The sequence below is a fragment of the Pseudomonas sp. MDT1-17 genome (assembly GCF_054898105.1).
In genome coordinates this window covers 4,971,042-5,027,361 of sequence record NZ_JBUBVM010000001.1, presented here as the reverse complement: position 1 = coordinate 5,027,361, position 56,320 = coordinate 4,971,042, and the positions used below count along the sequence as shown (strand labels likewise).

Here is a 56,320-nt window from a genome sequence, read left to right as displayed (position 1 = left end):
GGGCGGGCATGGGCTGGGGTTGTCCATCGTGCGGCGAATCATCCATTGGCATGATGGCCGGGCGTTGATCAGCAAGAGCAAAAGCCTGGGCGGGGCGTGTTTCAGCCTGAGCTGGCCGAGGAATCAGGAGAAGCGGTGAGAGGTGTGCTGAATGATCCACCGCCTTCGCGAGCAAGCCCGCTCCCACACTGATCTATGCCATACCGAAGATCCCCTGTGGGAGCGGGCTTGCTCGCGAAGAGGCCCGCCCAAACACTGAAGATCCTCAGGCTTTGATGCTGACCAGACTCAACAACTGCCCATCCACAATCCCAAACTGCGCATCCAGCTCAGTGCCGTTGCGCCACTCGCTGGACAGATCCGTCAGCAACCGCAGTCGCACTTCACCGCTCTCGGTCCACTCCAGCACTTCGGCGTGCTCGAAATAGAAGCGCTGCTGAACGATCGGATAAAGCGCCTTGAACAGGCTTTCCTTCACCGAAAACGTCAGGGTCACCAGCATCGCCAACTGATCGCTACGGCCGGCGGTCATGCGTTGCAACTCAGGCGCGGTGAGGATTTCCCCGGACAGTCGTTCGGCCCGTTCAGGGTTGAGCAGGTTTTCCAGGTCCATCCCCAAGCCGCGCCAGTGGGCTTTGTTCGCGACAATCGCTGCGGCCCGGCCGGTGCTGTGGGTGATCGAGCCCGTGATGTGCGTCGGCCACACTGGCGCCCGGTCATCACCAATGGCCGGGACAAAACTCAACCCTTCCAACTGTTGCAACGCCGCCCGAGCGCACACCCGCCCGGCGAGGAACTCAGCCTGACGCTTGGCGACCGAGCGCTGGATCGTGGCCGGCGGTTCGATGGCGCTGCGCTGAAAATCATCGCTGGCCAGTTGCGAGGTATCGAAGTGAGTGCTCAACAGCACCGTATCGGCCAGCGCAAACGGCAGCGGCCAATGGGCATCGAGTGGGGTGCAGCAGACGGGTAGGGCGGGGGCGGGATTCATGTCGGGCATTTTGCCGGGTTGCCTTGAAACTGGGTAGTGCAAAGGTTCAGATCGGCGGCGCGGCCTTCGCGAGCAAGCCCGCTCCCACATTTGACCGAGCTCTTCCTGGAGAAATGCGATCGAATGTGGGAGCGGGCTCGCTCGCGAAGGCCGCGCCGCGGTCTACCTGTTCAACCAAAAATCTTCTTGAAGAATGCCTGCATGTCCGCCCAGGATTTTTCATCCGCCGCTTTGTTATAGCCAATGTCCGGCCCGGCATGATCGCCATGGCTCAGGCGATCAGCCTCAGGATTACTGAACCCATGCTTGGCGCCCTCAAGGCTGACGAACGTGTAATCCGCCCCGGCCTTGTCCATTTCAGCCTTGAACGCTGCAACGTTTTCCGCCGTTATCATGCTATCCAGAGCACCATGTTCGACGAGGATTTTTGCTTTCACGCTACCCGGTGTGGCTGGCGTTTTGGTCGCCAATGCCCCGTGGAAACTCACCACGCCCGCCAGCGGCAAGCCCTGACGTGCTGCATTCAGCACCACGCCACCGCCGAAGCAATAACCGATGGCCGCGAGTTTGTCCGGATCGGTTTGCGGCTGTTTCTTCAACAGATCGAGCCCGGCCTGAAAGCGTGCGCTCGAGGCGCCACTGTCCTTCAACGCTGCTTGCATAAACGCCATGGCGTCCTTCGGATGCTCAGTGTTTTTACCGTCGCCATACATGTCGATGGCCAGCGCGCTATAACCCAAGCCGGCGAGATCACGGGCGCGGCGTTTGGTGTACTCGTTGAGTCCCCACCATTCATGCACCACCACAATGCCGGGGCGCGGTCCTTTAATGGCATCGTCGTAGGCGTAATAGCCGATCAATTTGGTGCCATCGGCACTTTGGTAGGGGATTTCCTGGGTCTTGATGGCGGCTTGGCTGAGCCCGCTCAGGGCCAGTAGTACGAGGGCGAGGAAAATGCGCATAGTCGAATCTCCTGCAAGAAAGTGATCACAACAGCCTGGTCGATTTGATTCAGCTCAGGTTCAGAATGCGTTCAGGGTGAGTTCAGGGCCGGTTGAGTAACCTTGCCCGTACCCAAAATGCACGTAGCGCATGAGGAAATTTCTGATGACTGGCTTTAAGAACCTGCTTCTGGCGTTTACCGTTCTGAGTGCGAGTATTGCGGCTTTCGCTTCCGACGACAATTTCGCCAGCCTTGCTCTAGGGAAGACCAGCGACAAGGTCAAAAAGTCCCAGGCCCTCGGTTATTACGCCGCTTACGACAACGTGTCGGTGTCGCACAATGGCATTAAACTCCGTCAGGAAGACCTCATGGGCCGCTACGATCTGTCCTGCCACAGCCAGTCGCCATGTTAGTCATCGCGAAGCGCCGTTGTGCAACTGGAGATGTTGATTTGCCCGGGAGAGCGTTATGAAACTGCTGGTCGTCGAAGATGAAGCGCTGTTGCGCCATCACCTGCACACCCGCCTTACGGATAGCGGCCACGTGGTCGAGTCCGTGGCCAATGCCGAGGAGGCGCTGTACCAGACCGAACAGTTCAACCATGACCTGGCGGTGATCGACCTCGGCTTGCCCGGCATGGGCGGGCTCGACCTGATCCGTCAGCTGCGCTCGCGCGGCAAGACCTTCCCGATCCTGATCCTCACCGCGCGCGGCAATTGGCAGGACAAGGTCGAAGGCCTGGCCGCCGGTGCTGACGATTACGTGGTCAAGCCGTTCCAGTTCGAAGAACTCGACGCGCGCCTGAATGCCTTTGCGCCGCTCCAGCGGTTTCACCCAGTCGATCATCGTCGCCGGGCCATTGCTGCTGGACCTCAATCGCAAACAGGCGTCCCTCGATGAACAACCGCTGGCGCTGACCGCGTATGAGTACCGGATCCTCGAGTACCTGATGCGTCATCACCAGCAAGTGGTGGCCAAGGATCGCTTGATGGAACAGCTCTACCCGGACGATGACGAGCGTGATCCGAACGTGATCGAAGTGCTGGTCGGTCGTCTGCGCCGCAAGCTTGAAGGCCCGGCCGGCTTCAAACCGATCGATACCGTGCGTGGCCTCGGTTACCTGTTCAATGAGCGCTGCACTTGATTCGTTCCCTTCGTGTGCGCTTGATGCTCGCCGCCACCCTCCTGGCGGTGTTGTTCATGCTGGCGTTGCTGCCAGCGATGCAGGGTGCGTTCAGCCTGGCGTTGCAGGATTCGATCGAGCAACGTCTGGCGTCAGACGTCACCACGCTGATCTCCGCCGCCCGGGTGGACAACAACCGCTTGCAGATGCCGGCGCAGTTACCCGATGAGCGTTTCAACCTCACTGACAGCCGTTTGCTCGGCTACATCTATGACCGCGAAGGGCACCTGGTCTGGCGCTCGAAGGGCACCCAGCAAGAAAACATCAATTACAAACCGCGTTACGACGGACGCGGTAACGAGTTCGCGAGGATCACCGAAGCCAAGGGCCAGGAGTTCTTCGTCTATGACGTCGAGGTCAAACTGCTGGGCGGCAAGAGCGCGGCGTTCAGTATCGTCGCGCTGCAACCGGTGCGCGAATACGAAGACACCCTCGACGGCCTGCGGGAAAACCTGTATCTGGGTTTCGGCGCGGCCTTGCTGGTGTTGCTCGCGTTGCTGTGGATTGGTCTGACCTGGGGATTGCAGGCATTGCGCCGGCTCAGTCAGGAACTGGACGAAATCGAAAGCGGCACCCGCGAAAGTCTCAGCGAACAACACCCGCGCGAACTGTTGCGCCTGACCGGCTCCCTCAACCGCTTGTTGCACAGTGAGCGCGAACAACGTAGCCGATATCGCGATTCCCTCGACGACCTGGCCCACAGCCTGAAAACCCCGCTGGCCGTGTTGCAAGGCGTCAGCGAAGACATGGCCCTGCGCCCGGCAGATCGCGATCAGGCCTGGGTGCTGCAATCGCAGATCGAACGCATGAGCCAGCAGATCAGCTATCAGTTGCAGCGCGCCAGCCTGCGCAAAAGCGGCCTGGTGCGCCATCAAGTGCGCCTGCGCCCGGTGCTGCAAAGCCTCTGCGACACCCTGGGCAAGGTCTACCGCGACAAACGCGTGCGAGTCGCTTTCGATCTGCCGGAACAGTGTTATGTGCCGATCGAGCAGGGCGCCTTGCTGGAAATGATGGGCAACCTGCTGGAAAACGCCTATCGCCTGTGCCTCGGCGAAGTGCGCATCAGCGTGCGTGAAAGCCTTGGCGGGGTTGAGTTGTGCGTTGAGGATGATGGACCGGGCGTGCCAACGGATCAGCGAGCGCGGATTCTGCAAAGGGGCGAGCGGCTGGATCGGCAGCATCCCGGGCAGGGGATTGGGCTGGCGGTGGTCAAGGACATCATTGAGAGCTACAACGCGAAGCTGACGCTGGGGGATTCGCCGATGGGCGGGGCGGCGTTCAGGATTCATTTTCCGGTGGTTTGAGATCGGTGCGTGAGCGAAAAGATCGCAGCCTCGTTTCACTCGGCAGCTCCTACAGGGCTTGGCATACACCTGTAGGAGTTGTCGAGTGAAACGAGGCTGCGATCTTTTGATCTTAATTCTCTTGGGCGCGGTAGGCGCCCGGCGTCAACCCGGTCCACTTCTTGAACGCCCGGTGAAACGCCGAAGGCTCTGAAAACCCCAACTGCTCGGCAATCTGTTGCAACGACAAGTCCGCACGCCCCAAGTGATAAATCGCAATGTCCCTTCGCAGCTGATCCTTTAATTCCTGAAAACTCGACCCTTCTTCCCGCAAATGCCGACGCAGCGTCTGTGGGCTGATGTGCAAGTGCGCGGCCACCGCTTCCAGGTCCGGCCAGCGCGAACTGTCGCGGCTGAGCAACCGGCGCAACTGACTGCTCAAACTGTCGCCATCGTCCGGGCGTGACAACAGGTCGGCGGGGGAGCGTTCGAGGAAATGTTTGAGTGTCCGTTCGTCCTGCAACAGCGCCATGTTCAAGTAGCGACTGTGAAACAGCAGGCTGCTCTGTGCCGTGGAAAACTCCAGCGGGCACGGGAACAGCAAATCGTATTCGGCGCCATGTTCCGGTCTCGGGTAGCTGAACGTCGCCTGCTCCAGCCGAATGCGCTGGCCGATCAACCAGCTGCCGAGGCGATGCCACACCATCAACTGGCTCTCGGTGAGGAAATGGTCTGGGTCCTGGAATTTCGAATCATCCAGGCTGAGGCGGATCATTTCGTCTTCGCGGGTCAGGGTCAGACGCGGCCCCTCGGGGAACAGGCTGTAAAACAATAAGCCGCGTTGGAGTGCTTTCTCCAGACTGCGGCAGTGAATCACCGCATGGCACATCATCGCGAAGCTGCCGGTTTTGCTCGGTACCGGCCCGAAACCCAGGTACTCGTCGTCCAGGGCCAGCCACAAACCCTGGATCAACCGGGTGAACTGCTCAGGTGCAATTCGCGCACGCGGTTCGTCAAGCAACTCGGGGCTGATGCCCAGTTGTTGCAACAGGTATGAATAGTCATAACCCAATCGGCGCGCACCACCGAGGGCGGCACGGGCGAAATGACTGGCGATGGTGCGTTCGCGCATAAGAAGGCAGGTCCGTCCATTGAACGGCGGATGGTAGCCGTGGTGGCCAACGATGAACAAGGCGGATATCCGCCAAATTGCAGGACGTGATTTGGTCGATGGGCGGAAATCCGCCATATCGATGTAGCCGAGAAGCGACCAGGAAAAACCTGTAGCCCTTGATGTCAAAAGGCGTGCAGGCTTTTTGACGAAGGTGGCACGGGCCTTGCGATACAACCCGCAGATGCCTGCCGTTGCGCAGCTCGACAAAACAAATCCCTCCAGTGCAGGAGGGTTCGCAAATGAGGTGTCGTTGACAACAGATGGATGTTGTCGCGGGACGCTCTTGAGGAACTTTGCAATGACGACTCGTCAGCCACTGTACAAATCCCTGTATTTCCAGGTGATCGTTGCTATTGCCATCGGCATCCTGCTCGGTCACTTCTACCCGCAGACCGGTGTGGCCCTCAAGCCGCTGGGTGACGGGTTTATCAAACTGATTAAAATGGTCATCGCGCCAATCATCTTCTGTACGGTCGTCAGCGGTATCGCCGGCATGCAGAACATGAAGTCAGTCGGTAAAACCGGCGGCTATGCGCTGCTGTACTTCGAAATTGTTTCCACCATTGCCTTGCTGATCGGTCTGGTCGTGGTCAACGTCGTGCAACCGGGCGCCGGCATGCACATCGACGTAACCACTCTGGATACCAGCAAAATCGCTGGCTTCATCTCGGCCGGTAAAGACCAGAGCATCATCGCTTTTGTCCTCAACGTGATCCCGAACACCATCGTCGGCGCCTTCGCCAACGGCGACATCCTGCAAGTGCTGATGTTCTCGGTGATCTTCGGTTTCGCCCTGCATCGCCTGGGTGCCTACGGCAAACCGGTGCTGGACTTCATCGATCGCTTTGCTCACGTGATGTTCAACATCATCAACATGATCATGAAGCTTGCGCCGGTCGGTGCCTTCGGCGCGATGGCCTTCACCATCGGTGCCTACGGTGTCGGCTCGCTGGTGCAGCTGGGTCAGCTGATGATCTGCTTCTACATCACCTGCATCCTGTTTGTGGTCCTGGTACTGGGCGCCATCTGCCGCGCGCACGGTTTCAGCGTCCTCAAACTGATTCGCTACATCCGTGAAGAACTGCTGATCGTGCTGGGTACTTCCTCTTCGGAATCGGCTCTGCCACGCATGCTGATCAAGATGGAACGCCTGGGCGCGCAGAAGTCGGTTGTGGGTCTGGTGATCCCGACGGGCTACTCGTTCAACCTCGACGGTACGTCGATCTACCTGACCATGGCCGCTGTGTTCATCGCTCAGGCGACTGACACCCCAATGGACCTCACCCACCAGATCACTCTGCTGCTGGTGCTGTTGCTGTCCTCCAAAGGTGCTGCGGGCGTGACCGGCAGTGGCTTCATCGTGTTGGCGGCCACCCTGTCGGCCGTAGGTACTCTGCCGGTGGCCGGTCTGGCGCTGATCCTCGGTATCGACCGCTTCATGTCCGAAGCCCGTGCGCTGACCAACCTGGTTGGTAATGCGGTTGCGACCCTGGTCGTGGCCAAGTGGGTAAACGAGCTGGACGAAGACAAGCTGCAAGTCGAGCTGGCTTCCGGCGGTCGCGGTATCTCCGACGAGCGTGAAGAAGACGACCTGGGTGTGGCTGAAGGGCCAACCCCAATCAACGTCAAATAAGACGGCTGCACTGAAAAAACCCGCTTCGGCGGGTTTTTTCATGCCTGCGATTTGAGCGTAACGGTCACCGTATCTGACGCATAAGGTGATTGCTGCAATGCTGTTGGCTGCCTAGTCTGGGGGCATCGTTTACGGAGATCACCCATGCTCGGTCCACTGGCATCCCTCAAGGTTCTGGATTTCTCGACACTGTTGCCGGGGCCGTTCGCCTCACTGTTGTTGGCGGACATGGGCGCCGAGGTGCTGCGCATCGAATCACCAACGCGCGTGGACCTGCTGCGGGTTCTGCCGCCCCATGATCGGGGTGTTTCCGCCAGTCACGCCTACCTCAACCGCAACAAACGCAGCCTGGCGCTGGACCTCAAGCAACCTGAGGCGCTGGAGGTGATCAAGCAGTTGCTGCAAAACTTCGACATCGTGCTGGAGCAGTTCCGCCCCGGTGTGATGGAGCGTTTGGGCCTGGGTTATGACGCCTTGAAAGCGATCAATCCGAAACTGATCTACGTGTCGATCACCGGTTACGGCCAGACCGGTCCCTACAAGGACCGCGCCGGCCACGACATTAACTACCTGGCGCTGACCGGGCTGACGAGCTACACCGGCCGTGCCGAAAGCGGACCGCTGCCGTTGGGTATGCAAGTGGCGGATATCGCCGGTGGCTCGTTGCATGGGGTGATCGGGCTGCTGGCGGCGGTCATCGCCCGGCAGCAAACCGGGTTGGGGCAACACCTGGATGTGAGCATGACCGACTGCGCGTTCAGCTTGAACGCCATGGCCGGCGCCGGGTATCTGGCCTGTGGTGAGGAGCCGGGGAGGGAGGATCAGATGCTCAATGGCGGCAGCTTCTACGACTATTACCGTTCGCGCGATGGGCGTTGGTTCTCGGTGGGCAGTCTGGAGCCGGCGTTTATGCAGCAACTGTGTACGGCGTTGGGTCGGCCGGAGCTCGCGGCGCAGGGGCTCTCTTCCAAGCCTGCGGAGCAAAAAGCGCTCAAGAGTGAGTTGAAAATTGAATTCGAGACGCATGACTTTGCCGAGTTGTGCGCGCTGTTTGCCGGCGTCGATGCTTGCGTGGAGCCGGTGTTGAGCGTGGGCGAAGCGGTGCGGCATCCGCAGTTGAAGGCTCGGGAACTGGTGGCTGAAGTGCCGAGTGGTGACGGGACGACGCAGGCGCAGATGGCTTGTCCGTTGAAGTTTTCGCAAGGGTTGCCTGAGCCGAAGCACATTGGCGCGGCGCTGGGGCAGCATACGGATCAGGTATTGGGGGAGTTGGGGTTTAGTGCTGAGCGAATTGAAGCGTTACGCCGTGCCAAGGTAGTTGTGTAGTGGATGTCAGGGCCTCTTCGCGAGCAAGCCCGCTCCCACAGGGGATCTTCGGCGCGACATAAATCCAGTGTGGGAGCGGGCTTGCTCGCGAAGAGGCCAGTACAGGCACCACACATCTTGCTACTCGACCCGCATCTCCCCGCTGAACACCAACGTGCTCCGACACCGCCGACACAAATACCGCCGCCCCTGGCGCACCAAACCATGACGCTGGGCCGAAAACGGGAAATCGCTGTCCACACACGGGCATTTGTAGATGTAGCGGGTCACGCGGCGACGTTTGACGTCGTAGGTGTGGCAGCGATTGGGCGGCAGTTCGTACACGCCGCGCATGATCAGTTGCCACTCTTCACCGTGGGGCGCAATGCGGTCGCCGAACAGTTGATGGGCGATCAGGTGCGCAACCTCGTGGGCCACGGTTTGCTTGAGGAAGTCCTCGGTGTTTTCCCGGTACAGCTGCGGATTGAAGCGCAGCAGATTCTCGTGCAAATGCGCAACACCGGCTTTCTGGCCGCGCAGCTTGAGGCTCACCACCGGGCGTTTGAAAGGTCGTTTGAAAAAGGTTTCGGCTTGTTGGTAACAGTCTTCGACGCGGGTATTGAGTTGCTCGGGCATGCTTGATGGATCTCCAGAGACGTCGAGTATGCCGCAACCCTCGGGACTTGCGAATCGCTCAGGCGCCGAATGGTCGTCGCTCCTGCTCTTTCTTAGAGAGTAGAAGGCCGCCTTGCGGCGGCCTGTGTTGGCAGATCTAGTTATTGAGTGATGTGTTGCTAGTTCGTATAGACCGGCCCCACGCCGAGTCCCCAGACAATCACAGTGAACGCCATGATGGCTACCAGCACCACCAGGCCTACAGCGAGCACCGAACTTGAAAACAGGAATCCCTCGTCTGATGGAATGTTCATGAAAGTGGGTAGCCCCACATACAGCAGGTACACCGTGTAGCAGATGGCCGCGGTGCCGACGATCATCCCCAGCCACATGTGTGGGTACAGCGCCGCCAGACCGCCAACGAACAGCGGTGTCGCGGTGTAGGTCGCAAAGGCAACGCAGCGTGCCAGGCTCGGGTTGGCGTCATAGGTACGAGCCATCCAGTGGACGAACGCGCCCATGACCGCCACTCCGCCGAGCATCGCCAGGTATGACATGACCGTCATCCATAGCGCACTCTCCACCGTCAGCATCACCGGCGCGCGACTGCCAATCACCCAGCCGACCTGAGTGGTGCCGATAAACGCTGACACTGCGGGAATCGCCGCCAGAATCAGGGTGTGGGTGAGATACATGTGGCTGATGCTTTCCTCCTGGTCGCCACGAATCTCTTTCCATTCTTGGTCAGGGTGGGTGAAGAGCCCCACTACGTGATGGATCATGCCAGTCACTCCTCTTGTTTTACCGTCGCCCCCCAGTGGAGCGCCTACGGGCCAAAGTGGCCGAGTAAGGAAAGGTCTGGATATGTGTGTGACCTTATGTCGCAGTATAGAAAGGTCTTACCGGTGCATGTGCGAGGGCGTTAGAGCAAATTGCGCTGTAAACACGCCTGTTAATCGCCGCAGGGTCTGTCGCTTGGAGGCTCTTCGCCCCCGAAGCGTTTTTGCGTAAAATGCCGACCTTTCGTCACACCTCACGGATTTCGCGTCATGGGCACTCTTACGGTCAACCAGAACAAACTGCAAAAGCGCCTTCGCCGCCAGGCCGGTGAGGCTGTTGCCGATTTCAACATGATTGAAGACGGCGACAAGGTCATGGTCTGCCTGTCCGGTGGCAAGGACAGTTACACCCTGCTCGACGTGCTGATGCACTTTCAGAAGGTCGCTCCGATCAGGTTCGAGATCGTGGCCGTGAACATAGACCAGAAGCAGCCGGGTTTTCCTGAAGATGTGCTGCCCGCTTACCTGAAAACCTTGGGCATCGAGTATCACATCGTCGAGAAAGACACCTATTCGGTGGTCAAGGAGCTGATTCCGGAAGGCAAGACCACCTGTTCGCTGTGCTCGCGCCTGCGTCGCGGCACGCTCTACACCTTCGCCGACGAAATCGGCGCGACCAAAATGGCCCTCGGTCATCACCGCGACGACATCGTCGAGACTTTTTTCCTGAACATGTTCTTCAACGGTTCGCTCAAAGCCATGCCGCCGAAGCTGCGGGCCGACGATGGCCGCAACGTAGTGATCCGCCCGCTGGCCTACTGCAACGAAAAAGACATCCAGGCCTACTCGGACTTCAAGCAATTCCCGATCATCCCGTGCAACCTCTGTGGTTCTCAGGAAAACCTGCAACGCCAGGTGGTCAAGGACATGCTTCAAGAGTGGGAGCGCAAGACGCCAGGCCGCACCGAAAGCATTTTCCGCAGCTTGCAGAACGTGATCCCGTCGCAACTGGCGGATCGCAACCTGTTCGACTTCACCAGCCTCAAGATCGACGAAACGGCGGCTTCGCGCTTCGTCAATGTTGTGAACCTCTGAACAACGTGTGGGAGCGAGCCTGCTCGCGAAGGCGTGGTGCCAGCCAACATCAATGTTGAATGGCACACCGCTTTCGCGAGCAGGCTCGCTCCCACAGGTTTCATTTCAAAACCTCAGGAGAGGGCATGCGCGATTACAAGTGGCTGCACGAATACTGTCTGAACCGCTTCGGTTCAGCGGCTGAACTGGAAGCCCATCTGCCCGTTCCGAAAACCCCGGCGCAATTGCGCAAGATCAGCGACGACCGCTACCTCTCGACCATGGCGCTGCGCGTGTTCCGTGCCGGGCTCAAGCACAGTCTGGTGGACGCCAAATGGCCGGCGTTCGAAGAGGTGTTTTTCAAATTCGACCCGGAAAAAGTCGTGCTGATGAGCGCCGAACACCTTGAGCGCTTGATGCAGGACGCGCGGATCATCCGCCACTTGGGCAAGCTCAAGAGCGTGCCGCGCAATGCGCAGTTCATCCTGGACGAGGCACATGAGAGGGGCAGCTTCGGCGCATTGATCGCCGATTGGCCCGTCACGGATATCGTTGGGTTGTGGACCTACCTGAAAAAGCGCGGTCATCAATTGGGCGGGTTGTCGGCGCCGCGATTCTTGCGGATGGTCGGTAAGGATACGTTTGTGCCGAGCTACGACGTGGTCGCGGCGTTGAATGCACAGAAGATTGTCGACAAGGTGCCGACCAGTCTGCGGGATCAGGCGTTGGTACAGGATGTGTTTAACCAGTGGCATGAAGAGAGCGGTGGGCGGGCGATGAGCCAGATTTCGATGATGCTCGCTTACACAGTGAATCATTGACACCGAGTCGCTCCCTTCGCGAGCAAGCCCGCTCCCACAAGGATCGCGTGAACCCTGTGGGAGCGGGCTTGCTCGCGAAGGCGTCAGTTCAGGCGACTCTAATTTCGCCTTCACCCGCCAACTTGCGATTGAGCTGAAACCGCCACCGCACATACAACAGCGCCGAGCAGAATACCGCCAGGCTCGCGCCCATTTCCAGCAAACCAAACAACTGCCGGTTCGGGTCATACGCCGCCAGTGCGCCCTTGATGAAATACAGGTTCACCACAAAACACATCCATGAATGCCCACGCGCGCTGCCGACAATCATCCCCGGCGCCAGCAACAGCAGCGGCACCAGTTCGATCAGCAGAATGACCCACGGCCGTGCGCCGTGCAGGTCGGCGACCACCAGGTAGTAGGCGCAGAGCAGCCCCACCAGACCGAAAAAGCACAGCAGGCTGATGACGCGCATCGCTCGGACCCTGGGTTCGAGCCATTCGATGGAGGGCAGAATCTTCGGCTTCTTGGCCACGTTAGCGCTCCAGTTTCTGTGCAGTCTTGGCCAAGCGCAGGCCCAAGGCCCGGCATAGCGCGACTTCATGTTCATTCAAACCAAGTTTGCCATCGGCCCCGGCGTGATGGCTGGCGCCGTAAGGCGTGCCGCCGCCACGGGTTTCCAGCAGGGCCGATTCGCTGTACGGCAGGCCGGTGATCAGCATGCCGTGGTGCAGCAATGGCAGTATCATCGACAGCAGCGTGGTTTCCTGACCGCCGTGCAGGCTTGCGGTAGAAGTGAAGACCCCGGCTGGTTTGCCCACCAGAGCGCCGGTCAGCCACAGGTTGCTGGTGCCGTCGAGAAAGTACTTGAGCGGCGCGGCCATGTTGCCGAAGCGGGTCGGGCTGCCGAGGGCCAGGCCCGCGCAGTTCTTCAGGTCGTCGAGGCTGGCGTAGAGCGCGCCTTCGTCGGGGATGTCCGGCGACACCGCCTCGCACTCGGTGGAAATCGGCGGCACCGTGCGCAGGCGCGCTTCCATCCCGGACTGCTCGACGCCCCGGGCAATCTGCCGGGCCATTTCATTGGTCGAGCCGCTGCGGCTGTAATACAGAACCAGAATGTACGGCGCGCTCACGGCAACAGCTCCAGCACATTCTCCGGCGGCCGGCCGATGATGGCTTTGTCGCCTACTTCGAGAATCGGTCGCTCCATGAGTTTCGGGTTGGCGGCGATGGCGGCAATCAATTGCGCTTCGCTGAGGCTGCTGTCGGCCAGGTTGAGGGTTTTGTACTCGTCCTCACCGGAACGCAGCAGTTGCCGGGCGCCGATGCCCAGCTTGGTCAGCAGGTTCTGGATTTGCGTGGCGTCCAGCGGGGTGTCCAGGTAGCGAACCACCGTTGGGGTCAGGCCACGGGCTTCGAGCAGTTCGAGCGCACCGCGGGATTTCGAGCAGCGCGGGTTGTGATAAAGCGTCAGATCGGTCATGTGCGGTTCGCATCTTGCGTAAGGTGACGGCTATTCTAACTGTGCAGCGCGTAATCCAGAACCTTGGGAGGCGATGGGTCGCAGGCGCATTCAATTTTGAACAAGGATCACGACATGACTAGGCGACTGGCAGCGGCATTGGCGATCATCGGTACGTTAATGCTGGGGGGCTGCGGTAACGACTATGGCATCGACCAGAACGGCCAGAAAGTCGCCGCCGAACGTTTGGACAAACAATGGCTGGTGCTCAATTACTGGGCTGAATGGTGCGGGCCGTGCCGAACCGAGATCCCGGAATTGAACACCTTGGCCGATCAACTCAAGGACAAGAAGATTGGGGTGTTCGGGGTCAACTTCGACAACGTGCAGGGCGAAGAGCTGAAAAGCGCCAGCGAGAAGCTGGGGATCAAGTTCACCGTACTTGCTGCGGATCCGGCGGAGCTTTTTGAATTGCCGCGCAGTGAGGCGTTGCCGGTGACCTACATCATCGATAACAAGGGCAAGGTACGGGAACAGTTGATGGGGGAGCAGACGGCGGCGCAGGTGATGGCTAAGTTGGAGGCGTTGCAGGCCAAGAACTAAAAGCCAAAGATCGCAAGCTCCTACATGGATTGCCGAACACCCTGTAGGAGCTGTCGAGCCTTGGCGAGGCTGCGATCTTTTCGGGGCTGATGATCAACCCTCTTCAAGCCACCAACGCAACGGCTTCCCTTGCGCCGGCCAAAAGCGCATCTGCTCGATCGGCGAGACGTCCCAGCGTTGAACGTTTTCCAATGCCTGGAGGAAACGCTTTTCCTGCTCCATCAACGCCGGTGCACACAGTTTGCGGGTGCTGCCGACTTTGCCGAAGCTGAGCTTGTCGCCTTCCAGGGTGTACGGCGCGAACCAGTGGTTGCAGCCGCCGTTGCCATAGGCCCGACCGTCTTCACCGAGGGTGACGGTCAGGTGGCTGTAGTCCATTAACGGACGTTCGCCGATCCACTCCAGAATGTAGCTGCGATTCTGTTGCAATTGCACCGGCTCGGCGGCGCAGCCCAGCAGGCTGGCGCCAACCATCGCGGTCAGAGCAAGGCGTTTCATCACGCAGGCTCCTGGCATTTCGGGCACAGGTGCTTCTCGCCGAGCGTGGTCCAGCCCAACTCGGCGATCCGTGCAGTGGCAGCGGGCTTTTCAGCCTTGTTGCCCAGCTTGGCGTCGACCGCGAACTCGAAGCTCAGCTCTTTGGCGCAGCTGTCGCAGTTGACTTTCCAGGTGTGGATCGCCAGTTCGCCGAACACCGGACCACTGGCCACCGCGACCCATTGGCCGGGCGGGTTGATCAGGTGGCGAACCGTTTCGACGGTCAGGCGCATGGACAAGTCCTTGGCACCCTTGAGGGTCACTACCAACACGTCGTTATTACGAATCGAGCCGCCGTTGCCAGTGACTTGATAACGCCCCGGCACAAGGGCGCGGCATTCGGTGAGGGTGTGTTGCGGGTTCATCAGGCTATAGCGGAAATCGTGTTCGACCATGGGTCCTCCAAATATGCGCGGCATGCTAGCACGGACATCAGCGCAGCATGGCGCGGGCATGTGACCTTCGATCTGGTTCAGTCAGCCTTCACCCGATTCACTGGCGCGCCCGCCGCCCAGGCCGCGATGTTCTGCAGGGTGGTCGCGGCAATCGCGCCCAGGGCTTCGCGGGTCAGGAAGGCCTGGTGAGCGGTGATGATCACGTTCGGAAAGGTCAGCAGCCGCGCCAGCACATCGTCCTGCAGCGGCAGGTCGGAACGGTCCTCGAAGAACAGCTGCGCCTCCTCTTCATACACATCCAGCCCCAGATAACCCAATTGACCGTCCTTCAACGCGTCGATCAGTGCCGGCGTGTCCACCAGACCACCGCGTCCGGTGTTGATCAGCATCGCGCCGGGCTGCAGGTGCGCCAGTGACTCGCGGTTGATCAAGTGTTTGCTCTGCTCGTTGAGTGGGCAGTGCAGGCTGATGATCTGCGACTCGGCCAGCAGTTGCGGCAGGCTCAGGTAACGGGCACCGAGGGCTTCGACGTGCGGGTTGGGGAAGGGGTCGTAGGCCAGCAGTTGGCAGCCAAAGCCGTTCATGATTTTCGCGAAGGTCGCGCCGATCTGTCCGGTGCCGACTACGCCGACGGTCTTGCCCACCAGGTCGAAGCCGGTCAGCCCGTGCAGGCTGAAATCCCCTTCGCGCGTGCGGTTGTAGGCGCGGTGCAGGCGTCGGTTGAGCGCCAGGATCAGCGCCACTGCATGTTCCGCCACCGCGTGGGGCGAGTAGGCCGGGACGCGTACAATCGACAATCCCAGAAGCTTCGCCACCGCCAGGTCGACATGGTTGTAACCGGCCGAGCGTAGGGCAATCAGGCGTGTGCCGCCGGCGGCCAGTCGTTCGAGCACCGGCGCGCTGAGGTCATCATTAATAAAGGCGCAGACCACCTCGTGATACTCCGCCAGCGCCACCGTATCGAGGCTCAGTCGCGCCGATTGAAAGTGCAGCTCGATGCCGAGCGGTAGCTCGGCACTGAGAAAACTGTCGCGGTCGTAGGTCTGGCTGCTGAAAAGAATCGTACGCATGCGGTCCTCCTGGAACGTGCATCAGGCATTTATACGGGCATGAGCGGCCAGGCGATTGATGGCCCGGTCGAGGTCTTCCAGCGCGCTGGGGGCTTTGGGGTCCTGTTGCTTGAGCAGGGTTTCGCTGCGTTGGCAGGCGGCGCGCAGTTGCGGGACGCCGCAATAGCGTGTCGCGCCATGCAGGCGATGGACGCGCTCGATCAGGGCGTTCTGGTCGTTGTTTTCCCGGGCAAAGCGAATCGCCTCGCGGTCGGCTTCCAGCGACGCCAGCAGCATCGCCAGCATGTCCGCCGCCAGATCAGCCTTGCCGGCGGCCAGGCGCAAACCTTCCTCGTGATCGAGCACCTGCAACTCATGCCCGCCGCCATGGCTGTCGCTGGCGCGCTCCGGCCCATGATTGCGCAGCGCCAGGCCGGACCACTTCAGCACTACCTGGGCCAGTTGCCGTTCGCTGATCGGTTTGGTCAGGTAGTCGTCCATACCGCTTTGCAGCAGTGCGCGTTTTTCGTTGGCCATGGCGTGAGCGGTGAGGGCAACGATCGGCAGCGGCGTGCAATGCCGTTCACTTTCCCACTGGCGAATCGCTTCGGTGCTTTGACGCCCGTCCATGCCGGGCATCTGGACGTCCATCAGCACCAGATCGAAGGTCTCAGTCTGCACCGCCTTGACTGCCGCGTAACCGCTTTCCACCGCGAGTACTTTGGCGCCCATGTCTTCGAGCAGGGTTTGCACCAGCAACAGGTTGGCCGGGTTGTCGTCGACGCAAAGCACCTTTGGCGCACGGCTGGACAACGGTTCGCCGGGTTCGCTGCGGTGCTGACGCGGGTTGACCAGGTCGGACAAGGCCCGCCGCAGTTTGCGGGTACAGGCCGGTTTGGCCTGGAGCTGGCTGTGCGGGTTGGGCACCGAGAGGTGGAACAGCGTCTGTTCGGTGGTCGGGCACAACACCAGCACCTTGCAACCCAGGTGTTCGAGGTCCCAGATGTGCTGGTTGAGGCGCTCCGGTGGCATGTCATTGCTGGTGATGCCGAGCACCGCCAGGTCGATCGCCTGATCGGTCTGATGGGCGCTGGTCACGCCATTGGCCAGGTTTTCCAGGGTATTGAACGGGATGACTTCGAGGCCGCAGTCTTCCAGTTGATGCTGCAGCGCCTGACGGGCCAGTTCGTGGTTTTCCAGTACTGCCACCCGGCGCCCGAGCAACGGTGGGCCGGGCAGGTCTTCGGCGTCGTCGCGGGTTTTGGGCAGGCTCAGGCTGATCCAGAATTCCGAGCCTTCGCCGGGCGTACTGTCGACACCGATTTCGCCGCCCATCTGTTCGATCAGACGTTTGGAAATCACCAACCCCAGACCGGTGCCGCCCGGTTGCCGGGACAGCGAATTGTCGGCCTGGCTGAAGGCCTGGAACAAAGCGCGCACGTCCTGGTTCGACAGTCCGATACCGGTGTCCTGAATGCTGATGCGCAGTTGCACGCTGTCTTCATGATCCTCTTCAAGCATGGCCCGGGCGACGATAGTGCCTTCGCGGGTGAACTTGATCGCGTTGCTGACAAGGTTGGTGAGGATCTGCTTGAGCCGCAGCGGATCACCCACCAGCGACAGCGGCGTATCGCGATAGACCAGGCTCACCAGTTCCAATTGCTTGGCGTGCGCGGCCGGGGCGAGGATGGTCAGCGTGTCCTGGAGCAGGTCGCGCAAGTTGAACGGAATATGGTCGAGCACCAGTTTGCCGGCCTCGATTTTCGAGAAGTCGAGAATCTCGTTGATGATCCCCAACAGGCTGTCGGCGGACTTTTCGATGGTGCCCAGATAGTCGAGCTGGCGCGGGGTCAGCTCGCTTTTTTGCAGCAGGTGCGTGAAGCCGAGAATGCCGTTGAGCGGCGTGCGGATTTCATGGCTCATGTTGGCCAGGAACTCGGATTTGATCCGGCTCGCTTCAAGGGCTTCCTTGCGCGCCAGGTCCAGCTCGATGTTCTGGATTTCGATGGTTTCCAGGTTCTGTCGCACGTCTTCGGTGGCCTGGTCGATGCTGTGCTGCAATTCTTCCTGCGCGTTCTGCAGGGTGCCGGCCATGCGGTTGATGCCGGACGCCAGTTCATCCAGCTCCTGGCTGCCGAGGGGCGGCAGACGGGTTTCCAGATGTCCGTCCTTGAGTTGCGCCACCGCTTGCTTGATCTGGCTCAGCGGCCGATTGATGGTCCGCCCCATGCGCAACGCCAGCAGCGCCGCACCGGCCAGGCCTGCGCCGATCAGCAGGAGGCTGGCAAACAGGCTGCGGTAACCGCGCAGCAGCATGCCGGTGTGGGACAGTTCGAGCTCGACCCAGCCCAGCAGGCGGTCAGCTTCATCGGGAATCACGTCACCGGCCAGATTGCGGTGCTTGCCGAACACCGGCAGCAAGTAACGCGTCGCGTCATTGCCGCTGCGGCGCAGCATCTGCGAACTGTTGCCGACCGGTGCCTGATTGAGCATGGTCGGGCCGGCGTGGGCCACCAGGGAGCGGTCGGGCGCGAGGAACGAAACGGCGCGCACGTCTGTTTGTTCGAGGGATTGGGTGGCAATGCGTTCCAGCAGGTCGGTGTTCTTGTGGCCCATGGCCGGGGCCACCAGGGGCGCCAGTTGTTCGGCGATCATTTCGCCACGCTGCATGAGCTGGGTTTGCAGGTCGGATTGCTGCGTCCAGGTGAAATAGCCGCCCAGAACCAATGCCATCAGGCTGGTCGGCAACAGGGTCAGCAACAGCACGCGGCCTTTAATTCCCAGTTTCTTGAGCACGCATCTCTCCTGCATCCAGCTATTTAATGACCTGCACGTACGTCCGGCACGCGCCACTTGCGCAGTGTAGCGATTTGCAGGCGGGCAATCTTCGTAAAATTGATGTCGGCGTTCGTCGGCCCGATCGCCACTTTTACGTCATGGGAAAACCTTGTGTTGCCCACAGCGAGGCAATCTTGAATAATCGCCAACTGAGAATTATTTGCAGATACTCATGGCTCCCATCTCTGTTAACCAGCCCCGAATTCTTTCCATCGAAGACGACCTCGTGCTCGGTGCGTATGTTCACGAGCACCTGGGGCGTTGTGGTTTTCAGGTGACCTGGTGCCAGAACGGTCAGGAAGGTTTGACCATCGCCCGCCAGCAAGCCTTCGATGTGGTGCTGATGGATATTCTGCTGCCGGGCCTGGACGGCCTGAACGTACTGACACAGTTGCGCCAGAGCCATTCCACCCCGGTGGTGCTGATGTCGGCGCTCGGTGCCGAGGCGGATCGCATCAGTGGCTTTCGCCTGGGCGCCGATGATTACCTGCCCAAACCCTTCAGCATGGTTGAGTTGCGGGTGCGCATCGAAGCGATCCTGCGGCGGGTTGTGCTCGACCGCCGGCCAGTGCCGGCACCGATTGCCCCTTTGTCGGGCAGCCTGCGTTTCGACGATGAACGCTGTGATGTCTTTTATGGCGAACACGTTGCCGGCCTGACCCGCAGCGAGTACCGGTTGCTGGAAACGCTGAACCGCAGCGGCGATGAAGTCCTGAGCAAAGCCTTCCTTTATCAGCATGTCTTGCAGCGCGGTTACGCGCCCCATGACCGCAGCCTCGACATGCATATCAGCCAGATCCGTCGCAAGCTCAAGGCCATCGGGTACACCGAGCGGGAAGTGCGCACGGTCTGGGGCAAGGGTTACGTATTGAGTGCTGTCGATGAAATGGTCTGACCTGCCAGGCAGGCATTCACTGTTCTGGAAGCTGGCCTGTTTGTTGGTGGCGTTCTGTCTGCTGATGATCTGGCTCAGTTGGTCCTGGGGCCGCTACATGGAACAGAAAAACCGGTTCCTGTCCGACGAGGCCCGGGGCACGCTGACCCGCTACGCCGCCGAGGCCGAGCAGGCATGGAATGAGCGCCAGAGTGCAGGCATCGATGTCTGGTTGCAGAGTGTCGGCGATCGCGAGTCGACGTGGGTCGGTGTGATTGGCGGCGATTTGCAGTCATTGAGCAGTTACCCGCTGACGGGAAAAGAAATCCAGCGCCTGACTTTTTTGCGCGGTCTGGACTGGCCGATGAGTCGCCATACCAAAGGCCTGCCGTGGCTGCGCGTGCCTTTTCCCAACGATCCGTCCGCCGGCAGTCTGGTCATCGAGCTGCCCCAGCGTTTCATGCCCGGTCGCTACCGGGTGTTCTGGCGGGTGATCACCAACGGCGTGATTCCCGGACTGTTCACCTTGCTGTTGTGCGTCGGTCTGTATCGGTTGCTGGTCGTGCCGTTGAACAGTCTGCGCGAACAGGCCAATGCCTGGCGTGCCGACCAGCTGAGCGTGCGCCTGTCGAGCCAGACCACCAACCGCTCGGATGAGTTGGGTGAACTGGGGCGGGCCTTCGACCACATGTCCGAGCGCCTGCAAAGCACGGTGGCCCTGCAACAACAACTGCTACGCGACCTGTCCCACGAATTGCGCACGCCACTGAGTCGCCTGCGAGTGGCCAGCGAAAGCGAGCAGGGGCTGGCGCAATTGCGCGAACGCATTGGCCGAGAAGTCGATGGCATGCAACGGCTGGTGGAAGACACCCTGCAACTGGCCTGGCTCGACACCGAACGCGCCCCATTGCCCGATGAAGCCATCCAGATCCAGGCGTTGTGGGAGATGCTCACGGAAAATGCCTGCTATGAAAGTGGCTGGCCGGCGAGCCAGTTGCAGTGCGCGGTGGATTCGTCGTGCTGGGTGCGCGGCCATCTCAATACATTGGCCCAGGCGCTGGAAAACATCCTGCGCAATGCCATTCGTCATTCACCGCCGGGCGGCGTTGTGCGCCTGGGTGGGCAGCGCGATGGCGATTTCTGGCATGTGTGGCTGGAGGATGAGGGCGGCGGGGTGGCTGATGGAGATCTGGAACGGATCTTTTCGCCGTTCATCCGACTTGACGGTTCGCGACCTGGGGATGGTGGATTTGGCTTGGGGTTGAGTATTGCGAGGAATGCGGTGACGCGTCAGGGCGGGACGCTTTGGGCTGAGAACACCGGGCAGGGGTTGCAGTTGAACATGCGGTTGGTGACTGATGAGGGTGGAGTCAGTGATGACGCCTTCGCGAGCAGGCTCGCTCCCACGTTGGAACGGTTGCAGCCACAAAAAGTGTGAACAATGCAGACCCTGTGGGAGCGAGCTTGCTCGCGAAGAGGCCCTAACGTTCACCATAAAATCCGTCCTTATTCCCATAAACCATAAGCACCGCACTTTGCGTGATATGGCCTGCCGAAGTTTGCCGGTATGATAGGCGCCCCCGCAGTCTGGATTGCGAATACGCCATGACCTTGCAGTACCCAACCATCGCCGATTGCGTCGGCAATACCCCGCTGGTCCGTTTGCAGCGCCTGCCTGGCGCCACCAGCAATACCCTTTTGCTCAAGCTCGAAGGGAATAACCCGGCGGGTTCGGTCAAGGACCGGCCGGCGTTGTCGATGATCACTCGCGCCGAGTTGCGCGGGCAGATCCACGTCGGCGATACGCTGATCGAAGCGACCTCGGGTAACACCGGGATTGCGCTGGCGATGGCCGCCGCGATCAAAGGTTACAAGATGATCCTGATCATGCCGGACAACTCCAGCGCCGAACGTAAGGCCGCCATGACGGCGTATGGCGCCGAGCTGATTCTGGTCACTCAGGAAGAGGGCATGGAAGGGGCCCGCGACCTCGCCCAGCGAATGGAAGCCGAAGGCCGTGGCAAGGTGCTGGATCAGTTTGCCAACGGCGATAACCCCGAAGCGCACTACACCACCACCGGCCCGGAAATCTGGCGTCAGACCGAAGGCTCCATCACGCATTTCGTCAGTTCGATGGGCACCACCGGCACCATCATGGGCGTCTCGCGCTACTTGAAAGAGCAGAACGAGAGCGTGCAGATCGTCGGTCTGCAACCGATGGAAGGCTCGGCGATTCCGGGCATCCGTCGCTGGCCGCAGGAATACCTGCCGAAGATCTACCAGGCCGAGCGCGTGGACCGAATCATCGACATGGCGCAAAGCGAAGCCGAGGACGTGACCCGTCGTCTGGCCCGCGAAGAAGGCATCTTCTGCGGCGTGTCCTCGGGCGGTGCCGTGGCAGCCATGCTGCGTCTGTCCCAAGAAGTTGAAAACGCGGTGATCGTCGCGATCATCTGCGACCGTGGCGACCGTTACTTGTCGACCGGCATTTTCGACGCGCCCAACTGATGGCCAAGCAAGAGAGAGGCCTGCGCTTCCAGCCCACTGGCGGCAGCAAGGCCCCGCAAATCCCGACGGGTAAAAAGCAGCGCTTGAGCATCGAGCGCCTGGCCAATGACGGTCGCGGTATCGCTTTTTTTGAAGGTCGCACCTGGTTCGTCATCGGCGCATTGGCCGGTGAAGAAATCGAGGCGCGCGTATTGGGCGCCCACGGCAAAGTGGTCGAGGCGCGTACCGAACGCGTGTTCCAGGCCAGCGAACTGCGCCGCCCGGCACCGTGTCCGCATGCCGGTCGCTGTGGTGGCTGCAGCGTGCAGCATCTGCCGCACAACGAACAACTCGCCCTGAAACAGCGCATGCTCGCCGAGCAATTGTCGAAGGTTGCCGGTGTCGTACCCGAAGAATGGGCCGTGCCGTTGAGCGGTCCGGAATTCGGCTACCGGCGTCGTGCCCGAGTGGCGGTGTGCTGGGACAAGAAAGCGAAAAAACTCGACGTCGGTTTCCGCGCGGCGGGCAGTCAGGACATCGTTGCGATCAACGAATGCACGGTGCTGGTACAGCCCTTGCAACCCATCATGACCCGTTTGCCGGAAATGCTCCGGCGCTTGAGCAAACCTCAGGCGCTGGGGCATGTGGAATTATTTGCCGGATCAAAGCTGGCCGTTTTGCTGCGGCACATGGCGCCGTTGTCCGACGCCGATATGACGATCCTCAAGGATTTCTGCGCGTTCCATGAAGCTCAATTGTGGCTGCATGGAGAGGGCGAACCGCAACCGGTCGAGGCTGACCAGTCGTTGGGTTATCGTCTTGAACAGTGGGACTTGAACCTGGCTTATCGGCCAGGGGATTTCATTCAGGTCAACGCCGGGGTCAACGAGGCCATGGTCGCCCAGGCGCTGGATTGGCTGAAGCCGAAAGCAGATGAACGCGTTCTCGATCTATTCTGTGGTTTGGGTAACTTTGCCTTGCCGCTGGCCAAGGCCGTTCGTGAAGTGGTGGCGGTGGAAGGTGTGCAGGCGATGGTCGAGCGGGCAGCTGCAAACGCTGCTAGCAATAATCTGAATAACGCAAAGTTTTTTCAGGCCGATTTATCCCAGCCTTTGACCGATGCCGAATGGGCGCGCGAAGGCTTTTGTGCGGTACTCTTGGATCCACCACGGGACGGTGCTTTCGAGGTGGTGCGCAAGCTTGCGTCCCTGGGCGCCAAACGGTTGGTATACGTGTCGTGCAACCCTGCAACGCTGGCGCGCGATACGGTTGAATTGATCAAGCAGGGCTACCGGTTAAAACGTGCCGGGATTCTCGATATGTTTCCTCAGACGGCACATGTCGAGGCCATGGCGTTATTTGAAGCGAGCTAGGACGGCTCGTCTGGTCCGACTGGCCCGCCCGTGCCGCGCTCGCATTAGCCCCGCGAGCGTTCACGGGTAGCGAAAGGTCAGCGATTTGACGCAGTGAATCTGCGTCGTAGGGAAGGTAAGCAAGATGGTACAGGTGAGAGCACACCAGCCGATCAACACCGACGGCAGTATCAATCTCGAGGCTTGGCTCGATCACGCGGTCAGTGTCGATCCGGCACTGGATCGCGAAGCCTTGAAGGAAGCGTGCGAGTTCGCTCGTGCGTCTGAACAACAGGCCAATGCTGCGAAAAATCTATGGTCCGAAGGGACCTCGAGTTTCCGCACGGGCCTTGAGATCGCCGAGATTCTCGCCGACCTCAAACTCGATCAGGATTCGTTGGTTGCCGCGATCCTGTATCGCGGCGTGCGCGAAGGCCAGATTGAATTGCCGGCGATCAGCCAGCGCTTCGGTCCGGTGGTCGCCAAACTCATTGACGGCGTGTTGCGCATGGCGGCGATCAGCGCCAGCCTCAGCCCCCGTCAATCCCTGGTGCTGGGCACTCAGGGCCAGGTCGAAAACCTGCGCAAGATGCTGGTCGCCATGGTCGACGACGTGCGCGTCGCGCTGATCAAACTGGCCGAACGCACCTGCGCGATTCGTGCGGTGAAAACCGCCGATGACGAAAAACGCAACCGCGTCGCCCGCGAAGTCTTCGATATCTACGCGCCTTTGGCTCACCGTCTCGGTATCGGTCACATCAAGTGGGAGCTGGAGGACTTGTCCTTCCGTTACCTTGAGCCCGATCAGTACAAGCAGATCGCCAAGTTGCTCCACGAGCGGCGTCTGGATCGCGAGCGCTTCATCAGCGACGTGATGAGCCAACTGAAGAATGAGCTGACCGCCACCGGCGTCGATGCCGACATCAGCGGCCGGGCCAAACACATCTATTCGATCTGGCGCAAAATGCAGCGCAAGGGTCTGGAGTTCAGCCAGATCTACGACGTGCGTGCCGTTCGCGTGCTGGTGCCGGAAATGCGCGACTGCTACACCGCGCTCGGCATCGTCCACACCTTGTGGCGGCACATCCCGAAAGAATTCGACGACTACATCGCCAACCCGAAAGAGAACGGCTACCGCTCGCTGCACACCGCGGTGATCGGCCCCGAGGGCAAGGTGCTGGAAGTGCAAATCCGCACCCACGCCATGCACGAAGAAGCCGAGCTGGGCGTATGCGCGCATTGGCGCTACAAAGGCACCGACGTCAAAGCCGGCTCCAACCACTACGAAGAGAAAATTTCCTGGCTGCGTCAGGTCCTCGAGTGGCACGAAGAGCTGGGTGACATCGGCGGCCTGGCAGAGCAGCTTCGGGTCGATATCGAGCCGGACCGGGTCTACATCTTCACCCCGGACGGTCACGCCATCGACTTGCCGAAGGGCTCGACGCCGCTGGACTTCGCCTACCGCGTGCACACCGAAATCGGTCACAACTGCCGTGGCGCGAAGATCAACGGGCGCATCGTTCCGCTCAACTACAGCCTGCAAACCGGTGAACAGGTCGAGATCATCACCAGCAAGCACGGGACCCCGAGTCGCGACTGGCTGAACTCGAACCTGGGTTACATCACCACCTCGCGGGCGCGGGCGAAGATCGTTCACTGGTTCAAATTGCAGGCGCGCGACCAGAACGTCGCGGCCGGTAAAACCTTGCTCGAGCGCGAACTCAATCGCCTCGGTCTGCCAGCGGTGGACTTCGACAAGCTGGCCGAAAAGGCCAACATGAAAACCGCCGAGGACATGTTCGCCGCCCTCGGTGCCGGCGATTTGCGCCTGGCACAACTGGTCAATCTGGCGCAGCAACTGGTCGAACCGGAACGCGGCAACGAGCAACTGGAGCTGATCCCGCGCAAGGCCACCGGCTACAAACCGGGCAAGCGCGGCGACATCCAGATCCAGGGCGTCGGCAACCTGATGACCCAGATGGCCGGCTGCTGTCAGCCGCTGCCGGGGGATGCGATCGTCGGTTACATCACCCAGGGCCGTGGCGTGAGCATTCACCGTCAGGACTGCGCCTCGGTGCTGCAACTGGGCGGGCGCGAGCCTGAGCGGATCATTCAGGTCAGCTGGGGCCCGGTGCCGGTGCTCACCTATCCGGTGGACATCATCATCCGTGCCTACGACCGGTCCGGTTTGCTGCGTGACGTTTCGCAAGTACTGCTCAACGAGCGGATCAACGTGCTGGCGGTGAACACCCGCTCGAACAAAGAGGACAACACCGCGTTGATGTCCCTGACCATCGAGATTCCGGGACTGGATGCACTGGGGCGGTTGCTGGGGCGGATTTCCCAGTTGCCGAACATTATTGAAACCCGCCGTAACCGGACGCCGTGAAACCGATGTACAGCCTTGAAGACTTGCTGCACCTGATGAGCCGTCTGCGTGACCCGCAGTTCGGCTGCCCGTGGGACATCAAGCAAACCTACGAAACCATCGTCCCGCACACCCTCGAGGAAGCCTACGAAGTCGCCGACGCCATCGAGCGCGGTGACTTCGATCACTTGCAGGGTGAGTTGGGGGATTTACTGTTCCAGGTGGTTTATTACAGCCAGTTGGCCCGGGAAGAAGGGCGCTTCGAATTCGCCGGCGTCATCGACAGCATCACCCGCAAATTGATTCGCCGTCATCCGCACGTGTTTCCTACCGGTGATTTGTACGCGCCGCTGGATGTCCCGCGGTTGAGTGAAGAACAGGTCAAGCAACGCTGGGAAGAGATCAAGGCCGAAGAGCGCGCCGAGAAATCATCCGCGCCTGAACAACTGTCTTTGCTCGATGACGTACCCGCCGCATTGCCGGCGTTGTCCCGTTCCGCGAAGTTGCAGAAGCGTGCAGGGCAGGTCGGTTTCGACTGGCCGGATGCCTTGCCGGTGCTCGACAAGGTTCGCGAAGAACTCGATGAAGTGCTCGAAGCCATGGCCGACAATGACTCGGCAGCGATTGCCGATGAAGTCGGTGATCTGTTGTTTTCCGTGGTCAATCTGGCGCGTCATCTCAAGGTCGATCCGGAAACTGCACTGCGTGGCGCCAACAGCAAGTTCGAAAGACGCTTCCGTTTTATCGAACAGGCATTGCGCGATACCCACCGTCCCATAGAAGATTGCACCCTCGAAGAGTTGGACGCCTTGTGGGGCGAAGCCAAACGTCAGGAAAAGAATTTGCCCAGCTGCGGTTGAGCAGTTGCCTAAGTGAGTAATAAGCACCATGAGCATTTCCCTTCGCGACCAGTTGCTCAAAGCAGGGCTGGTCAACCAGAAGCAGGCCAAACAGGTCGGCAAAGATAAGCAGAAGCAGCAGCGTCTGGCCCACAAAGGTCAGATCGAACTCGATGACTCCCAGCAGCGTGCCGCTCAGGAAGCCATGGCCGAGAAGGTCAAGCGCGACCAGGAGCTGAACCGTCAGCAGCAGGAGAAGGCAGAAGCCAAGGCCCGCGCCGCCCAGGTCAAGCAATTGATCGAAGTCTCGCGTCTGCCGAAGCTGACGACCGAGGACTACTACAACTTCGTCGACGACAAGAAGGTCAAGCGGATCTCGGTCAACTCGCTGATGCGCAACCAGCTCAGTAATGGTTTCCTGGCGATCGTGCACCACGCCGGCGGTTACGAAGTGATCCCCCGTGAGGCGGCCCTGAAGATCCAGGAGCGCGATCCACAGCGCATTGTGCAGCTGAATGTGAAGACCGACGAAGTCGCTGCCGAGGACGATCCGTACGCGGCCTATCAGATTCCTGATGATCTGATGTGGTAAAGCGTTAACGGCTGCAACAACGACAAACCCCGCTCATGGCGGGGTTTGTCGTTTTCAATGCTGTCATTTGCTTATGCGGATTGGAGCGCTCGTTGCTGCTCCAGTTTTTCCAGTTCTGCCTTGTAGCTGTGGGCGTCGGTCTCGGAATGGAACATCCCCACCAGCATGTCTTGTTGGTGCACGTCCCAGATCCGGATACCGGCGGCTACGCCTTCATGGGACCTATGTGAATCGTCGCGTTCAGTCACTTTTACAGTCATCTGCTAGCTCCAATCTCTGTTATCTGCAGCAAGGCGTGTGCAGGCCTCTGTTATATGTTTGGTTAGCTGGCTAAGTAAACGACTGAGTTTGGTAACGAATGTTTGTGAATTCGGTAAAAGTCTTGCAGCCCGCGGAATCCGCGACATTCGGTCGCAGTGCGTTGAGTTTTATGACAAAACCTTCATGTTCGCTGGGCAGTCCGGCGTACATAAAAACCTGTAGGAGCTGGCGAAGCCTGCGATCTTTTGATCTTGATTTTTGATCACCAAAGATCAAAAGATCGCAGGCTTCGCCAGCTCCTACAGTGCAAAAAAAAACGCCCCGAACCAGTCGGGGCGTTTTTTTGTGCAGTGAAGCGGCGGGGTATTACTTACCCTGCCAGCGCTTCAGTACCAGCGTGGCGTTGGTGCCGCCGAAGCCGAAGCTGTTGCTCATCACAGTGTTGATGGTGGCGTCTTCGCGAGTCTTGGTCAGGATCGGCATGTCAGCCACTTCCGGGTCCAGTTCGTCGATGTTGGCGGAACCCGCCATGAAGTTGCCTTCCATCATCAGCATGCAGTAGATCGCTTCGTGAACGCCGGCGGCGCCCAGGGAGTGACCCGACAAGCTCTTGGTGGAGCTGATGGCCGGAGCCTTGTCGCCGAACACTTCACGTACACCTTTCATCTCCGCGACGTCGCCGACCGGAGTCGAAGTGCCGTGGGTGTTCAGGTAGTCGATCGGAGCGTCAACGGTGGACATGGCCATCTGCATGCAGCGGATGGCGCCTTCGCCGCTTGGGGCAACCATGTCGTAGCCGTCGGAGGTCGCGCCGTAGCCAACGATTTCCGCGTAGATCTTCGCGCCGCGGGCCAGAGCGTGTTCCAGCTCTTCGACCACGACCATGCCGCCACCGCCGGCGATGACGAAACCGTCACGCTTGGCGTCGTAGGCACGGGAAGCTTTTTCCGGGGTTTCGTTGTACTGGCTGGACAGTGCGCCCATGGCGTCGAACAGGAACGATTGGCTCCAATGTTCTTCTTCACCGCCGCCGGCGAACACGATGTCCTGCTTGCCCATCTGGATCTGTTCCATGGCGGTACCGATGCAGTGAGCACTGGTGGCACAGGCAGAAGCGATGGAGTAGTTCAGGCCCTTGATCTTGAACGGCGTGGCCAGGCAAGCGGAAACGGTGCTGCTCATGGTCCGCGTTACACGGTATGGGCCAACGCGCTTCACGCCTTTCTCGCGCAGGATGTCCAGCGCTTCCATCTGGTTCAGCGTGGAGGCGCCACCGGAACCGGCGATCAGGCCGGTACGCGGGTTGGAGACTTGCTCATCGGTCAGACCGGAGTCGGTGATGGCGTCTTTCATGGCCAGGTAGGCGTAAGCCGCGGCATGGCCGACGAAGCGATAGATCTTGCGATCGATCAGCTCTTCGAGGGGAAGGTCAATGGAGCCGGAAACCTGGCTACGCAGACCCATTTCGGCATATTCCGGGTTGAACCGGATGCCAGGGCGGCTTGCACGCAGGTTAGCGGAGACGGTCTCTTTGTCATTGCCCAGGCACGAAACGATGCCCAGACCAGTGATAACGACGCGGCGCATGCGGATAACCCTTAGAAGTTTTCAGTGGAGGTGAACACGCCGACCCGGAGGCCTTCGGCGGTGTAGATTTCGCGGCCGTCGACACTGACCGAACCATCGGCGATGGCCAGGTTCAGCTTGCCCTTCAGCACGCGCTTGATCTGAATGTTATAGGTCACTTTCTTGGCGGTCGGCAGGACTTGGCCGAAGAATTTTACTTCGCCCGAACCCAGCGCACGGCCACGGCCCGGCAAACCTTGCCAGCCGAGGAAGAAACCGACCAGTTGCCACATGGCGTCGAGGCCCAGGCAGCCTGGCATCACCGGATCACCTTCGAAGTGGCAGGCGAAGAACCACAGGTCCGGAGTGATATCCAGCTCGGCGACCAATTCACCTTTGCCGTACTTGCCACCCTCTTCGCTGATATGGGTGATGCGATCCACCATCAGCATGTTGGGGGCGGGCAGTTGCGCGTTACCTGGGCCAAACAGCTCACCGCGACTGCAGCGCAGCAGGTCTTCCCGAGTAAAGGCGTTTTGTTTGGTCATGCGAGCTCCTCAATAATCCCATGCGGCAGGTGGGGCAAATCTTCCCGGCTGATCGAAGCGTTCATGCCTCGAATCAGCAGCCTACTCATAGACTATTGCGTTGTGGTGAAAGTCACAGCACCAAGGACATGAATGTACACTTGTGCACTGAAATTATTATTCAAGCCCCTTTTCGGGCCTGTTCGGGTGCCTAAGACTGCCGCACTTTCGCCTTTCACGCCAGTCGCAGATAGCCGAAAGGCCTGCACTACTGCACCCAACGCTGCAGAATTTGCTGCAGATCAGTGCGTTTGAAGGGCTTGGCCAGGTAATCGTTCATTCCCGCCGATAAACAGGCTTCACGGTCGCCCTGCAAGGCGTTGGCGGTCAGTGCGATGATCGGCACGTCAGCGCAGCCGGGCAATTGGCGAATCTGTCGGGTGGCTTCATAGCCATCGATGATGGGAAGTCGGCAGTCCATCAGAATGGCCTCGAAAATCAGACTCTCGGCGCTGCTCACCGCCTGCGCGCCATCGGTGGCGACGCTGACAGTAAAGCCCAGACTGCGCAACATTGCTTCGATGACCGTCTGGTTGACCGGATTGTCTTCCACCAGCAACACGTTTCGCCCTTCGCCATCACCGTTGCCAGTCAGTGTGCGCGGTGCCAGCACCGGCAGCGTCTTTTTGTAGAGTGCCAGCGGGATTTCCAGGGTGAACACCGAGCCGCGTCCTTCCTCGCTCTGGGCGCGTAACGTACCGCCCATGCGTTCCGCCAGGGTGCGAGCAATCGGCAGGCCCAGTCCGGTGCCACCGTAACGCCTCGAAATAGAACTGTCGGCCTGCTGGAAGGCGTTGAACATCAATTCCAGGCTTTCGGCCGAGATACCAATCCCGCTGTCGCGCACGGTGCAGGTGAACCACAGCAGTTCGTGATCCAGCGACTGCCATTGCGGTTCGATGCTGACACGGCCCCGTTCGGTGAATTTCAACGCATTGCCAATCAGGTTGACCAGGATCTGCCGGATGCGCGTCGGATCGCCCTGAACCTGCAATGCGCGCATGTCCTCGGGGATCAGTAGCGTCAGGTTTAACCCGCGTTGCACGGCGCTGTGCGTGAACGACTGGGCGCAACTGCCGATCAGGTCTGCAAGGTTGAACGGAATGTGCTCCAACTCCAGTTCCGAGCGCTCGATGCGCGAAAAATCGAGAATGTCGTTGATGACTTTGAGCAGGTGTTCGGTGGACTCCGAGGCGAGCGCCGCGTATTCGACCTGCTCCTCGGTCATCGCGGTGGTTTCCAGCAGTTGCAGCATGCCCAGCACGCCATTCATCGGCGTGCGCAGTTCGTGGCTCATCATCGCGAGGAAATCGGATTTGGCGTTGTTGGCCTTTTCTGCTTCCTCGCGCGTCTGAATCAACTGCGCCATCGCTTGATGCTGTTCGCGGCTGGCTTGTTCGAGGCCGTCGGCGAGGTTGTTGATGTGTTGTGACAGCGCGCCCAGTTCAGTGTCGTCGACGATCGGCAGCGGGGTTTTGTAGTCGCCGTCCTGAATCGCCTTGACCGCGTTGCTGATGTCGCGGATCGGTTGCGAGAGGCTGGCGGCCAGTCGCCGGGCCACCAAAAAAGTAAACAGCAGGGCGAACAGCGCCAGGATTCCGGCCTTGAACAGGATTTCCTGTTGACGCTGGCTGAAGGCGTCATTGGACAGGCCGACGATCACCCGTCCCAGGTAGTCCTCGGCAGGGGCCGTGTTGGCGACTTTGCTGCCCTGGAAGAAATCATTGTGCAGCGCGATCCGTTGCAGCCGCACCGGAGCCTGGAACACTTCAACCTGATGCGAGCGGTTGTGGGTTTCCGACGGCTGCTCGACGTACACCAGAATCCGGTTGGCGCTGTCCTGGACTTCCAGAAAGCGCACATTAGGCGTGGCCAGGGTGGCCTTGAGCAAACTGTCGAGCACCTCGTTGTTGCCCGAGATCACTCCGTATTCGGTGGCCGGTGCCAGTTGGTTGGCGATCAACTGCCCGGTGTGGTTGAGCTCCTGGCGCAAGTCCTGGATCCGCACGAAGGTGAAGAAACTGATCAACAGCAACGTCAGCAACAGGGCAGGGCCGAGGCTGATGATTTGTGTGCGGGTGTTGATGTCCCAACGGCGACGGAAGGTCATGGGCGCTTTTCTCCTTCGGCCAACTGTGTTGCGACAGAGGCTTCATTCATCTGTTCAATCCCTAATGAACGAGCCACTTGTGGGTTGCTTAAGACTTTGAAGTGTTGCGGGTAGTGCGTGCGTGGCCATGTGGCCGGTGGCCGATCGAGCAGTTCGTCGAGTATCGCCAGCCAATCGCTCTGATCGCTGTAGGTGCTGGCCAGGCTTCCCGCCCTGACAAACCCGGCGTTAGGACCGATCAGCGCCAGTTGCCGAGCATAGCTGCTGAGCAACAGGTTCTTCGCGGTTTTCGGGTTGTACAGATCGGGATCATCAAGGCCCAGCAACACGTCGCTGTTTTTCAGCAAGGTCTGCAGCGGCCGGCTGTCGTTGGTGTTATCCCAGCGCTCGGTGACCACCTCAAGGCCCAGGGAGTGGGCGGCCTGATGCAGTTCTTTCAAGAGGAATTCGCTGTGGCTGTCGAAGAGCACGCCGACCCGTTTGACCTGAGGCAAGAGCAGTTGGGTCAGGCGCAATTGTCGCTCCAGGGGCGGGTCGCTCCAGAGCAGGCTGAGGCGCGGGGGCAGGGTGGCGCCCAGATGCTGACGGGCTTGCAGGCGGCTGATGCGCAGCACCAGCGTTGCCGGGCCTTGCGCGTCTTGCAGGCGCCAGTCGAGGCTCGGCAGGTCGAGCAGAATCAAACGGGTGCTGGCGGGCAGCTTGCCAGGCGCCGGCAGACTGGCCAGTGCCTGGAAACGCACGCTGTCGGCCGGCCGCAATTCGCTCAGGGCCTGGGTGAAGGATTGCATGCCCGGGCTGTCCTCGGCGCCGGTCAGCAGAATGTCCGCGGCGGTGGCCTCCAGGCTGCTCAACAGCCCGGCAAACACCAGGCACAACCCGGCCAGCAGGCGGCCAAGGATTGGCGTCTTGCGTGACGGGCGATGCAGCATCCTAGAACGCCAGCTCCGCGCTGAAGTAAAGCACCCGGCGCTCGTCGTAGTTATTGTCGACGAAGGTCGTGGGCTGGCTGTCGAGGCGTTGCTGGAGCACACCGGCCAATTCCAGGCTGGCCTTGCCCAGGCCGATGCGTTTGGCGATGCGCGTGTCGACCCGTTCGAAGCGGTAACCGTTCAGGGCATCGTCACCATAGTAGAAGAGCGCACTGTTCCAGCCATGACCCCAGTTGCGCAGCCAACCGGCGGAACCGCTGTTTCGAGCCGTCTGTTGCGCATCCTGCGGGTTGCTCGCCTCGGCGTCGACGTAGGCATACGTCAGGCGCAGGCGGTCGGCGCTGCTGATTCGCCAGTCGAGCTGGGTTTCGGTCCCGGTAAAGCGCGAGCTGTTCGAGTTGCTGGCGATGTACTGATTATTGCGCAGCGGTTCGCTGATCATTCCGGTGATTTCGTCGTAGAACAGCTTCACATCGACCGCCAGTCCCCACTCGGCAAAGTAGCCGTTGTAGCCCAGTTCCCGGGAGCGCATGTGTTCCTGTTCGAGGTCGCCGGGGCCACGGGTCTTGACGAAATAACGGGCACTGGACTGGCCATAGGCACTGGGTCGCAGGTTCTTCACCTGATAACTCCAGTTGACGTTGTTCTCGAACATGTCCGGCGAGCGGATGGCTTCCGAGTACACCGCCCGCAGGCCATGGCGCGGGTTGATCAGGTAGTTGACCGCCACCCGCGGGGTGAGCGAACTGCCAATCAAGTGCGTGTCTTCGAACATCGCTCCGCCCTGCAGCAACCAATGCTCGGTGGCGCGCCACTCGAGTTGGCCGAACGCCCGCCAAGTGGTGTCGTCCAGGGTGCCATTGAAGTAAGTCTCGGAATCTGCCCGGTCGTAACGATAATTCATGCCGCTGACTAGCCGCAGACTATCGGACAGGCTGAGGGTGTCCTGCACTTCCAGGTCGTAGCGTGTTTCCCGGGTGCTCTGGTCAATATCGCCGCAGAGGGTTTGTCGGGCGCCGTTTCGCCATTGGTCCAGCACTTGATTGGCCAGTGCTCGCTGGGCCGGGTCACCGGCTGGCGCGCCGGGGCCGGTATAGCGCTCCATGTTGCGCGCCAGGCGTTCGGTGTAATTGGGGTTGAGCTGCCAGAGCTCAGTCAATTGGGGGCTGAACGAAACCTCGGCATCGCAGGCACGCCAGGTTTGCTGACGATCCCAGTGCTGCGCCGAGCCCTGGATATAAAGGCTGTGCTCGGGATTGATGTCGAGGTTCCAGCGCAGCGAGCCGGCGTAGTCCTTGGCGATGACGTCGGAATTGTCCCCGGCAGCAGTAATCCCCGAGAAGACCGGGCGGTAGGTATACGGCCGCTGGTTGCTTCCGTCCTTGGCATTCAATTGCCAGTCGATGCTCTGGTTTTCAGTGAGCGTCTGGCTGACCGCGAGGTTGAAGCGATTCAAGCGGCGGCTGTCACGGTAATCGGCACCGTTACGGTCCGAGTCGAAGCCGTCGTCTTGTTGACCGGACAGTGACAGGCGCAGGTCGCCGCCGTCCCAGCCCACACCCTGGCTGGCGTAAAAGTCGTCGATGCCTCGCTGCCCACGGGTGACTTTCAGCCGCGTGCCGTGGCTGTCGGCCGGGTTGCGCGTGATGATGTTGACCACCGCCATCAGCGCATTGGCGCCATAGCTGACGGTGTTCGGGCCGCGGAAAACTTCGATGCGTTCGATGTCTTCCATGGCCACCGGAATGTCACTCCAGTCCACCGTGGCCAGGCCTGCGCGGTACACCGAGCGGCCATCGATCAACACTTGCAGGCGTCGCGCTTCGGTCGCGTTGGTGCCGTGATAGTTCACCGCCGCCTGGTTACCGCTGATGTTGCCCACCATCATCCCCGGCACCAGTCGCAGCAACTCGCTGATGTCCCGGGCGCCACTGGCGTTGATCAGTTCGCTGTCGATCACCGTCATACTTCCCGGCACCGCGGCCGGCGACTGCTTGAGCCGCGTCGCGGTCAACACTTGCGGCAGCGGCTCGCTGTCGAGGAACAAGTCGTCGGCGAGTAATGGCGAGCTGAAAATCAGCGCCAGTACCAGCGGCGAGCGAGGTGATGGGGAACCAAACGACACAACACATCCTTGATAGCGAACAACTGGCGCGCATGTTAACCGAGCGCAATGACTTTTCCAGTCACGTTGTGGGCATTTTCCTCGGTTTTCTTGGTCTTCTTCCTACAAGTGTCGGTAATTGATACGGGGGCTGGCCGCCACTGGGCCGCTCCGTATAATGCCGTCATCGCCACTGGTATGGATTAACGGATTGCATATGACTGAACAGCGCCCAATTGCGGTCCTGGGAGGCGGAAGTTTTGGTACCGCCGTGGCTAATCTGCTGGCCGAGAACGGGCATCAGGTGCGGCAGTGGATGCGTGACCCTGAACAGGCCGAGGCCATTCGGGTCAATCGCGAGAACCCGCGTTACCTCAAGGGCATCAAGATTCTTCCGGCCGTCGAGCCTGTCACGGACTTGCTGGCCACCCTGGAAGCTTGCGACCTGTGCTTCGTCGCGCTGCCGTCCAGCGCGCTGCGCTCGGTGCTGGCACCTCACGCCGCACGTTTGAGCGGCAAGCTGCTGGTGAGCCTGACCAAAGGCATCGAAGCCCACACCTTCAAACTCATGAGCGAAATCCTCGAAGAGATCGCCCCGCAAGCGCGTATCGGCGTGCTGTCCGGGCCGAACCTGGCCCGAGAAATCGCCGAACACGCGCTGACCGCCACGGTGGTCGCCAGCGAAGACGAAGAACTCTGCCAGCGGGTCCAGGAGGCGTTGCATGGCCGGACCTTTCGCGTGTACGCCAGCGCCGACCGCTTCGGCGTGGAGTTGGGTGGCGCGTTGAAAAACGTCTACGCAATCATCGCCGGCATGGCGGTGGCGCTGGGCATGGGCGAAAACACCAAGAGCATGCTGATCACCCGGGCGTTGGCGGAAATGACCCGTTTTGCGGTGAATCAGGGCGCCAACCCGATGACCTTCCTCGGTTTGGCGGGCGTCGGCGATCTGATCGTCACCTGCTCGTCGCCGAAAAGCCGTAACTACCAGGTTGGGTTTGCCCTCGGCCAGGGCTTGAGCCTGGAAGACGCCGTGACGCGGCTGGGCGAAGTCGCCGAAGGGGTCAACACCCTCAAGGTGCTCAAGGCCAAGGCCCAGGAGGTGGGCGTGTATATGCCACTGGTCGCCGGGCTCCATGCCATCCTGTTTGAAGGGCGCACGCTGGAGCAGGTGATCGGTCTATTGATGCGTGCGGAACCGAAAACCGATGTCGATTTCATTTCCACCAGTGGTTTCAACTGAGCACTCAATTGACAGGGGCAGGGAGCGAGACATGAACGATCCGAAAGAAGAAGCCAAGTACGAATCCATCCTGCTGCGGGTGTTGTGGATGATCGTCTACGTGCTGGTCTGGCAAGTGGCGCAATTCATCCTCGGCGCCGTGGTGCTGGTGCAGTTGATCTACCGTTTGATCTATGGCGCCCCAAGCGCCAGCCTGATGAATTTCGGCGACAGCCTGAGCCAGTTTCTGGCGCAGATCGGTCGTTTCGGCAGTTTCCACAGCGACCAGAAACCTTGGCCGTTCGCCGACTGGCCAACGCCGCGTACACCGGAAGGTGAAGCGCCGCACGTCGTGGCGCCGGCACCACACCCGGCCCGAGATGAGGAGCCCAAGCTATGAAACTCTGGATACTGCGTCATGGTGAAGCCGAGCCACACGGGAAACGTCCTGATTCCGAGCGGGCACTGACGGCCCACGGTCGTGAAGAGGTGCTGCGCACTGCCGCCGAGTTGATCGGCCAGCCGCTCACCGCGATCTATGCCAGTCCTTTCCTGCGAGCGCAGGAGACCGCGATGCTGATACGTGAAGCCCTGGGCTTCCAACCTGAGATTCGCACCGTCGAGTGGCTGACCCCCGACAACCGCCCGCAAGCGGTGGCCGAGCAGTTGGTGTCTGTGGATTGCGCGCTGCTGGTCAGCCATAACCCACTGGTGGGCAACCTGCTGGGTTACCTTCAGCACGGCCATGTGCAAGACCCGGAAGCGGTCCCCACCGCCGGCCTTGCCGAACTGGAAGGCGAAGGGCCGCTGGCCGGCGCAATGAAGCTCAAAGGCATCAAACACCCCTAAAAGCAAAAGATCGCAGCCTTCGGCAGCTCCTGCATGGATTGTGTACACCTGTAGGAGCTGCCGAAGGCTGCGATCTTTTGATCTTGTTTTTGCCGACAAATAATTAACCGAGCAACTGCTTGGTTGACTACGCTTGCTCCAGACCAAAAATAAAGGAGCGAGTCGCATGCCTGCTGCTTTTAGTTTGCCGCTGGACGTTTTCTACGAGCGTGAAGCGCGCCATCCCCGCCAGCGCTTTTTGGTCCAGCCCACGGGCGGCGGGCAAGTCGAGACGCTGACCTGGGAAGACGTCGGGCATCAGGCCCGTTGCGCGGCACACTGGCTGCGCGCGCGCGAACTGCCCCAAGGCAGCCACATCGCCCTGATCTCGAAAAACTGCGCGCACTGGATCATCGCCGACCTGGCGATCTGGATGGCCGGCCATGTGTCGGTGCCGCTCTACCCGAACCTCACCGCCGAGACCGTGGCCCAAGTCCTTGAACACTCCGAAGCGGCGCTGGTGTTCATCGGCAAACTCGATGACTGGCCTGGCATGTCTCGCGGGGTCAACGCTGATCTGCCGACGATCAGCCTGCCGTTGCATCCGCCCGGTACGTTCGATTTCAGCTGGGCCGATCTGCAAAAAAGCTCACCGATCCAGGACGATCCCAAGCCGTCCGCCGACCAGTTGGCGACCATCATTTACACCTCCGGCACCACCGGCATGCCCAAAGGCGTGATGCACAGCTTTGCCAATCTGGGGTTTGCCACCACGCGCGGGACGCAGTTGTTCGGCCTGAATGAGTCCGATCGGCTGCTGTCCTACCTGCCGCTGTGCCATGTCGCCGAGCGGATGTTCGTCGAGCTGGCGTCGATCTACACCGGGCAAACGGTATTTTTTGCCGAGAGCCTGGACACCTTCCTCACCGATTTGCGTCGTGCACGACCGACCGCGCTGTTTGGCGTGCCGAGGATCTGGACCAAATTCCAGATGGGCGTGTACAGCAAGATCCTGGCAAAGCGTCTGGACTTCCTGCTCGGTCTGCCGATCATCGGCAAGCGGGTCGGGCACAAAGTCCTCGTCGGGCTCGGGCTGGATGCCTTGCGCATCGCCTTGTCCGGCGCCGCACCAGTGCCGCAGACCTTGCTGCTGTGGTACCGCAAACTGGGCCTGGATGTGCTGGAGGTCTACGGCATGACCGAAAGCTGTGGCTATTCGCACATTGGCCTGCCGGGCCAGAACAAACCCGGCTGGATCGGCAAGCCATGCCCGGAGGTTGAGGTGCGGATCGCCGAGTCGGGCGAGGTGATGGTGCGCAGCGGTGCGACCATGCTCGGGTATTTCAAGGAGCCTGAGAAAACCGCCGAAACCATCACCGAGGACGGCTTCCTGCGCACCGGCGACAAGGGCGAGGAAGACGCCGAAGGTAATCTGCGCCTGACCGGGCGCCTGAAAGAGATTTTCAAGACCAGCAAAGGCAAATACGTCGCCCCGGCACCGATCGAAAATCGGCTGGCGGTGCATTCGCGCATCGAGCAAGTGTGCGTGGTCGGCGATGGCCTGAGTGCGCCGCTGGGGTTGTGCGTGCTCTCGGCGGTCGGTCAGCAGGACGCCAGCGGAACGGCGCGCGCAGGGCTGCATTCAAGCCTGGAAAAATTGCTGGAGGAGGTTAATGGCGCGCTCGACAAACACGAACGCTTGCATCGATTGGTGGTGGTCAAGGACAGTTGGGCGGTGGAAAACGGCTTCCTGACACCGACCCTGAAGATCAAACGCAACGTGATCGAAGCCACCTACGGCGCCCGGTTCGAAGAATGGAGCGAGCGCAGCGAAGCGGTGCTGTGGCAGGATTGAGCCACGAATAAAACCAACCAAGGAAAGCAACGATGAGTCTGTGGCGCACCACTCCCAACGTCGAGCGGCTGAACGCAATCCAGAAAAACACCATCGGCGAAGTGCTGGATATTCGCTTCGAAGCCTTCGACGAAGAGTCCCTGACCGCGAGCATGGTCATCGACCACCGCACTCACCAGCCTTACGGCTTGCTGCACGGCGGCGCCTCGGTGGTGCTGGCCGAAACCGTCGGCTCGATGGCCAGTTACCTGTGCATCGATGCCAGCAAGTTTTACTGCGTAGGCCTGGAAATCAACGCTAACCATTTGCGCGGCTTGCGCAGTGGACGGGTCACGGCGGTGGCCAAGCCGATTCACATTGGCCGCACGACGCATGTCTGGGATATCCGTTTGACCAGCGATGAAGGCAAGGCCAGTTGTGTGTCGCGGTTGACCATGGCGGTGGTGCCGTTGGGGCAAACACCGCCGGCTCGTTGAAATTCATCGGGCCGGCGGCAATGAGACATCGGTGTGGAGCCTCAACTTTTCGGGCGTGTCTGTTGGTAGCTGTATTTCTGCGGTTTCAATCGGACAGAGTTTGGAACCAGTACCTGAGGACGATAGAGGCTATTCATCAACGTATCGGCAGGCACTTCGTAGAGGGTGTCTCCCGCATCCTCGGCATAGGTCAAGACATCAATCATGACGTTGAGCCCCATCCCGCGAATCATGTCATCGCCCACAAACATCGCCCCATGACGTTGAGTGTCTTCATCTTCGTTGTCCCTCAAAGCGAAGTCTCTTCCGTATGCATGGGCATCTTTTACCCAGGCAGGGGCTCCCTTGGGTCTGCTTGTTGGGAGAATGATATCGAGACTCTGAAGCAGGGAGTATTGCGCCTGACCACTTTCCTGCAACGTCGAAAAAGGAGTTCTGTAGCGTTTATCGCCGAATCGACTGCTGGGTTTGGCAGGCTCTCTTTGGGCTTCCAGTGAAAAGAAAACGAAATCGTCGGTTCCCAGTGAGGTCAAATCGCCCTCAGCTGTATTGTTTTCATTGAAAATCACCTGACGTTCGATAAGTTGTTTTCTGGAATAGAGCTCGACCACATCATTTTTGCGAAGATCCTGGTCGGAAAAATGGACGAGATGGAAGGGGCTTTTACTGAATTCATCGATAAAAAGTGTCTCGGCGGACTCGAGTTCGATTGATTCACCCAGCCGATATTCAAGCTGCCTGATGTTTTTCCTGGACTGCTGCTGGAAGGTAGTCAGGCCATCTTCTAGACTATCAAGCTGCTGCCATGCACTCCCTTGGCTCAACATATGATTGAAGGCTTCGATAGCCTGTTGAGGGTTGCGGCCATCAGGGTCGAAAAGGGTCACAGGATTGCTTCGGACAAACAGATAAAGATTCAGACCATCGACGGTTCCGGCAGGATCCGGGTTGAGCCAGCGTTGCCACCACGGCGAGTAGTACCTGGCACCGTAGTAATACAGGCCGGTAGCATCTCGTTCCTTGCCGCTGTAGCGAATAGTGTTGTAGCTGGCTTCAATTTTGTCGTTTCCGGCCCACCATGCAGTCCCACCGTACGGATAGTAACTTTCCAGGCTGATCAGCTGTGCCTGATCATTCAACAGCAGGGCGCTGGAACCCAGGTGATCATTCAGGCTGTAGTGATATTGATTCTGGGCAACGGCTGATGGCCCGCCTTCTTCCCAATGCAGAACTTGCACTGTGCACCGTCCGGCCTGCACCGAAATAACGTGCAGGACTTCATCAGCCGACGTGCGGATTTCCAGCCCTGGTAAATATCGCGTCTCGTGCGTACGGGTTAACGTGCCGGTGGAGGCGATGCGGATTTTCCGTTGACGCTGACCGGCCTTGTCATAAATGTAGAACTCGGTGTCATTCGGAGCGTCTTCGCGTACCACCTGATCGACTTGCTGCAGACGGTTATTCAGATTCCAGGCCAGATTCTGACTTGGCTGCAGCACCTTCTTATTGCCATTGGCATCGAATCCGGCGGCTATTTCATTCTCGGTGGGTAATTCGCCATTGTCCTTCTGTGGCAGGCCCCGGTTGCTGTATTTGGAGATGCCGATGCGCTGCGTCTGACTGCGGCTGGCAGCGCTGTGAATCAGCTCGGTCAGGTTGCCACTGGTGTCGTACGCGTAGGTCTGGCAGTAGTTTTCCAGTTGCCCGGGGTCAGGTGGTGACTCGAAGTCTGGCAGTTGTGGGCTGATCTGGCTGTTGACCCGTTGCCAACCCTTTGCTTCTATCAGTTGATACAACGTGTCGTAGGTAAAGGTGCGGGTCGATTCGACTTTCTGGTTGCGAAAGAAACGGGTGCGTTGGGCCGCATCATTGATGCTGAGAACGTTGCCGACCCGGTCATAGCTGTAACTGAAGTGTTGCAGCAGTGGTTTGCCGGGAAGTCGGCTCTTGAGCTCAAGTAAACGGCCGTCGAGTGGGCAGTAACAAGCTTCGCTGATCACGCCATTGCCGGCAGTCTGCCGGTCAATGTTGCCAAAAGCGTTGTAGTCAATGGCGCTCAGCAGTGACGTTTCCTGCGTTTGCGCGGCGAGTTTCAGGCTTATTTCGCTAAGTTGACCGGCGACATTCAGGTGCGAGAACTGGACGTTACCCTGTGCATCTTCCTGGCTGATCGCGAATCCCAGGGTGTCGTAGTGGTTGCCGGTGGTCGCGCCGCCACCTGCTTCGTTCAACAGGTTTCTTTCGGCTTGATCATTGGGCCAGTCTGGTTCGTCCAGTTTTTCGAGAAAATGTCGGGTCTGCGAGCTGATTCCACCGGTCAGCGCGAAGGCAGTGAAATGCACAGTTCCGGCACCGTCATCCTGACGGATCAGCCGACTGCATTGATTGAGAGAAGCAGATTCCGCAGTCGCGTCACCATAGGTGTAAAAGGCATTGGTTCTTGCGGGTTTGCCTGGAGCCTGCTCAACAGTTTTGACCGGGCGGAGCAACAGGTCGTATTCGGTCCGGACCTGAGTGAGCAGACTGTCCCAGCTCATGAGGTTTTGACCGGCAACGCCGAACAAGACCAGCCGGCTTCCCGCGTCCACGCTATCACTGCATAGGGGAGTGTCCGTGAGGCTGAACACTGTCTTCAGGTTTGGCCGGGCACCCGGTTCTGTCTCAAGCAGTTTGAACAGGCGAGGGTCGCGGCTGAGCGTGTGACGGCCAGCGGCATCGTAGGATTGGCGATAAACCCGAGGCTCTGGTGTCTTGCCAGGCACGTTGCGGTAGTAGGACACGGTGGCAACGTTGAGCCCTCGCGGATCCTTCACGGCGACTGCCGGGGTTTGTGCGTGCATTAAAGTAGTACTCCCTGAAGAGCGTCGGAACAGGTGCAGTTATTCTCGGTTGCTCTTGTGGTGTCAACTGTCAGAAATAACAGGTGCGCTGAGCAAAAACGTATAGCCGCGGCGCGACTGTCATCATTCCTGGCACTTACGGTCATTGCTGTAGGCTCCGGTCTTACGGACAATCAACCCCTGTTCTAGCTCATGGATCGACCGGTATGTCGCAGCAGATATTTTTCGCCCACGCCAACGGTTTCCCCTCGGGCACCTACGGCAAGTTGTTTGCGGCGCTGGCGCCCGAGTATCAGGTGACGCATCTTGAGCAGCACGCCCACGACCCGCGTTTTCCGGCGGACGACAACTGGTACAACCTGGTGGACGAGCTGATTCATCACCTCAAGCAGCAACCGGAACCGGTGTGGGGCGTCGGTCATTCCTTCGGTGGCGTGCTGCACCTGCACGCGGCGTTGCGGTGCCCCGAGCTCTATCGCGGCGTGGTGATGCTCGATTCGCCGGTGCTGACCCGTGCCGATCAATGGGTGATCCGTGCGGCCAAACGCTTTGGTTTCATCGATCGCCTGACCCCGGCCGGCCGTACGTTGGGGCGGCGCGAAGAGTTCGCCGATCTGGAAGCGGCCCGGCTGTATTTCGCCGGTAAAACCCTGTTTCGCGGCTTTGATCCGGAATGTTTCGACGCCTACCTGCAACATGGTTTGCACAAGGTCGGCGATACGCTGCGTCTGCGCTTCGACCCGGCCACGGAAATCAGCATCTACCGCGGCGTGCCGCACACCAGCCCTGGCCGCGCACGTCAGTTGAAAGTGCCGCTGGCCGTCGTTCGAGGGCGCAAGAGCCGCGTGGTGATGCGTCATCACGCAAGCGCTGTGGGGCGTATGCCGTTAGGCGAGTCTCTGACCGTGCCCGGCGGCCACATGTTTCCCCTCGAGCGTCCCCAGGACACAGCCACGCTGCTGAAAAATCTGTTCAGCCGATGGGAAGGTCGCCGCCAACAGGATTGCGCATGAGCAACGTCGTTGAAGAAGTTCGTCTGAGCCTGCCGCACATCGAGCTGGCAGCGCACATGTTCGGCCCCGAAGACGGCCTGCCGGTGATCGCTTTACACGGCTGGCTGGACAACGCCAACAGCTTTGCCCGACTGGCGCCGAAGCTCAAAGGCTTGCGCATCATTGCGCTGGACATGGCCGGTCACGGTCATTCCGGGCATCGGCCGACCGGTGCCGGTTACGCGCTGTGGGACTACGCCCATGACGTGCTGCAAGTCGCCGAGCAACTGGGCTGGAAACGCTTCGCGCTGCTGGGGCATTCCATGGGCGCGATAGTTTCGCTGGTGCTGGCCGGTTCGTTGCCGGAGCGAGTGACCCATCTGGCGTTGATCGACGGCATCATTCCTCCTACGGACAAAGGCGAAAACGCTGCCGAACGGATGGGCATGGCCCTGCAAGCGCAGCTGGAATTGCGGGAGAAGCGCAAACCGGTCTACAACACGCTCGACCGGGCCATCGAGGCGCGCATGAAAGGCTTGGTAGCGGTCAGTCGCGAAGCCGCGCAACTACTGGCCCAACGTGGATTGATGCCGGTGTCGGGTGGTTATACCTGGCGCACCGATAACCGCCTCACGTTACCGTCGCCGCTGCGTCTGACCACCGAACAGGCGATGGCCTTCGTCCAGCGGGTCAGTTGTCCGGCAAAACTGGTGGTGGCTGCCGACGGCATGCTCGCCAAACATCCCGAGTTGCTGGAACGTCTACCCTTTAGCCGTGAACAGCTGCCTGGCGGCCATCATTTGCACCTGAATGACGAACCCGGCGCCGACCTTGTCGCAGACTGTTTCAATCGGTTCTTCGCCGTTCCTTGACTTGCGCCGGGCAACTGTCGAGGCTGGGCGGGTTGAAATGGGAGACAACCATGATAGATCTCTACACCGCTGCGACCCCGAATGGCCACAAGGTCTCTATCGTGCTCGAGGAACTCAGCCTGCCCTACACGGTGCACGCCCTGAGTTTCGACAAAAAGGAACAGAAGTCCAAGGACTTCCTCAAGATCAATCCCAATGGCCGGATTCCGGCGATTGTCGACCGCGCCAACGGCGATTTTGCCGTGTTCGAATCCGGCGCCATCCTGATTTACCTCGCTGAACTGAGCGGCAAACTGCTGCCCAAAGACCCCAAGGGGCGCTCGGTCGTGTTGCAATGGTTGATGTTCCAGATGGGTGGGATCGGCCCGATGCAAGGCCAAACCAACGTGTTTTTCCGTTATTTCCCGGAGAAACTCCAGGGCGCCATCGACCGTTATCAGCATGAAACCCGTCGCCTCTATGAAGTGCTCGACACGCGTCTGCAAGCCGTAGAGTTCCTTGCGGGCGAGTACAGCATTGCCGACATCGCTACTTTTCCGTGGGTTCGTGGCCACGAGTGGTCGGGTGTCGAGGTCGATGGTTTGCCGGCCTTGCAGCGCTGGATGGCGACCATGGAGGCGCGTCCGGCGGTGCAGCGTGGTTTGCTGGTTCCCGAGCGCATCGATGATGCCAGTGTCGTCAAGGGCGCCCAGGCCATGCTGATCCGATGAGTCTATCCATGCGTTCACTCAGTCTGCTGGCGCTGTGTTGTTTCAGTCCCGTGTTGTTTGCCGCCGATGTTCCGGGCAGTCAGGACCTGCTGATCGTGCCGCGTATGGCCGATGCGCAGATCGTCGACTATCGTCCGGTCGCCGAACTTGAGCGGATCTATCCACTGGGTTCGATCCGCAAGATCAGCGGTCAGTTGCGTTTCGACGGTCAGGTCAGCGCCCGGGGGCAAACCACCTCGGTGACCTACGAACTGCCGCCGGAACATTCCTCCACCGATGCCTTTACTGCTGCTCGTGAAGCCCTTCAGAAACAGGGCGCCGAGCTGCTGTTCTGGTGCCAGGCGCGTGATTGCGGCGAAAGCAGCCTGTGGGCCAATGAAGTCTTCAGCAACGCCAAGCTCTATGGCGCTGATGATCAGCAGGCGTATCTGCTGTTGCGTTTGGCGGCGCCACAAGACAACACGCTGGTAGCGCTTTACAGCATCACTCGCGGCAATCGCAAAGCCTATCTGCATGTCGAACAGTTCGACGCCGCTGCGCCGCTGGGTGATTTGCTACCGACGTCTGCAACCTTGCTTCGGGAACTCAAAAGCACAGGTGAGCTCGATTTTCCCAATCTGGCCGGCGATCCTGACGATGCCTGGCTGCGCTTGATCTCCCGTGGATTGAATCTGGACACCACGTTGCGGGTCAGTGTTTCCGGGCCGAAGGCCGAAGCCTGGCGTCAGGCACTGATCGGGCAGGGTGTGCGTACCGCCAGGATGGAAGCCGGCAGTGTCGAGGGCGCAGGCTTGCACATCGAACTGTTGCGATAAGCTTTATCAGGCGAACGTGCAAGCCGCGTTCGCCTACTCTTTTGCGGGCTGACTTTTTCGAGATTTAGATGATCAATAACGATCGGCTGTTGGTGCAGATCCTGCTCCTGGTGCTGTTTGGCGCGAGCTTCTGGGTGATGGCGCCGTTCTGGTCGGCGCTGTTCTGGGGCGCGGTGCTGGCGTTTGCCAGTTGGCCGCTGATGCGTTTGCTGACGCGTTGGCTCAATGGCCGCGAATCGCTGGCGGCGGCATTGCTGACGCTGGGCTGGATGTTGCTGGTGGCGGTACCGTTGGTGTGGCTGGGGTTCAACCTCGCGGACCATGTGCGCGATGCCACGGCGTTCATCAAGGATGTGCAAGTCGATGGGCTGCCGGAAGCGCCGACCTGGCTGGGCAGCGTGCCCTTGGTCGGCGAGCGGCTGGTGGGGATCTGGAACAGCATCGATCAGCAGGGCGCGGCGATGATGCTGGCGGTCAAACCGTATCTGGGCCAAGTCGGCAATTGGTTGCTGGCGCGCAGTGCGCAGATTGGCGGCGGGATTCTCGAGCTGACGTTGAGTATCGTCTTCGTGTTCTTTTTCTACCGTGACGGGCCGCGTCTGGCGGCGTTTGTTCATGGGCTGCTGGAACGGCTGATTGGTGACCGTGCCGGGTATTACATTGAATTGGTGGCGGGCACGGTGCAGCGGGTGGTGAACGGTGTGATCGGGACGGCGGCGGCCCAGGCGATTCTGGCGTTGATCGGGTTCTTGATTGCCGGTGTTCCCGGGGCGCTGGTGCTGGGGATTGTTACGTTTTTGCTGAGCCTGATTCCGATGGGGCCGCCACTGGTGTGGGTTCCGGCCACGGCGTGGCTGGCCTGGAAGGGTGAGTACGGGATGGCGGTGTTTCTCGGGATTTGGGGGACATTCATCATCAGTGGCGTCGACAACGTACTCAAGCCGTACCTGATCAGCCGGGGCGGCAATTTGCCGTTGGTGATTGTCCTGCTCGGGGTGTTTGGCGGGTTGATTGCCTTTGGGTTTATTGGTTTGTTCATCGGCCCGACATTGTTGGCGGTGGCCTACAGCCTGCTGACCGACTGGAGCAAGAGCCAGGCTCGGGTTGACGATCGCCGGCCCTGAGGTTTTTGGTTGAAGCTTAGGGCCCCTTCGCGAGCAGGCTCGCTCCCACATTGATTTTGTATCGATAACAAGTTATGTGATCAATGCAGATCAACTGTGGGAGCGAGCCTGCTCGCGAAGCTTTTGACTTAAGTGGCCACATTCAGGTACTTGCCCACGGTCGCCACGTTGTCGAGCGAGTACTGCTTGCTCAGGTTGGCGATCATTTTGTTCAGAGCTTCGGTCACGTTCGACTGATCGGTGGAGCTGTTCGTGTTTCGCTCACGGCCGGCTTGCAACGCCGCACCGCGCCGTCGCTGTTGCTGTCGAGTTTGGCGAGCAGTTCTTTCTGAAATTGTTGACTGCGGGCGGTGTTGGTCGTGGTGCTGTTGGTGCTGGTATAGCTCGTGTAACTGCTGACGCTAGCGATCATTGCGCTCACTCCTTGGAATGGATAACCGGTGGGTGCACCGGCTTATGCAGCCTCAAGGGGCAAGTTGTCGTGGGTATGTGAGGTTTGTACCGAGCGGTACACAGAGCGCCAATCAGGCTCGGGGCAGGCGAATCACGGCTGTCAGGCCACCACCGGGCGTTTCTTCCAGGCTCAACTGTCCACCTAGGCGTTCGGCGGCCTCGCGGGCGATGGTCATGCCCAGCCCGACGCCGCCAGAGTTGCGGTTGCGCGAACCTTCCAGGCGGTAGAAAGGCTCGAACACCGCTTCCCGTTTATCCGCCGCGATACCCGGCCCATGGTCGATGACCCGGATCACCAGTGTTTCGCGTGTGTCTTGGAGCGTAATCACTGCCTGCCCGGCATAACGCAGGGCATTATCCAGCAGGTTGTTGATGCACTAGCGCAACGCCATCGGCTGCACTTGCAGCGGTGCGCAGTGGCCGCTGGTCAGAACATCGGCGCCCTGGTCCTGGGCGTTTTCACTCAGGGATTCGACCAGCGCCTGCACATCCATCCATTGCGCCGATTCGCTGGTGCGCTGTTCGTGCAGGTAAGTGAGGGTGGCGTCGAGCATGCTGATCATATCGTCCAGATCCTGACGCATCTGGCCTTGCAGTTTGTGGTCGTCGATCTGCTCCAGCCGCAGCTTGAGCCGCGACAGCGGCGTGCGCAGGTCGTGGGAGACGGCGCCCAGCATCCGCGAGCGCTGCTGCACTTGTTCACGAATGCGTTGCTGCATCTTGTTGAAGGTGTGCGCCGCTTGCCGTGCTTCCCGTGGACCGGATTCATCCAGAGGCGGGCTGTCGAGGTTTTCGCTCAGCCGCTCGGCGGCATCGCTCAGACGCTGGATCGGCCGGCTCAACAGTTTGGCGCCGTACCAGGCGGCGATGATCAGTGAGACAGACTGAAAGGTCAGCGGCACCAATGTCCCACCGAACCACGGCCGTGGCGGGCGTTTTTCGAAGCGCGGGTTCATCGGTGGACGCTGCCCGTCGAAGTCCTCGGAAACCCGGGTGGCGGCGGAGGGGGAGGCGGGCCGTAATGGTGAAACCAGAAAAACGCCAACAGGTGCGCCAGGATGATCGCTACCAGCAGCATGCCAAACAGGCGGCCGAATAGCGTATCGAAGCGTGTGCGCATCAGCCGATATCTCTGGCGTCGAACAGATAACCCTCACCGCGAACGGTTTTGATCAGCTGGGGCGCTTTCGGGTCATCACCGAGTTTCTGGCGCAGGCGCGAGACCAGCAGGTCGATGCTGCGATCAAAGGCTTCGATCGAGCGACCGCGAGCGGCGTCCAGCAGTTGTTCGCGGCTGAGGACTCGACGCGGACGTTCGATGAACACCCAAAGCAAACGGAATTCAGCGTTGGACAGTGGCACCACCAGGCCATCAGCGGCGATCAACTGACGCAGCACGCTGTTCAGGCGCCAGTTGTCGAAACGGATGTTGGCCCGTTGTTCAGTGCGATCGTCGCGCACCCGGCGCAGGATGGTCTGGATGCGCGCGTTCATCTGCCAGGTAGGCTGCCAACCACAAAGATGGGCTGCGAGGTTGTGGTTCCAGCATAGGCGTCCGGCCCGGAGGCGGGAAGTGCTGTAAGGACGTGTTGCGGCTGCCGAAGGTAACGTTGAAGGGTGTTGCAGGCGTGTCGTGTGTGTATCTGACTCGACACAATGGGCGCAAGGGCTAGTCTTGCTTGAGTCGTCTCGACGAATTACCGATCATCGGGTCCCGCAGAGGCGCTGGTTCCGCTACAATGCGCGCCGATTTCGACCTGCCTGAGAGCCCACTCATGTCCGCCTGCCAGACTCCTATCATCGTCGCCCTGGATTTCCCCACCCGTGACGCCGCACTGAAGCTGGCCGATCAGTTGGACCCGAAGCTGTGCCGGGTCAAAGTCGGTAAAGAATTGTTCACCAGCTGCGCTTCGGAAATCGTTGGCACCCTGCGGGACAAGGGTTTCGAAGTGTTCCTGGACCTCAAGTTCCATGACATCCCGAACACCACCGCCATGGCCGTCAAGGCGGCTGCGGAAATGGGCGTGTGGATGGTCAATGTGCACTGCTCCGGTGGTTTGCGCATGATGGCCGCGTGCCGTGAAGTCCTCGACCAGCGCACCGGTCCGAAACCACTGCTGATTGGCGTGACCGTGCTCACCAGCATGGAGCGTGAAGATCTGGCGGGTATCGGTCTGGATATCGAGCCGCAGGAGCAAGTGTTGCGTCTGGCAGCGTTGGCGGAAAAAGCCGGGATGGATGGCCTGGTTTGCTCGGCACTGGAAGCCCAGGCCCTGAAATCGGCGCACCCGTCGCTGCAACTGGTGACCCCGGGGATTCGTCCGGCGGGCAGCGCCCAGGACGATCAGCGGCGCATTCTGACGCCGCGTCAGGCGCTGGATGCCGGTTCCGATTATCTGGTGATTGGTCGTCCGATCAGCCAGGCAGCGGATCCGGCCAAGGCGTTGGCAGCAGTCGTGGCCGAACTGGCCTAACCAAACGCCGCATATCCAAATGTGGGAGCGAGCCTGCTCGCGAATACGGAGTGTTAGTCAACATCAATAGTGACTGATGTACCGCTTTCGCGAGCAGGCTCGCTCCCACATTGGTTTTGTGATCACTTCAAATATCGGGGTTAAACCTTCAGAACCAACTTCCCGAAATTCTCGCCGCTGAACAACTTCATCAGCGTCTCCGGGAACGTCTCCAGTCCTTCAACAATATCTTCCTTGCTCTTGAGCTGCCCCTTGGCCATCCAGCCGGCCATTTCCTGCCCGGCGGCGGCGAACTGCGCGGCGTAGTCCATTACCACAAAGCCTGCCATTCGCGCGCGGTTGACCAGCAGCGCCAGGTAGTTGGCCGGGCCTTTGACCGCTTCCTTGTTGTTGTACTGGCTGATGGCGCCACAGATCACCACCCGCGCTTTCATGGCCAGACGACTCAATACCGCGTCGAGGATATCGCCGCCGACGTTATCGAAATACACGTCCACGCCTTTCGGGCATTCACGCTTGAGGCCGGCATGGACGTCTTCATTTTTGTAATCGATGGCACCGTCAAAACCCAGTTCGTCGATCAGGAACTGGCACTTGTCCGCGCCCCCGGCAATGCCGATCACGCGGCAGCCTTTGATCTTGGCGATCTGCCCGGCAATGCTGCCTACCGCACCGGCCGCGCCCGACAACACCACGGTGTCACCCGCCTTTGGCGCGCCGACTTCGAGCAGGGCGAAATAAGCGGTCATCCCGGTCATGCCCAGTGCCGACAGATAACGCGGCAGCGGCGCCAGTTTCGGATCGACCTTGTAGAAACCTCGTGGCTCGCCGAGAAAGTAATCCTGCACACCCAGGGCACCGTTAACGTAGTCCCCGACCGCAAAGCCCGGATTATTCGAGGCAACGACTTTGCCTACACCCAATGCGCGCATCACTTCGCCGATACCGACGGGTGGGATGTAGGACTTGCCCTCGTTCATCCAGCCACGCATGGCCGGGTCCAGGGACAGGTATTCGTTTTTGACAAGAATTTGACCCGCAGCCGGTTCGCCGACCGGTACCTCTTGATAGGTGAAGGTCTCACGGGTGGCCGGGCCCACCGGACGTTTGGCGAGCAGGAACTGGCGATTGGTCTGGGTAGTCATGACAGGCACTCAAGATGAATGAAGACTTGTTGATAGACCTTCATGATCGATGCCGCAAGTTTGGCTGATGCGGCGAATGCACATCGATCCAGTGCAGTGATAGTCGGGCGGGCGGTTTTATCACTGTCACTCATGGCCGCCCAACCGGCCTTCTGATAGTGCTGCCGTGCCGCAGGCCCTTGTGGCTAGATTGAGAACACGCGATCCCCCGCATCTTCTCTTCGAGGACATAACAATGAGCATGACGTTTTCTGGCCAGGTCGCCGTTGTAACGGGCGCTGCTAATGGTATTGGCCGCGCGACCGCCCAGGCGTTCGCCGCTGAAGGCTTGAAAGTGGTGGTGGCCGACATGGACACGGCCGGGGGCGAAGGTACTGTAGCGCTGATTCGTACGGCGGGTGGCGAAGCAACCTTCGTGCGCTGCAACGTCACGCTGGAAAGCGATGTAAAAAATCTGATGGACGAGGTGGTCAATACCTACGGCCGTCTCGACTATGCCTTCAACAACGCCGGCATCGAGATCGAGAAAGGCAAGCTGGCCGAAGGCACGGTCGATGAGTTCGACGCGATCATGGGCGTCAACGTCAAAGGCGTCTGGCTGTGCATGAAGTACCAATTGCCATTACTGCTGGCCCAAGGCGGCGGTGCGATCGTCAACACCGCTTCGGTAGCCGGCCTTGGGGCTGCGCCGAAGATGAGCATTTACGCGGCGTCGAAACACGCGGTGATCGGCCTGACCAAGTCCGCGGCCATCGAATACGCCAAGAAAAAGATTCGGGTGAACGCGGTGTGTCCGGCCGTGATCGACACCGACATGTTCCGTCGTGCCTATGAAGCCGACCCGAAGAAAGGCGAGTTCGCCAATGCCATGCACCCGGTCGGGCGCATCGGCAAGGTCGAGGAAATTGCCAGTGCGGTGCTGTACCTGTGCAGCGACGGCGCAGCGTTCACCACGGGGCATTCACTGGCGGTGGACGGTGGTGTGACAGCGTTCTGAAACCAGGCACTGCAACGTAGGAAAAAACCCGCATTTGTGCGGGTTTTTTTTTCGGTTCCTTAAAGGAGCCGGACAATGTGTTTCAAATGGTTAGAACCGAGGGTTTTGGCGGCGTTGTCGCACAGCTCATTGACCGATCCTGTGATTAACTGTTTCTCGCAAAACGGACAGGAGTTTGCTTGCTCATGGAGTTGAGAATCGATCGACGGGCATTGGTGCCGGTCGTACAGCAAATCGTCGACGCGCTAGCCTGCTGGCTTCGCTGTGGCGAGGTGCCACCGGGGACGCGTTTGCCTTCCGTGCGGCAAATCGCCCGGATCAATTTGCTCAGTCAGTCCAGCGTCGTTGAAGCCTGTGAGCGTCTGGTGGCTCAAGGGGTGCTGGCGTCGCGTCATGGCGCCGGTTTCATTGTCGCCAATCCAGCGCTGGCCGCTCAGGGGCAACAGGATTGCCCCTGGTTCGAGGGGGCAGAAGTGAAGCAGGGCGGCACCTCGGGCGAACTCAAGTTGGGTTGTGGCGGATTGCCCGAGAGCTGGCGCGAAACTGACGACCTGAGCTACGCGATCTGTCAGGTCAGCCGCACCGACATGGCTGGCCTGTTCAACTACAGCACGCCGCTGGGCCTGCCAGCCTTGCGCCAGCAGATCCACAAACGCCTGAAACAGCTGGATATCGTGGTGGAGGAAAGCCGGATCCTGACAACAGCGGGTGCCAGTCAGGGGCTGGACCTGATTGTGCGGACCTTGTTCAAGCCGGGTGATTGCGTGGTGGTAGAGAATCCCGGTTATTCCTTGCTGTTCGATCTGCTCAGGCTGCACGGTGTCAGCATGATCGAGGTGCCGCGAACCCCGCGCGGGCCGGACATTGAAGCGCTTGAGGCGCTGCTGGTGAAGGACCGGCCTAGCGGGATCTTTATCAATAGCTTCTATCACAATCCGACGGGCAGCAGCCTGGCGCCGGCGGTGGCGCAGCGGGTTCTGCAACTGGCCAAAACCTATGGCCTTCTGGTGATCGAAGACGACGTCTATGCGGATTTGCACAGCGGCCCCGGTACGCGACTCGCCGCGCTCGATATTGATGACAACGTAATCTACGTCGGCAGTTATTCCAAAACCCTCAGCAGTTCGTTGCGGGTCGGTTTTGTCGTGGCCGGTGCCGGGGTTATTTCGCGGCTGGCCGAGGTCAAGATGATCAGCAGCATGGGCGCTTCACGGTTTTGTGAGTCGGTATTGGCAAGTCTGTTGGCCAACGGTGCCTACCGCAAATTGGTACAGCGCCAGCGCCAGCGTTTGAGCAATGACAGGGAGGCGGCGTTGCAGGTGCTTGAAGACGCCGAGTGGGAAGTCTTCGGCAAACCGGTCGGAGGCCTGTTCATCTGGGCGCGATCGCGGATGTCCGACTACGCTCAGGTACGGACTCAGGCACAGCGCTTCGGTGTCCTGTTGTCTTCTGCGACGGCATTCAGTCCCACTGGAGAAGCCAATGACTGGCAGCGCATCAATGTGGCTTATGCCTGTGATCCGCGGGCCCGGGCATTTTTTCAGGCCACCGCTCTGGATCGACCTAAAGCGTTCTGAAAACGACGTGAGCGTAGCTTTTTGCCATTATTCAGACGCCAGAGACTTGTGTTGATACAGGCCCGTTGCGAATCTGCGTCAACAGACTATGTCAGGGGACTAAGTGCAATGATTTCGGCCGTGCAAGGACGTTTTGCCAACCTCGGTATGGCGAAAAAACTGGGTGTCGGGTTTGTACTGGTGCTGCTGTTGACAGCCTTGGTGGCGGCCATCGGCGTATGGTCCCTGCAAACCATCAGCCAGCGCTTCGACGGGCTCAAGCAGATGTCGTCGCTCAACAGCGGTTTGCTCAAGGTGAGATTGCTCGAGCAGGAGTACGCCTTGCACGGCAACCCCAAAACCGCCGATGCCTTGCGCGAGGGCGTTGACGGCCTGATTGCCCTGGCGACCCAGCTGAAAGCGGCGTCTGCGGCCAACGTGCCGGTGATGAACGACGTCGAGCAGTCCTTGGGGGCTTATCGCAAAGCTTTTGACGAGTTCGTCTCGCTCAGCCAGGCCAAGGACCTGGCGCTGGAGATGGCCAGTTGGTCGGTGTCCAGCGTGGCCAACAACCTCGACGTGCTGCAGGCCGGGCTGGCCGATGACGGCGCTTATACGTTGAAGGAATCCGAAGGCAAGGACGGGGGGCAGTTCATCGAACAGGCCAATCAGGTCAGCCAGGTGTCGCGATTGATGTTGCAAGCCATGAACGAAGCACGTGTTCGCCTCGACCAGAGCCGCAAGGGCGATGACAGCGCAGGGCAGGGCAAGATTGAGCAGGCCGACCAGGCACTGATCCAGGCCGAGCAGCTGAAAACCACGGTCAAGGATGAGGGTTACCAAACTGTCCTCAATGAAGTGGTCGGGCACATTGGCGGATTCAGCGAAAAACTCGCCGAGTACACCGGCCTGCTGGCGCAGGAAAAGACTGTCTATCAACAGCTGCATCAGCGCGCTGCGCAGGTGGTGGAACGGGTGGATCAGGCCTATGTCGCCGAAGACCGGTCAATGCAGACGGAGCTGAAAAAGAACTCGCTGCTGATCATCGGTTCCTCGGCGCTGGCGCTGCTGGTCGGGCTGATTGCGGCCTGGGTGATTACCCGTTTGATCGTGGCACCGCTGCGCACTGTGATCCGTGTTGCTCAGCAGATTGCCTCTGGCGATTTGAGTGCGACGGTTGAGGTGACCCGTCGTGATGAGATCGGGCAGTTGATGCAGGCCATGCAGCAGATGGGCGCAGGGCTGAGCAGTATTGTCAGCGGTTTGCAAGCGGGCATCGAACAGTTGGCCAGTTCAGCGCAGTCGTTGTCGGCGGTGACTGAGCAGACCAATCTTGAAGTCAGCAGTCAGAAGGAAGAAACCGAACAGGTCGCTACCGCTATGAATCAAATGACCGCCACCGTGCACGATGTTGCGCGGAACGCGGAGGAGGCTGCCCAAGCGGCTCAGACGGCAGATGGCAAGGTTGAAAGTGGACAGCAGGTGGTGCGCCAGAGCATGGCGCGGATCGAGCAGTTGGCGGACTCAGCCACCTCGGCCAGCTCGAGCATCGAAAGTTTGAGTGCCGAAATCCAGAACATCGGTACGGTGCTGAGCGTCATCAAGAGTGTGGCCGAGCAGACTAATCTGTTGGCCCTCAACGCGGCTATCGAGGCGGCTAGGGCCGGCGAGCAGGGCCGGGGCTTTGCGGTGGTGGCCGATGAGGTGCGGGCCTTGGCCAAGCGCACTCAGCAATCGACCGAGGAGATCGAACGATTGGTGAGTGCCTTGCGCTCGGCGGCTCAGTCTTCTGTTCAGCAGATTCAGAACAGTGGCGAGCTGGTGAAGCTGGCGGTGAGTGATGCGTTGCAGACTGAGAGTGCGCTGGGAAGTATTGCGGCGGCAGTGTCATTGATTCAGCAGATGAACCAGCAGATTGCAGCGGCTGCCGAGGAGCAGAGTTCAGTGGCTGAAGAGATTAATCGCAGTGTCACGAGTATTCGCGCCAGCGCCGATCAGTCTTCGTTGGCGATGCAGGGGAATGCGGCTTCCAGTATTGAGTTGGCGCAGTTGGGGGTTGAGTTGAAGGGGATGGTCGGGCACTTTCGGCTCTGATACTTTTCTGTGTACTGTGCAGTGGTCAAATTATTCCGGACACCTCCACTCAGCCTCCCGAAGGGGCGGGTGGATCAAGATCAAGAGCTGCAGGCGAGCTAACGCTCGGCCTGTTGAGTGGTGGACGGCGGTGGGTGTACGCCGCTTCATTGTGGGAGCGAGCCTGCTCGCAAAGGCGGCCTACCGGTCGACCTATCTTTTCTGGGTGTACTCCCTATCAAATTCAACGCAAAAAAAAGCCACCTGTTTCGGTGGCTTTTCTGCTTTCTCTGATCAGTCGTAGATCACTTTTTTCTTCCAGTCCGCATCGGCCTCGACGTCTTTGAGGCCTTCGGTCAGCTGGTTCACTTCGCCTTCTACCGGGGCGATGTTGTCCATGACTTGTGCGTTGGCGCGAGCCAGGAGTTTTTCCAGGTATTCCAGCTGTTCGGCGTAGACCTGGGGTTCCTGTTGTTTGCGCAGGTATTGCACGCCGCGTTCGAACGCCAGGCGGGCCTGGCCGGGCTGGTTCTGTTGCAGGGCTTGCTGGCCGAGGTTGTTGAAGAATTCGATGTGCAGCAGGACGAGGATGTGGCGAACTTCGCGGATCCAGCGTTTGGCTTCGTTGGTCGGCAAGAAGCCGTCATGTGCGGCGCGGGTAATTTGGCCGTGCAGGGCTTCGAGCAGGAAGCGTATGTCCTTGGCTTTGGCTTCGGTCTGGATCGGTGCGGGCGGGTTGTTCACCGGGATCGATTCGCCCTGGGCGACCAAGGCGTTCAATTCGCCTATCCGTGACTTGAGGTTGGAACTGGTTTTTTCCAGATGGAGCAGGCGTTGGCAGACGTTGAGTTCCAGACGAGTCAACAGCAGCTTGAGTGCCGGTGTCATCAACTGGCCGGGGAAGGTCTCGGTGATTTCGCCGCAACGACGCAGACGATCGTTGAGTTCAACCTTGGCGCGAGCCTTTTCCAGCTTATTGTTTTCCACCACATGGTTCATGTAGCCAATGGCGATCAATAGTGCGATCCCGGCTACGACTAGCAGGGTGATCATGAGTGGTGTCACCGGTAAGACCTCTTTATGGGGTTCGCGTGCGAGTGTAGTGGCTTGGCATTGGGACGCATAGCGCCGCTCAGCGAGTTGAATCGGCTACTT

At 59.9% G+C, this 56,320-nt stretch carries 49 protein-coding genes and 6 pseudogenes (1 of these 55 running past the window's edge); 31 read left to right on the top strand and 24 right to left on the bottom strand.

Going from position 1 to position 56,320, the window contains the following annotated elements; translation table 11 throughout:
* Window positions 1-139, top strand: the 3' end of a protein-coding gene (locus tag ACYZTX_RS23300; protein WP_462036026.1) for an ATP-binding protein. It extends 1,472 nt beyond the left edge of the window; 139 of the gene's 1,611 nt are visible here — the last part of the coding sequence; the start codon falls outside the window, past its left edge; it ends in the stop codon at window positions 137-139.
* 126 nt (window positions 140-265) lie between these two features.
* On the opposite strand, the gene ACYZTX_RS23295 is transcribed toward ACYZTX_RS23300, so the two are convergent.
* Both ACYZTX_RS23295 and ACYZTX_RS23290 read right to left on the bottom strand, forming a co-directional pair.
* Window positions 266-991 (bottom strand): 4'-phosphopantetheinyl transferase family protein, encoded by a 726-nt coding sequence (locus tag ACYZTX_RS23295; protein WP_462037098.1) that lies wholly within the window; start codon window positions 989-991, stop codon window positions 266-268.
* Between the two features lie 170 nt (window positions 992-1,161).
* Complete coding sequence (locus ACYZTX_RS23290) at window positions 1,162-1,953, bottom strand: dienelactone hydrolase family protein (RefSeq protein WP_462036025.1); 792 nt, start codon at window positions 1,951-1,953, stop codon at window positions 1,162-1,164.
* A gap of 145 nt (window positions 1,954-2,098) precedes the next feature.
* On the opposite strand from ACYZTX_RS23290, the pseudogene ACYZTX_RS23285 reads away from it, so the two are divergent.
* From ACYZTX_RS23285 to ACYZTX_RS23275, 3 genes and pseudogenes are all read left to right on the top strand, one after another.
* A pseudogene (locus ACYZTX_RS23285) lies at window positions 2,099-2,320 on the top strand (hypothetical protein); the annotation flags it as partial.
* Window positions 2,321-2,402: 82 nt separating this feature from the next.
* Window positions 2,403-3,078, top strand: a pseudogene (locus ACYZTX_RS23280) (response regulator).
* Entirely contained in the window at window positions 3,075-4,421 is a 1,347-nt protein-coding gene (locus ACYZTX_RS23275) for an ATP-binding protein (RefSeq protein ID WP_462036024.1), read from the top strand. Before ACYZTX_RS23280 ends, ACYZTX_RS23275 begins: the two are co-directional and overlap by 4 nt.
* 112 nt (window positions 4,422-4,533) lie before the next feature.
* Here ACYZTX_RS23275 and ACYZTX_RS23270 read toward each other — a convergent pair whose 3' ends face one another.
* Complete coding sequence (locus ACYZTX_RS23270) at window positions 4,534-5,532, bottom strand: AraC family transcriptional regulator (protein ID WP_462036023.1); 999 nt, start codon at window positions 5,530-5,532, stop codon at window positions 4,534-4,536.
* A 340-nt stretch (window positions 5,533-5,872) separates the two neighbouring features.
* On the opposite strand from ACYZTX_RS23270, the gene ACYZTX_RS23265 reads away from it, so the two are divergent.
* Complete coding sequence (locus ACYZTX_RS23265) at window positions 5,873-7,207, top strand: dicarboxylate/amino acid:cation symporter (RefSeq protein ID WP_462036022.1); 1,335 nt, start codon at window positions 5,873-5,875, stop codon at window positions 7,205-7,207.
* Between the two features lie 144 nt (window positions 7,208-7,351).
* Window positions 7,352-8,533, top strand: a complete 1,182-nt coding sequence (locus ACYZTX_RS23260) for a CaiB/BaiF CoA transferase family protein (RefSeq protein ID WP_462036021.1) — start codon at window positions 7,352-7,354, stop codon at window positions 8,531-8,533.
* Window positions 8,534-8,653: 120 nt separating this feature from the next.
* Here the strand turns inward: ACYZTX_RS23260 and ACYZTX_RS23255 are convergent, their stop codons facing one another.
* Both ACYZTX_RS23255 and ACYZTX_RS23250 read right to left on the bottom strand, forming a co-directional pair.
* Window positions 8,654-9,148: a SprT family zinc-dependent metalloprotease gene (locus tag ACYZTX_RS23255; RefSeq protein WP_462036020.1), complete on the bottom strand. Its 495-nt coding sequence runs from the start codon at window positions 9,146-9,148 to the stop codon at window positions 8,654-8,656.
* Between the two features lie 158 nt (window positions 9,149-9,306).
* On the bottom strand, window positions 9,307-9,909 hold the full coding sequence (locus ACYZTX_RS23250; RefSeq protein ID WP_134827800.1) for a Yip1 family protein: 603 nt from the start codon (window positions 9,907-9,909) through the stop codon (window positions 9,307-9,309).
* 267 nt (window positions 9,910-10,176) lie between these two features.
* Here ACYZTX_RS23250 and ttcA point away from each other — a divergent pair, with 267 nt between their 5' ends.
* A complete protein-coding gene (ttcA, locus tag ACYZTX_RS23245; RefSeq protein ID WP_462036019.1) occupies window positions 10,177-11,001 on the top strand; it encodes a tRNA 2-thiocytidine(32) synthetase TtcA in 825 nt (274 codons plus the stop codon).
* A 125-nt stretch (window positions 11,002-11,126) separates the two neighbouring features.
* The gene (locus ACYZTX_RS23240; protein ID WP_462036018.1) at window positions 11,127-11,801 is read left to right on the top strand and encodes a DNA-3-methyladenine glycosylase I; all 675 of its coding nucleotides are present in this window, start codon (window positions 11,127-11,129) and stop codon (window positions 11,799-11,801) included.
* 88 nt (window positions 11,802-11,889) lie between these two features.
* On the opposite strand, the gene ACYZTX_RS23235 is transcribed toward ACYZTX_RS23240, so the two are convergent.
* From ACYZTX_RS23235 to arsC, 3 genes are read right to left on the bottom strand one after another with little or no spacing between them, the layout of a single operon-like run.
* Window positions 11,890-12,315, bottom strand: coding sequence for a DUF2069 domain-containing protein (locus ACYZTX_RS23235; RefSeq protein WP_462036017.1), 426 nt, complete (start codon window positions 12,313-12,315; stop codon window positions 11,890-11,892).
* A gap of 1 nt (window position 12,316) precedes the next feature.
* A complete protein-coding gene (gene wrbA, locus ACYZTX_RS23230) occupies window positions 12,317-12,913 on the bottom strand; it encodes an NAD(P)H:quinone oxidoreductase (protein WP_462036016.1) in 597 nt (198 codons plus the stop codon).
* A complete protein-coding gene (gene arsC / locus ACYZTX_RS23225) occupies window positions 12,910-13,263 on the bottom strand; it encodes an arsenate reductase (glutaredoxin) (protein ID WP_462036015.1) in 354 nt (117 codons plus the stop codon). The genes wrbA and arsC overlap by 4 nt, the downstream gene beginning before the upstream one ends.
* Window positions 13,264-13,377: 114 nt before the next feature.
* Between arsC and ACYZTX_RS23220 the strand changes: the two genes are divergently transcribed.
* Window positions 13,378-13,845 carry a TlpA disulfide reductase family protein gene (locus ACYZTX_RS23220; RefSeq protein ID WP_462036014.1) on the top strand — a complete coding sequence of 156 codons (468 nt, stop codon included), beginning with the start codon at window positions 13,378-13,380 and terminating at the stop codon, window positions 13,843-13,845.
* A gap of 93 nt (window positions 13,846-13,938) precedes the next feature.
* Here ACYZTX_RS23220 and ACYZTX_RS23215 read toward each other — a convergent pair whose 3' ends face one another.
* From ACYZTX_RS23215 to ACYZTX_RS23200, 4 genes are all read right to left on the bottom strand, one after another.
* The gene (locus tag ACYZTX_RS23215; RefSeq protein WP_462036013.1) at window positions 13,939-14,343 is read right to left on the bottom strand and encodes an META domain-containing protein; all 405 of its coding nucleotides are present in this window, start codon (window positions 14,341-14,343) and stop codon (window positions 13,939-13,941) included.
* A complete protein-coding gene (locus tag ACYZTX_RS23210) occupies window positions 14,343-14,777 on the bottom strand; it encodes a hypothetical protein (RefSeq protein WP_462036012.1) in 435 nt (144 codons plus the stop codon). Before ACYZTX_RS23210 ends, ACYZTX_RS23215 begins: the two co-directional genes overlap by 1 nt.
* Before the next feature lie 77 nt (window positions 14,778-14,854).
* Window positions 14,855-15,847: a 2-hydroxyacid dehydrogenase gene (locus tag ACYZTX_RS23205; RefSeq protein WP_462036011.1), complete on the bottom strand. Its 993-nt coding sequence runs from the start codon at window positions 15,845-15,847 to the stop codon at window positions 14,855-14,857.
* Between the two features lie 21 nt (window positions 15,848-15,868).
* Window positions 15,869-18,622, bottom strand: a complete 2,754-nt coding sequence (locus ACYZTX_RS23200) for a response regulator (protein WP_462036010.1) — start codon at window positions 18,620-18,622, stop codon at window positions 15,869-15,871.
* 214 nt (window positions 18,623-18,836) lie between these two features.
* Here ACYZTX_RS23200 and ACYZTX_RS23195 point away from each other — a divergent pair, with 214 nt between their 5' ends.
* The 7 genes from ACYZTX_RS23195 (at window position 18,837) to ACYZTX_RS23165 (ending at window position 27,176) form a co-directional block, all read left to right on the top strand.
* On the top strand, window positions 18,837-19,559 hold the full coding sequence (locus tag ACYZTX_RS23195; RefSeq protein WP_462036009.1) for a response regulator transcription factor: 723 nt from the start codon (window positions 18,837-18,839) through the stop codon (window positions 19,557-19,559).
* Window positions 19,546-20,976, top strand: a complete 1,431-nt coding sequence (locus ACYZTX_RS23190) for a histidine kinase sensor domain-containing protein (RefSeq protein ID WP_462036008.1) — start codon at window positions 19,546-19,548, stop codon at window positions 20,974-20,976. The genes ACYZTX_RS23195 and ACYZTX_RS23190 overlap by 14 nt, the downstream gene beginning before the upstream one ends.
* A gap of 167 nt (window positions 20,977-21,143) precedes the next feature.
* Window positions 21,144-22,046: a cysteine synthase CysM gene (cysM, locus tag ACYZTX_RS23185; RefSeq protein WP_462036007.1), complete on the top strand. Its 903-nt coding sequence runs from the start codon at window positions 21,144-21,146 to the stop codon at window positions 22,044-22,046.
* On the top strand, window positions 22,046-23,398 hold the full coding sequence (gene rlmD, locus ACYZTX_RS23180) for a 23S rRNA (uracil(1939)-C(5))-methyltransferase RlmD (RefSeq protein WP_462036006.1): 1,353 nt from the start codon (window positions 22,046-22,048) through the stop codon (window positions 23,396-23,398). The genes cysM and rlmD overlap by 1 nt, the downstream gene beginning before the upstream one ends.
* 124 nt (window positions 23,399-23,522) lie before the next feature.
* Window positions 23,523-25,766: a GTP diphosphokinase gene (gene relA / locus ACYZTX_RS23175; RefSeq protein ID WP_462036005.1), complete on the top strand. Its 2,244-nt coding sequence runs from the start codon at window positions 23,523-23,525 to the stop codon at window positions 25,764-25,766.
* Window positions 25,767-25,771: 5 nt separating this feature from the next.
* The gene (gene mazG, locus ACYZTX_RS23170; RefSeq protein WP_282375766.1) at window positions 25,772-26,605 is read left to right on the top strand and encodes a nucleoside triphosphate pyrophosphohydrolase; all 834 of its coding nucleotides are present in this window, start codon (window positions 25,772-25,774) and stop codon (window positions 26,603-26,605) included.
* 28 nt (window positions 26,606-26,633) lie between these two features.
* Entirely contained in the window at window positions 26,634-27,176 is a 543-nt protein-coding gene (locus tag ACYZTX_RS23165) for a DUF2058 domain-containing protein (RefSeq protein WP_462036004.1), read from the top strand.
* A 71-nt stretch (window positions 27,177-27,247) separates the two neighbouring features.
* Here ACYZTX_RS23165 and ACYZTX_RS23160 read toward each other — a convergent pair whose 3' ends face one another.
* The 6 genes from ACYZTX_RS23160 to ACYZTX_RS23135 form a co-directional block, all read right to left on the bottom strand.
* Window positions 27,248-27,436 carry a hypothetical protein gene (locus ACYZTX_RS23160; RefSeq protein ID WP_462036003.1) on the bottom strand — a complete coding sequence of 63 codons (189 nt, stop codon included), beginning with the start codon at window positions 27,434-27,436 and terminating at the stop codon, window positions 27,248-27,250.
* A 367-nt stretch (window positions 27,437-27,803) separates the two neighbouring features.
* Window positions 27,804-29,024: a beta-ketoacyl-ACP synthase I gene (gene fabB, locus ACYZTX_RS23155; RefSeq protein WP_461975890.1), complete on the bottom strand. Its 1,221-nt coding sequence runs from the start codon at window positions 29,022-29,024 to the stop codon at window positions 27,804-27,806.
* 11 nt (window positions 29,025-29,035) lie between these two features.
* Window positions 29,036-29,551 (bottom strand): 3-hydroxyacyl-[acyl-carrier-protein] dehydratase FabA, encoded by a 516-nt coding sequence (fabA, locus tag ACYZTX_RS23150; RefSeq protein ID WP_042560484.1) that lies wholly within the window; start codon window positions 29,549-29,551, stop codon window positions 29,036-29,038.
* 247 nt (window positions 29,552-29,798) lie between these two features.
* Window positions 29,799-31,700 (bottom strand): ATP-binding protein, encoded by a 1,902-nt coding sequence (locus tag ACYZTX_RS23145; protein WP_462036002.1) that lies wholly within the window; start codon window positions 31,698-31,700, stop codon window positions 29,799-29,801.
* Window positions 31,697-32,629, bottom strand: a complete 933-nt coding sequence (locus ACYZTX_RS23140) for an ABC transporter substrate-binding protein (protein WP_462036001.1) — start codon at window positions 32,627-32,629, stop codon at window positions 31,697-31,699. Before ACYZTX_RS23140 ends, ACYZTX_RS23145 begins: the two co-directional genes overlap by 4 nt.
* 1 nt (window position 32,630) lies before the next feature.
* On the bottom strand, window positions 32,631-34,754 hold the full coding sequence (locus ACYZTX_RS23135) for a TonB-dependent receptor plug domain-containing protein (RefSeq protein WP_462036000.1): 2,124 nt from the start codon (window positions 34,752-34,754) through the stop codon (window positions 32,631-32,633).
* Between the two features lie 196 nt (window positions 34,755-34,950).
* Here ACYZTX_RS23135 and ACYZTX_RS23130 point away from each other — a divergent pair, with 196 nt between their 5' ends.
* The 5 genes from ACYZTX_RS23130 (at window position 34,951) to ACYZTX_RS23110 (ending at window position 39,114) form a co-directional block, all read left to right on the top strand.
* Window positions 34,951-35,976: an NAD(P)H-dependent glycerol-3-phosphate dehydrogenase gene (locus ACYZTX_RS23130; RefSeq protein ID WP_282375661.1), complete on the top strand. Its 1,026-nt coding sequence runs from the start codon at window positions 34,951-34,953 to the stop codon at window positions 35,974-35,976.
* Between the two features lie 31 nt (window positions 35,977-36,007).
* Window positions 36,008-36,355 (top strand): DUF4389 domain-containing protein, encoded by a 348-nt coding sequence (locus ACYZTX_RS23125; RefSeq protein WP_462031833.1) that lies wholly within the window; start codon window positions 36,008-36,010, stop codon window positions 36,353-36,355.
* Window positions 36,352-36,804, top strand: a complete 453-nt coding sequence (sixA, locus tag ACYZTX_RS23120; protein ID WP_462035999.1) for a phosphohistidine phosphatase SixA — start codon at window positions 36,352-36,354, stop codon at window positions 36,802-36,804. Before ACYZTX_RS23125 ends, sixA begins: the two co-directional genes overlap by 4 nt.
* A gap of 166 nt (window positions 36,805-36,970) precedes the next feature.
* On the top strand, window positions 36,971-38,638 hold the full coding sequence (locus ACYZTX_RS23115) for an AMP-binding protein (RefSeq protein ID WP_462035998.1): 1,668 nt from the start codon (window positions 36,971-36,973) through the stop codon (window positions 38,636-38,638).
* Between the two features lie 32 nt (window positions 38,639-38,670).
* The gene (locus ACYZTX_RS23110) at window positions 38,671-39,114 is read left to right on the top strand and encodes a hotdog fold thioesterase (protein WP_462035997.1); all 444 of its coding nucleotides are present in this window, start codon (window positions 38,671-38,673) and stop codon (window positions 39,112-39,114) included.
* Window positions 39,115-39,155: 41 nt separating this feature from the next.
* Here ACYZTX_RS23110 and ACYZTX_RS23105 read toward each other — a convergent pair whose 3' ends face one another.
* Entirely contained in the window at window positions 39,156-41,954 is a 2,799-nt protein-coding gene (locus ACYZTX_RS23105; protein ID WP_462035996.1) for an RHS repeat-associated core domain-containing protein, read from the bottom strand.
* 206 nt (window positions 41,955-42,160) lie between these two features.
* Here ACYZTX_RS23105 and ACYZTX_RS23100 point away from each other — a divergent pair, with 206 nt between their 5' ends.
* From ACYZTX_RS23100 to ACYZTX_RS23080, 5 genes are all read left to right on the top strand, one after another.
* Window positions 42,161-42,967: an alpha/beta fold hydrolase gene (locus tag ACYZTX_RS23100; protein WP_462035995.1), complete on the top strand. Its 807-nt coding sequence runs from the start codon at window positions 42,161-42,163 to the stop codon at window positions 42,965-42,967.
* Complete coding sequence (locus ACYZTX_RS23095; protein WP_462035994.1) at window positions 42,964-43,818, top strand: alpha/beta hydrolase; 855 nt, start codon at window positions 42,964-42,966, stop codon at window positions 43,816-43,818. The genes ACYZTX_RS23100 and ACYZTX_RS23095 overlap by 4 nt, the downstream gene beginning before the upstream one ends.
* Window positions 43,819-43,868: 50 nt before the next feature.
* Window positions 43,869-44,528 (top strand): glutathione S-transferase family protein, encoded by a 660-nt coding sequence (locus ACYZTX_RS23090; RefSeq protein WP_462035993.1) that lies wholly within the window; start codon window positions 43,869-43,871, stop codon window positions 44,526-44,528.
* A gap of 8 nt (window positions 44,529-44,536) precedes the next feature.
* Window positions 44,537-45,343 (top strand): DUF4892 domain-containing protein, encoded by an 807-nt coding sequence (locus ACYZTX_RS23085; RefSeq protein WP_462035992.1) that lies wholly within the window; start codon window positions 44,537-44,539, stop codon window positions 45,341-45,343.
* Window positions 45,344-45,411: 68 nt separating this feature from the next.
* Entirely contained in the window at window positions 45,412-46,467 is a 1,056-nt protein-coding gene (locus ACYZTX_RS23080) for an AI-2E family transporter (RefSeq protein WP_462035991.1), read from the top strand.
* A gap of 128 nt (window positions 46,468-46,595) precedes the next feature.
* On the opposite strand, the pseudogene ACYZTX_RS23075 reads toward ACYZTX_RS23080, so the two are convergent.
* The 3 pseudogenes from ACYZTX_RS23075 to ACYZTX_RS23065 form a co-directional block, all read right to left on the bottom strand.
* Window positions 46,596-46,864, bottom strand: a pseudogene (locus ACYZTX_RS23075) (histidine kinase); the annotation flags it as partial.
* A 127-nt stretch (window positions 46,865-46,991) separates the two neighbouring features.
* Window positions 46,992-48,040: pseudogene (locus tag ACYZTX_RS23070) on the bottom strand (sensor histidine kinase).
* A pseudogene (locus ACYZTX_RS23065) lies at window positions 48,040-48,417 on the bottom strand (winged helix-turn-helix domain-containing protein); the annotation flags it as partial. The pseudogenes ACYZTX_RS23065 and ACYZTX_RS23070, both read right to left, overlap by 1 nt.
* 278 nt (window positions 48,418-48,695) lie before the next feature.
* On the opposite strand from ACYZTX_RS23065, the gene pyrF reads away from it, so the two are divergent.
* On the top strand, window positions 48,696-49,394 hold the full coding sequence (pyrF, locus tag ACYZTX_RS23060; protein ID WP_008148060.1) for an orotidine-5'-phosphate decarboxylase: 699 nt from the start codon (window positions 48,696-48,698) through the stop codon (window positions 49,392-49,394).
* 140 nt (window positions 49,395-49,534) lie between these two features.
* On the opposite strand, the gene ACYZTX_RS23055 is transcribed toward pyrF, so the two are convergent.
* Complete coding sequence (locus tag ACYZTX_RS23055; protein WP_462035990.1) at window positions 49,535-50,539, bottom strand: NADP-dependent oxidoreductase; 1,005 nt, start codon at window positions 50,537-50,539, stop codon at window positions 49,535-49,537.
* Between the two features lie 235 nt (window positions 50,540-50,774).
* Between ACYZTX_RS23055 and ACYZTX_RS23050 the strand changes: the two genes are divergently transcribed.
* The 4 genes and pseudogenes from ACYZTX_RS23050 (at window position 50,775) to ACYZTX_RS23035 (ending at window position 55,186) form a co-directional block, all read left to right on the top strand.
* Window positions 50,775-51,536: an SDR family oxidoreductase gene (locus ACYZTX_RS23050; protein ID WP_150631761.1), complete on the top strand. Its 762-nt coding sequence runs from the start codon at window positions 50,775-50,777 to the stop codon at window positions 51,534-51,536.
* Window positions 51,537-51,721: 185 nt separating this feature from the next.
* Window positions 51,722-53,113, top strand: a complete 1,392-nt coding sequence (locus tag ACYZTX_RS23045; RefSeq protein WP_462035989.1) for an aminotransferase-like domain-containing protein — start codon at window positions 51,722-51,724, stop codon at window positions 53,111-53,113.
* 108 nt (window positions 53,114-53,221) lie between these two features.
* Window positions 53,222-54,325 (top strand): annotated as a pseudogene (locus tag ACYZTX_RS23040) (HAMP domain-containing protein); the annotation flags it as partial.
* Window positions 54,305-55,186 carry a methyl-accepting chemotaxis protein gene (locus ACYZTX_RS23035; protein WP_371317146.1) on the top strand — a complete coding sequence of 294 codons (882 nt, stop codon included), beginning with the start codon at window positions 54,305-54,307 and terminating at the stop codon, window positions 55,184-55,186. The pseudogene ACYZTX_RS23040 and the gene ACYZTX_RS23035, both read left to right, overlap by 21 nt.
* Before the next feature lie 273 nt (window positions 55,187-55,459).
* On the opposite strand, the gene ACYZTX_RS23030 is transcribed toward ACYZTX_RS23035, so the two are convergent.
* The gene (locus tag ACYZTX_RS23030; protein WP_462035988.1) at window positions 55,460-56,218 is read right to left on the bottom strand and encodes a hypothetical protein; all 759 of its coding nucleotides are present in this window, start codon (window positions 56,216-56,218) and stop codon (window positions 55,460-55,462) included.
* Window positions 56,219-56,320 lie beyond the last annotated feature (102 nt).

Bases quoted from the DNA above. Each gene is read 5' to 3' on its own strand.
- ACYZTX_RS23295 (WP_462037098.1), bottom strand. From the start codon at position 991: ATGAATCCCGCCCCCGCCCTACCCGTCTGCTGCACCCCACTCGATGCC.
- ACYZTX_RS23290 (WP_462036025.1), bottom strand. From the start codon at position 1,953: ATGCGCATTTTCCTCGCCCTCGTACTACTGGCCCTGAGCGGGCTCAGC.
- ACYZTX_RS23270 (WP_462036023.1), bottom strand. From the start codon at position 5,532: ATGCGCGAACGCACCATCGCCAGTCATTTCGCCCGTGCCGCCCTCGGT.
- ACYZTX_RS23265 (WP_462036022.1), top strand. From the start codon at position 5,873: ATGACGACTCGTCAGCCACTGTACAAATCCCTGTATTTCCAGGTGATC.
- ACYZTX_RS23260 (WP_462036021.1), top strand. From the start codon at position 7,352: ATGCTCGGTCCACTGGCATCCCTCAAGGTTCTGGATTTCTCGACACTG.
- ACYZTX_RS23255 (WP_462036020.1), bottom strand. From the start codon at position 9,148: ATGCCCGAGCAACTCAATACCCGCGTCGAAGACTGTTACCAACAAGCC.
- ACYZTX_RS23250 (WP_134827800.1), bottom strand. From the start codon at position 9,909: ATGATCCATCACGTAGTGGGGCTCTTCACCCACCCTGACCAAGAATGG.
- ttcA (WP_462036019.1), top strand. From the start codon at position 10,177: ATGGGCACTCTTACGGTCAACCAGAACAAACTGCAAAAGCGCCTTCGC.
- ACYZTX_RS23240 (WP_462036018.1), top strand. From the start codon at position 11,127: ATGCGCGATTACAAGTGGCTGCACGAATACTGTCTGAACCGCTTCGGT.
- arsC (WP_462036015.1), bottom strand. From the start codon at position 13,263: ATGACCGATCTGACGCTTTATCACAACCCGCGCTGCTCGAAATCCCGC.
- ACYZTX_RS23220 (WP_462036014.1), top strand. From the start codon at position 13,378: ATGACTAGGCGACTGGCAGCGGCATTGGCGATCATCGGTACGTTAATG.
- ACYZTX_RS23215 (WP_462036013.1), bottom strand. From the start codon at position 14,343: ATGAAACGCCTTGCTCTGACCGCGATGGTTGGCGCCAGCCTGCTGGGC.
- ACYZTX_RS23210 (WP_462036012.1), bottom strand. From the start codon at position 14,777: ATGGTCGAACACGATTTCCGCTATAGCCTGATGAACCCGCAACACACC.
- ACYZTX_RS23205 (WP_462036011.1), bottom strand. From the start codon at position 15,847: ATGCGTACGATTCTTTTCAGCAGCCAGACCTACGACCGCGACAGTTTT.
- ACYZTX_RS23195 (WP_462036009.1), top strand. From the start codon at position 18,837: ATGGCTCCCATCTCTGTTAACCAGCCCCGAATTCTTTCCATCGAAGAC.
- ACYZTX_RS23190 (WP_462036008.1), top strand. From the start codon at position 19,546: ATGAAATGGTCTGACCTGCCAGGCAGGCATTCACTGTTCTGGAAGCTG.
- cysM (WP_462036007.1), top strand. From the start codon at position 21,144: ATGACCTTGCAGTACCCAACCATCGCCGATTGCGTCGGCAATACCCCG.
- rlmD (WP_462036006.1), top strand. From the start codon at position 22,046: ATGGCCAAGCAAGAGAGAGGCCTGCGCTTCCAGCCCACTGGCGGCAGC.
- relA (WP_462036005.1), top strand. From the start codon at position 23,523: ATGGTACAGGTGAGAGCACACCAGCCGATCAACACCGACGGCAGTATC.
- mazG (WP_282375766.1), top strand. From the start codon at position 25,772: ATGTACAGCCTTGAAGACTTGCTGCACCTGATGAGCCGTCTGCGTGAC.
- ACYZTX_RS23165 (WP_462036004.1), top strand. From the start codon at position 26,634: ATGAGCATTTCCCTTCGCGACCAGTTGCTCAAAGCAGGGCTGGTCAAC.
- ACYZTX_RS23160 (WP_462036003.1), bottom strand. From the start codon at position 27,436: ATGACTGTAAAAGTGACTGAACGCGACGATTCACATAGGTCCCATGAA.
- fabB (WP_461975890.1), bottom strand. From the start codon at position 29,024: ATGCGCCGCGTCGTTATCACTGGTCTGGGCATCGTTTCGTGCCTGGGC.
- fabA (WP_042560484.1), bottom strand. From the start codon at position 29,551: ATGACCAAACAAAACGCCTTTACTCGGGAAGACCTGCTGCGCTGCAGT.
- ACYZTX_RS23145 (WP_462036002.1), bottom strand. From the start codon at position 31,700: ATGACCTTCCGTCGCCGTTGGGACATCAACACCCGCACACAAATCATC.
- ACYZTX_RS23140 (WP_462036001.1), bottom strand. From the start codon at position 32,629: ATGCTGCATCGCCCGTCACGCAAGACGCCAATCCTTGGCCGCCTGCTG.
- ACYZTX_RS23130 (WP_282375661.1), top strand. From the start codon at position 34,951: ATGACTGAACAGCGCCCAATTGCGGTCCTGGGAGGCGGAAGTTTTGGT.
- ACYZTX_RS23125 (WP_462031833.1), top strand. From the start codon at position 36,008: ATGAACGATCCGAAAGAAGAAGCCAAGTACGAATCCATCCTGCTGCGG.
- sixA (WP_462035999.1), top strand. From the start codon at position 36,352: ATGAAACTCTGGATACTGCGTCATGGTGAAGCCGAGCCACACGGGAAA.
- ACYZTX_RS23115 (WP_462035998.1), top strand. From the start codon at position 36,971: ATGCCTGCTGCTTTTAGTTTGCCGCTGGACGTTTTCTACGAGCGTGAA.
- ACYZTX_RS23110 (WP_462035997.1), top strand. From the start codon at position 38,671: ATGAGTCTGTGGCGCACCACTCCCAACGTCGAGCGGCTGAACGCAATC.
- ACYZTX_RS23105 (WP_462035996.1), bottom strand. From the start codon at position 41,954: ATGCACGCACAAACCCCGGCAGTCGCCGTGAAGGATCCGCGAGGGCTC.
- ACYZTX_RS23100 (WP_462035995.1), top strand. From the start codon at position 42,161: ATGTCGCAGCAGATATTTTTCGCCCACGCCAACGGTTTCCCCTCGGGC.
- ACYZTX_RS23095 (WP_462035994.1), top strand. From the start codon at position 42,964: ATGAGCAACGTCGTTGAAGAAGTTCGTCTGAGCCTGCCGCACATCGAG.
- ACYZTX_RS23090 (WP_462035993.1), top strand. From the start codon at position 43,869: ATGATAGATCTCTACACCGCTGCGACCCCGAATGGCCACAAGGTCTCT.
- ACYZTX_RS23085 (WP_462035992.1), top strand. From the start codon at position 44,537: ATGCGTTCACTCAGTCTGCTGGCGCTGTGTTGTTTCAGTCCCGTGTTG.
- ACYZTX_RS23080 (WP_462035991.1), top strand. From the start codon at position 45,412: ATGATCAATAACGATCGGCTGTTGGTGCAGATCCTGCTCCTGGTGCTG.
- pyrF (WP_008148060.1), top strand. From the start codon at position 48,696: ATGTCCGCCTGCCAGACTCCTATCATCGTCGCCCTGGATTTCCCCACC.
- ACYZTX_RS23055 (WP_462035990.1), bottom strand. From the start codon at position 50,539: ATGACTACCCAGACCAATCGCCAGTTCCTGCTCGCCAAACGTCCGGTG.
- ACYZTX_RS23050 (WP_150631761.1), top strand. From the start codon at position 50,775: ATGAGCATGACGTTTTCTGGCCAGGTCGCCGTTGTAACGGGCGCTGCT.
- ACYZTX_RS23045 (WP_462035989.1), top strand. From the start codon at position 51,722: ATGGAGTTGAGAATCGATCGACGGGCATTGGTGCCGGTCGTACAGCAA.
- ACYZTX_RS23035 (WP_371317146.1), top strand. From the start codon at position 54,305: ATGCAGGCCATGCAGCAGATGGGCGCAGGGCTGAGCAGTATTGTCAGC.
- ACYZTX_RS23030 (WP_462035988.1), bottom strand. From the start codon at position 56,218: ATGATCACCCTGCTAGTCGTAGCCGGGATCGCACTATTGATCGCCATT.